49 protein-coding genes and 1 riboswitch (1 of these 50 running past the window's edge) are annotated in these 42697 nt (G+C 67.6%); of the genes, 20 read left to right on the top strand and 29 right to left on the bottom strand.

Annotated elements, in window-relative coordinates:
• Window positions 1–1532 (bottom strand): CoA-acylating methylmalonate-semialdehyde dehydrogenase (locus RJ1_RS21545; protein WP_255284895.1); only part of this gene is annotated, 1532 nt, incomplete at its 3' end.
• A 135-nt stretch (window positions 1533–1667) separates the two neighbouring features.
• Here RJ1_RS21545 and RJ1_RS21540 point away from each other — a divergent pair.
• Entirely contained in the window at window positions 1668–3275 is a 1608-nt protein-coding gene (locus RJ1_RS21540) for a PucR family transcriptional regulator (RefSeq protein WP_073363757.1), read from the top strand.
• 32 nt (window positions 3276–3307) lie between these two features.
• Here the strand turns inward: RJ1_RS21540 and RJ1_RS21535 are convergent, their stop codons facing one another.
• A complete protein-coding gene (locus tag RJ1_RS21535; RefSeq protein ID WP_083400730.1) occupies window positions 3308–3832 on the bottom strand; it encodes an Lrp/AsnC family transcriptional regulator in 525 nt (174 codons plus the stop codon).
• Between the two features lie 102 nt (window positions 3833–3934).
• Between RJ1_RS21535 and ald the strand changes: the two genes are divergently transcribed.
• Window positions 3935–5041 carry an alanine dehydrogenase gene (ald, locus tag RJ1_RS21530; protein WP_073363753.1) on the top strand — a complete coding sequence of 369 codons (1107 nt, stop codon included), beginning with the start codon at window positions 3935–3937 and terminating at the stop codon, window positions 5039–5041.
• Window positions 5042–5048: 7 nt separating this feature from the next.
• On the opposite strand, the gene RJ1_RS21525 is transcribed toward ald, so the two are convergent.
• Window positions 5049–5738: a ZIP family metal transporter gene (locus RJ1_RS21525; RefSeq protein ID WP_073363751.1), complete on the bottom strand. Its 690-nt coding sequence runs from the start codon at window positions 5736–5738 to the stop codon at window positions 5049–5051.
• Between the two features lie 46 nt (window positions 5739–5784).
• Here RJ1_RS21525 and RJ1_RS21520 point away from each other — a divergent pair, with 46 nt between their 5' ends.
• A complete protein-coding gene (locus tag RJ1_RS21520; RefSeq protein ID WP_073363750.1) occupies window positions 5785–6666 on the top strand; it encodes a 5-oxoprolinase subunit C family protein in 882 nt (293 codons plus the stop codon).
• 12 nt (window positions 6667–6678) lie between these two features.
• Here the strand turns inward: RJ1_RS21520 and rlmB are convergent, their stop codons facing one another.
• From rlmB to carD, 5 genes are read right to left on the bottom strand one after another with little or no spacing between them, the layout of a single operon-like run.
• Window positions 6679–7647, bottom strand: a complete 969-nt coding sequence (gene rlmB, locus RJ1_RS21515; RefSeq protein ID WP_073363748.1) for a 23S rRNA (guanosine(2251)-2'-O)-methyltransferase RlmB — start codon at window positions 7645–7647, stop codon at window positions 6679–6681.
• Between the two features lie 2 nt (window positions 7648–7649).
• Window positions 7650–9044 (bottom strand): cysteine--tRNA ligase, encoded by a 1395-nt coding sequence (gene cysS, locus RJ1_RS21510; protein ID WP_073363746.1) that lies wholly within the window; start codon window positions 9042–9044, stop codon window positions 7650–7652.
• A gap of 11 nt (window positions 9045–9055) precedes the next feature.
• Window positions 9056–9532, bottom strand: a complete 477-nt coding sequence (ispF, locus tag RJ1_RS21505) for a 2-C-methyl-D-erythritol 2,4-cyclodiphosphate synthase (protein WP_009477526.1) — start codon at window positions 9530–9532, stop codon at window positions 9056–9058.
• Complete coding sequence (gene ispD / locus RJ1_RS21500; protein ID WP_073363745.1) at window positions 9532–10212, bottom strand: 2-C-methyl-D-erythritol 4-phosphate cytidylyltransferase; 681 nt, start codon at window positions 10210–10212, stop codon at window positions 9532–9534. Before ispD ends, ispF begins: the two co-directional genes overlap by 1 nt.
• Before the next feature lie 13 nt (window positions 10213–10225).
• Window positions 10226–10714 (bottom strand): RNA polymerase-binding transcription factor CarD, encoded by a 489-nt coding sequence (carD, locus tag RJ1_RS21495; protein WP_005262216.1) that lies wholly within the window; start codon window positions 10712–10714, stop codon window positions 10226–10228.
• Between the two features lie 263 nt (window positions 10715–10977).
• On the opposite strand from carD, the gene RJ1_RS21490 reads away from it, so the two are divergent.
• Window positions 10978–11610 (top strand): copper chaperone PCu(A)C domain-containing protein, encoded by a 633-nt coding sequence (locus RJ1_RS21490; protein WP_073363743.1) that lies wholly within the window; start codon window positions 10978–10980, stop codon window positions 11608–11610.
• Window positions 11611–11657: 47 nt separating this feature from the next.
• On the top strand, window positions 11658–13040 hold the full coding sequence (radA, locus tag RJ1_RS21485) for a DNA repair protein RadA (protein ID WP_073363741.1): 1383 nt from the start codon (window positions 11658–11660) through the stop codon (window positions 13038–13040).
• Between the two features lie 33 nt (window positions 13041–13073).
• Here radA and RJ1_RS21480 read toward each other — a convergent pair whose 3' ends face one another.
• The gene (locus tag RJ1_RS21480) at window positions 13074–13637 is read right to left on the bottom strand and encodes a PaaI family thioesterase (RefSeq protein ID WP_073363739.1); all 564 of its coding nucleotides are present in this window, start codon (window positions 13635–13637) and stop codon (window positions 13074–13076) included.
• An 85-nt stretch (window positions 13638–13722) separates the two neighbouring features.
• Here RJ1_RS21480 and disA point away from each other — a divergent pair, with 85 nt between their 5' ends.
• Window positions 13723–14808: a DNA integrity scanning diadenylate cyclase DisA gene (gene disA, locus RJ1_RS21475; RefSeq protein WP_073363738.1), complete on the top strand. Its 1086-nt coding sequence runs from the start codon at window positions 13723–13725 to the stop codon at window positions 14806–14808.
• On the opposite strand, the gene RJ1_RS21470 is transcribed toward disA, so the two are convergent.
• Together RJ1_RS21470 and RJ1_RS21465 are read right to left on the bottom strand one after the other, a co-directional pair.
• Entirely contained in the window at window positions 14805–15635 is an 831-nt protein-coding gene (locus RJ1_RS21470; RefSeq protein WP_073363736.1) for an HpcH/HpaI aldolase/citrate lyase family protein, read from the bottom strand. The two genes, disA and RJ1_RS21470, sit on opposite strands and share 4 nt — an antisense overlap.
• Window positions 15636–15646: 11 nt before the next feature.
• Complete coding sequence (locus RJ1_RS21465; RefSeq protein WP_073363734.1) at window positions 15647–16366, bottom strand: FadR/GntR family transcriptional regulator; 720 nt, start codon at window positions 16364–16366, stop codon at window positions 15647–15649.
• Between the two features lie 219 nt (window positions 16367–16585).
• Here RJ1_RS21465 and RJ1_RS21460 point away from each other — a divergent pair, with 219 nt between their 5' ends.
• The 3 genes from RJ1_RS21460 to RJ1_RS21450 are packed head-to-tail and all read left to right on the top strand — an operon-like array spanning window position 16586 to window position 20454.
• Window positions 16586–18034: an aspartate ammonia-lyase gene (locus RJ1_RS21460; RefSeq protein ID WP_073363732.1), complete on the top strand. Its 1449-nt coding sequence runs from the start codon at window positions 16586–16588 to the stop codon at window positions 18032–18034.
• Window positions 18031–19476, top strand: a complete 1446-nt coding sequence (locus RJ1_RS21455; protein WP_073363730.1) for an amino acid permease — start codon at window positions 18031–18033, stop codon at window positions 19474–19476. Before RJ1_RS21460 ends, RJ1_RS21455 begins: the two co-directional genes overlap by 4 nt.
• 15 nt (window positions 19477–19491) lie before the next feature.
• A complete protein-coding gene (locus RJ1_RS21450; RefSeq protein ID WP_073363728.1) occupies window positions 19492–20454 on the top strand; it encodes an asparaginase in 963 nt (320 codons plus the stop codon).
• Here the strand turns inward: RJ1_RS21450 and RJ1_RS21445 are convergent.
• Window positions 20447–21190, bottom strand: coding sequence for a hypothetical protein (locus RJ1_RS21445; protein WP_073363726.1), 744 nt, complete (start codon window positions 21188–21190; stop codon window positions 20447–20449). The two genes, RJ1_RS21450 and RJ1_RS21445, sit on opposite strands and share 8 nt — an antisense overlap.
• 59 nt (window positions 21191–21249) lie before the next feature.
• On the bottom strand, window positions 21250–21876 hold the full coding sequence (locus RJ1_RS21440; protein WP_073363724.1) for a carbonic anhydrase: 627 nt from the start codon (window positions 21874–21876) through the stop codon (window positions 21250–21252).
• Window positions 21877–21976: 100 nt separating this feature from the next.
• Here RJ1_RS21440 and RJ1_RS21435 point away from each other — a divergent pair, with 100 nt between their 5' ends.
• Window positions 21977–22855 carry an HhH-GPD family protein gene (locus RJ1_RS21435; protein WP_073363722.1) on the top strand — a complete coding sequence of 293 codons (879 nt, stop codon included), beginning with the start codon at window positions 21977–21979 and terminating at the stop codon, window positions 22853–22855.
• A 187-nt stretch (window positions 22856–23042) separates the two neighbouring features.
• Here RJ1_RS21435 and RJ1_RS21430 read toward each other — a convergent pair whose 3' ends face one another.
• On the bottom strand, window positions 23043–23798 hold the full coding sequence (locus RJ1_RS21430; RefSeq protein ID WP_073363720.1) for an alpha/beta fold hydrolase: 756 nt from the start codon (window positions 23796–23798) through the stop codon (window positions 23043–23045).
• A 32-nt stretch (window positions 23799–23830) separates the two neighbouring features.
• On the opposite strand from RJ1_RS21430, the gene RJ1_RS21425 reads away from it, so the two are divergent.
• From RJ1_RS21425 to RJ1_RS21415, 3 genes are all read left to right on the top strand, one after another.
• Window positions 23831–24145, top strand: a complete 315-nt coding sequence (locus tag RJ1_RS21425; RefSeq protein ID WP_073363718.1) for an antibiotic biosynthesis monooxygenase family protein — start codon at window positions 23831–23833, stop codon at window positions 24143–24145.
• A gap of 50 nt (window positions 24146–24195) precedes the next feature.
• Window positions 24196–24328: riboswitch (cobalamin riboswitch) on the top strand.
• A gap of 23 nt (window positions 24329–24351) precedes the next feature.
• Window positions 24352–24546, top strand: coding sequence for a CbtB domain-containing protein (locus RJ1_RS21420; protein ID WP_005244930.1), 195 nt, complete (start codon window positions 24352–24354; stop codon window positions 24544–24546).
• Window positions 24537–25331: a CbtA family protein gene (locus RJ1_RS21415; RefSeq protein ID WP_073363716.1), complete on the top strand. Its 795-nt coding sequence runs from the start codon at window positions 24537–24539 to the stop codon at window positions 25329–25331. Before RJ1_RS21420 ends, RJ1_RS21415 begins: the two co-directional genes overlap by 10 nt.
• Before the next feature lie 16 nt (window positions 25332–25347).
• Here RJ1_RS21415 and RJ1_RS21410 read toward each other — a convergent pair whose 3' ends face one another.
• Complete coding sequence (locus RJ1_RS21410) at window positions 25348–26289, bottom strand: DUF5996 family protein (protein WP_073363714.1); 942 nt, start codon at window positions 26287–26289, stop codon at window positions 25348–25350.
• 143 nt (window positions 26290–26432) lie between these two features.
• On the opposite strand from RJ1_RS21410, the gene RJ1_RS21405 reads away from it, so the two are divergent.
• Entirely contained in the window at window positions 26433–26888 is a 456-nt protein-coding gene (locus RJ1_RS21405) for a hypothetical protein (protein ID WP_073363712.1), read from the top strand.
• Here RJ1_RS21405 and RJ1_RS21400 read toward each other — a convergent pair.
• Window positions 26885–27550, bottom strand: a complete 666-nt coding sequence (locus tag RJ1_RS21400) for a DsbA family oxidoreductase (protein WP_073363769.1) — start codon at window positions 27548–27550, stop codon at window positions 26885–26887. The genes RJ1_RS21405 and RJ1_RS21400 overlap by 4 nt on opposite strands.
• 236 nt (window positions 27551–27786) lie before the next feature.
• On the opposite strand from RJ1_RS21400, the gene RJ1_RS21395 reads away from it, so the two are divergent.
• The 5 genes from RJ1_RS21395 to RJ1_RS21375 are packed head-to-tail and all read left to right on the top strand — an operon-like array spanning window position 27787 to window position 29752.
• A complete protein-coding gene (locus RJ1_RS21395) occupies window positions 27787–27981 on the top strand; it encodes a CbtB domain-containing protein (protein ID WP_005244942.1) in 195 nt (64 codons plus the stop codon).
• Between the two features lie 22 nt (window positions 27982–28003).
• Entirely contained in the window at window positions 28004–28435 is a 432-nt protein-coding gene (locus tag RJ1_RS48865) for an SH3-like domain-containing protein (RefSeq protein WP_073363710.1), read from the top strand.
• Window positions 28432–28734 carry an SH3-like domain-containing protein gene (locus RJ1_RS48860; RefSeq protein WP_073363709.1) on the top strand — a complete coding sequence of 101 codons (303 nt, stop codon included), beginning with the start codon at window positions 28432–28434 and terminating at the stop codon, window positions 28732–28734. Before RJ1_RS48865 ends, RJ1_RS48860 begins: the two co-directional genes overlap by 4 nt.
• The gene (scnC, locus tag RJ1_RS21380) at window positions 28731–29420 is read left to right on the top strand and encodes a thiocyanate hydrolase subunit gamma (protein WP_073363707.1); all 690 of its coding nucleotides are present in this window, start codon (window positions 28731–28733) and stop codon (window positions 29418–29420) included. Before RJ1_RS48860 ends, scnC begins: the two co-directional genes overlap by 4 nt.
• Window positions 29417–29752 (top strand): SH3-like domain-containing protein, encoded by a 336-nt coding sequence (locus RJ1_RS21375; protein ID WP_073363706.1) that lies wholly within the window; start codon window positions 29417–29419, stop codon window positions 29750–29752. Before scnC ends, RJ1_RS21375 begins: the two co-directional genes overlap by 4 nt.
• A 10-nt stretch (window positions 29753–29762) precedes the next feature.
• On the opposite strand, the gene RJ1_RS21370 is transcribed toward RJ1_RS21375, so the two are convergent.
• Together RJ1_RS21370 and RJ1_RS21365 are read right to left on the bottom strand one after the other, a co-directional pair.
• Window positions 29763–30200 carry an OsmC family protein gene (locus RJ1_RS21370; protein ID WP_005244949.1) on the bottom strand — a complete coding sequence of 146 codons (438 nt, stop codon included), beginning with the start codon at window positions 30198–30200 and terminating at the stop codon, window positions 29763–29765.
• Window positions 30201–30239: 39 nt separating this feature from the next.
• Window positions 30240–31190, bottom strand: a complete 951-nt coding sequence (locus RJ1_RS21365; RefSeq protein ID WP_073363704.1) for a helix-turn-helix transcriptional regulator — start codon at window positions 31188–31190, stop codon at window positions 30240–30242.
• Between the two features lie 61 nt (window positions 31191–31251).
• Between RJ1_RS21365 and RJ1_RS21360 the strand changes: the two genes are divergently transcribed.
• Window positions 31252–31833 carry a TIGR03086 family metal-binding protein gene (locus RJ1_RS21360; RefSeq protein ID WP_073363702.1) on the top strand — a complete coding sequence of 194 codons (582 nt, stop codon included), beginning with the start codon at window positions 31252–31254 and terminating at the stop codon, window positions 31831–31833.
• A gap of 68 nt (window positions 31834–31901) precedes the next feature.
• On the opposite strand, the gene RJ1_RS21355 is transcribed toward RJ1_RS21360, so the two are convergent.
• From RJ1_RS21355 to RJ1_RS21305, 11 genes are all read right to left on the bottom strand, one after another.
• Window positions 31902–34439: an ATP-dependent Clp protease ATP-binding subunit gene (locus RJ1_RS21355; protein WP_073363700.1), complete on the bottom strand. Its 2538-nt coding sequence runs from the start codon at window positions 34437–34439 to the stop codon at window positions 31902–31904.
• 558 nt (window positions 34440–34997) lie between these two features.
• Window positions 34998–35939, bottom strand: coding sequence for an esterase/lipase family protein (locus RJ1_RS21350; RefSeq protein WP_073363698.1), 942 nt, complete (start codon window positions 35937–35939; stop codon window positions 34998–35000).
• Window positions 35940–36038: 99 nt separating this feature from the next.
• Window positions 36039–36389: a histone-like nucleoid-structuring protein Lsr2 gene (locus tag RJ1_RS21345; protein WP_073363696.1), complete on the bottom strand. Its 351-nt coding sequence runs from the start codon at window positions 36387–36389 to the stop codon at window positions 36039–36041.
• A gap of 138 nt (window positions 36390–36527) precedes the next feature.
• Complete coding sequence (gene lysS / locus RJ1_RS21340) at window positions 36528–38036, bottom strand: lysine--tRNA ligase (protein WP_073363694.1); 1509 nt, start codon at window positions 38034–38036, stop codon at window positions 36528–36530.
• Between the two features lie 78 nt (window positions 38037–38114).
• Window positions 38115–38537 (bottom strand): rhodanese-like domain-containing protein, encoded by a 423-nt coding sequence (locus tag RJ1_RS21335; RefSeq protein ID WP_073363692.1) that lies wholly within the window; start codon window positions 38535–38537, stop codon window positions 38115–38117.
• Complete coding sequence (locus RJ1_RS21330; protein ID WP_073363690.1) at window positions 38534–39067, bottom strand: cysteine dioxygenase; 534 nt, start codon at window positions 39065–39067, stop codon at window positions 38534–38536. Before RJ1_RS21330 ends, RJ1_RS21335 begins: the two co-directional genes overlap by 4 nt.
• A 122-nt stretch (window positions 39068–39189) precedes the next feature.
• On the bottom strand, window positions 39190–40005 hold the full coding sequence (locus RJ1_RS21325) for a type III pantothenate kinase (RefSeq protein ID WP_073363688.1): 816 nt from the start codon (window positions 40003–40005) through the stop codon (window positions 39190–39192).
• A 3-nt stretch (window positions 40006–40008) separates the two neighbouring features.
• On the bottom strand, window positions 40009–40455 hold the full coding sequence (gene panD, locus RJ1_RS21320) for an aspartate 1-decarboxylase (protein WP_073363686.1): 447 nt from the start codon (window positions 40453–40455) through the stop codon (window positions 40009–40011).
• 18 nt (window positions 40456–40473) lie between these two features.
• Window positions 40474–41409: a pantoate--beta-alanine ligase gene (gene panC / locus RJ1_RS21315; RefSeq protein WP_073363767.1), complete on the bottom strand. Its 936-nt coding sequence runs from the start codon at window positions 41407–41409 to the stop codon at window positions 40474–40476.
• A 5-nt stretch (window positions 41410–41414) separates the two neighbouring features.
• Entirely contained in the window at window positions 41415–42341 is a 927-nt protein-coding gene (locus RJ1_RS21310; protein WP_073363685.1) for a Rossmann-like and DUF2520 domain-containing protein, read from the bottom strand.
• A 144-nt stretch (window positions 42342–42485) separates the two neighbouring features.
• Window positions 42486–42697, bottom strand: partial view of a DUF6779 domain-containing protein gene (locus RJ1_RS21305; RefSeq protein ID WP_205415364.1) — the 3' end only. The gene runs 715 nt beyond the window's last position; only the last 212 of its 927 coding nucleotides appear in the window; its start codon lies off the right edge, out of view; it ends in the stop codon at window positions 42486–42488.

Raw genomic sequence — 42697 nt, 5'->3', positions numbered from 1 at the left:
CCGCCGTGGCTGGGGTCGAGCCAGCGGGTGGTGACGACCTTGCCGCGGGTGAAGAAGTGGACGCCCTCGGTGCCGTGCGCGTGGCTGTCACCGAAGAGGGAGTTCTTCCAGCCGCCGAAGCTGTAGTACGCCATGGGGACGGGGATGGGGACGTTGATGCCGACCATGCCGACCTCGACCTCGTTCTGGAACCGGCGGGCGGCGCCGCCGTCGTTGGTGAAGATGGCGGTGCCGTTGCCGAACTGGCTGGAGTTCACCAATTCCAGGGCCTCGTCGTACGTCTCGACGCGGATCACGGACAGGACGGGTCCGAAGATTTCGTCGGTGTAGACGCTCATGTCGGTGGTGACGTGGTCGATCAGGGTCGGTCCGAGCCAGAACCCGTCCTTGCCGCCGTCGGCCTGGACGGTCCGGCCGTCGACGACGATGGTGGCCCCGTCGTTTTCGCCGGCGTCGATGTAGGAGGCGACCTTGTCGCGGTGCACCTTCGTCACCAGCGGGCCCATGTCGGAGTCCTTGGTGCCGTCGCCGATCTTGAGCGTGTCGGTGCGGTCCTTGATCTTGGCGACCAGTTCGTCGGCGATGTCGCCGACCGCGACCAGGGCGGAGATCGCCATGCAGCGTTCGCCGGCGGACCCGAAGCCGGCGTTGACCATGGCATCGGCGGCCAGGTCGAGGTCGGCGTCGGGCAGGACGATGGCGTGGTTCTTCGCCCCGCCCAGTGCCTGGACGCGTTTGCCGTGGGCGGTGCCGGTGGCGTAGACGTACTGCGCGATGGGGGTGGACCCGACGAAGCTGATGGCCTTGATCGCCGGGTTCGTGAGGAGTTCGTCGACGGCGGTCTTGTCGCCCTGGAGGACGTTGAACACCCCGGCCGGGAGGCCGGCTTCGGCCCAGAGTTCGGCCATCCAGATCGCGGCGGTCGGGTCCTTCTCGCTGGGCTTGAGGACGACGGTGTTGCCGGCGGCGATGGCGATGGGGAAGAACCACATCGGGACCATGGCGGGGAAGTTGAACGGGGAGATGATGCCGACCGGGCCGACGGGCTGCCGGATGGAGGAGACGTCGACGTTGGTGGACGCGTTTTCGGTCATGCCGCCCTTGAGCAGGTGGGGCATGCCGCAGGCGAATTCGACGACTTCCTGGCCGCGGCTGACCTCACCCAATGCGTCGGAGACGACCTTGCCGTGTTCGGAGGTGATGATCTCCGCGAGTTCACCCTTGCGCTCGTTGAGCAGTTCCCGGAACTTGAACACGATGGCGGAACGCTTGGCGAGGGAGGTGTCGCGCCAGGCGGGGAACGCGGCCGCTGCGGCGTCGATGACGACGCGGGCGTCCTCGACGCTGGCCAACGCGACCTGACCGGTCACGGCACCGGTTGCCGGGTTCGTCACTGGGGCGCTGTTGCCACTGGTGCCGGTGAACCTCTTGTTGTCGAACCAGTGCGAGATGGTCCGGCCTTCGGCGGAGTGCGAGATGGTCCGGCCTTCGGCGGAGTGCGAGATCGTCCGGGCGGCGTCGCTGTGTGTCATGAAGTCGATTCCTTACGAGAGAGCCGATACGCGGGAACTCCGCGCGAAGTGCGATGCCTTCACTCTGGTCCGCGTAACACCTCCCGGAGCCCGACGATCTGTCAATCAATCCGGTCGCTGTTTTACACTGCGTAAATGCAGCCCACCATCGTGGACATCCTGGCGCTTCCGGTCGTCCGGTCCGGACTGCCCGAGGTGATCGGCGGCGGACCGCTCGACAGGCCGGTGCGGTGGGTGCACGTCAGCGATCTTCCCGACCTGTCGAACCTCCTGCAGGGCGGCGAACTCGTCCTCACCACGGGCCAACCCCTCGCCGAAAACCCCACCTCTTACCTGGAAGGCCTCGCCACGGCGGGTGCAGCCGGTCTCGTCGTCGAACTCGGCGTCCACGTCGACGCCGTGCCGGACGGGGTAGCGCACGCCGCCGACAGGCTGTCGTTCCCCGTCATCGCACTGCACCGCCAGATTCGGTTCGTCGAGGTCACCGAGGAAGTACACCGGTCGATCGTCGCGGAGCAGTACGACGAGGTCGCCTTCGCGCGGCACGCCCATGAGGTCTTCACCGACCTGAGCATGAAGCGGGCGTCGCTCGGCGAGATCGTCGACGCCGCGGCCGGCATGCTCGGCGCACCGATCGTCCTCGAAGATCTCAACCGGCAGGTGCTGGCCGTCGCGGCGCAGGGAACGGCGGCGGCGGACCTCCTCGCCGAATGGGAACGCCGGTCCCGGCTGACCCCCGTGTCGCACCAGACCGCCGTCGACGGCCCGGAGTCGTGGACCACCACGCCCGTCGGCGCCCATCGGCAGGAATGGGGACGGCTCGTCGCCCCGCGCCCGGTCGCCGCCGAGGGTCGGGCGCGGATGACCCTCGAGCGTGCCGCGCAGGCGCTCGCACTGAACCGGATGGTCGAGCAGGACCGGACCGCGCTCGAGCAGCAGGCCCAGAGCGGACTGATCGACGAACTCCGGCGCGGACGCATCCAGGACGAAGCCGAGGCGACCGCCCGAGCCCACGCACTCGGCCTCCGCCCGGCCCTCACCTACCTGCCGATGACCGTGCGGGTCAGCGAAACCGCCAACGCCGACCAGGTTCTGGCGCAGCGACGCCGAGTACAGATGCTGGACGCCGTCCGTCACGCGGTCCGGACGTCGCGGCAGACGGCCCTCACCGCGAACCGGCGCGCCGGCCAGATCGACCTGCTGCTGTCCCACCCGCCGGCGTCCACACCCGACGCGCTCCACGAACTGTGCGCGGCGATACGTGCCGCGCTCACTCGACTCGACGGCGTCCTGCACGCCGCCATCGGCGTCGGTCCCGAATCGACCCGGTTGCTGGACGCCGCCGGCGGCCTGGCGGAATCCGCTCACATCGCCGAGGTCGCGCTGTCGCTGCCACCGGGCGACAAGGTCTTTCACCGTGCGGCCGACATCCGGTTGCGCGGTCTGCTCGCCCTCATCCGCACCGATCCGCGGGTGCAGGCCTTCGCGGAGACCGAACTCCGCGGACTGCTGGAACATGGGGCGCGCCACGGCGGCGACAACTTCGACGTCCTCCGCAAGTTCCTCGAACTCGGCGGCAACAAGACGGAACTCGCGAAGCAACTCCACCTGTCGAGGCCCACGCTGTACGCGAAGCTCGCGACGATCCAGCGACTGCTCGGCGTCGACCTCGACGACGCCGAGTCCCGGACGTCGCTGCACACGGCCATGCTGATCCTCGATCTGCGCCTCCGCCGCCCGTGAGTACTTGTTAACCGCCCGCGGTTAACAAGTACTCACGGGGCGGAGCCACCACGAGGCCGGACATGCTCGAAGATGAGGATCGTCTCGGTCGAGGCCACCGCCGGGTGGGCGCTCAGGTGGTCGAGAACGAAGCGCCGCAACTCCTCGCTGCTCGACGTCGCCACGTGGATGAGATAGTCGTCCGCGCCCGCGATGAAGTACACGTTCAGCACCTGCTCCAGCAGGGCGAGCTGCTGCGACAACTTGCCCAGGTGCTGTCTTGCGCTGGCCTGCACGCGAACTGCGATCATCGCCTGCAGATCGCGCCCCAGAGTCGCCGGATCGATGTCGGCGTGGAATCCGCGGATGACGCCGCGTTCGACCAGTGAGCGCACCCGGCCGAGGCACGTCGACGGCGCAATTCCCGCCATCGCGGCCAGCGCATTGTTCGGCGTCCGCGCGTCCCGGGACAACTGATCGAGCAGAATCCGGTCAACGTCGTCGAGGTGGACGGCGGGCCGAACATCCTTCGGTGTGAGCCGCCCCACAGTGAGTGCTTCCGAATAGTCGCGAGCCATGACCCCCATGATAGAGAATTATCTTCACAACTGTTGGCATGGAGGATCGCTTTCTTCACCATTGGTGCCTACCAATCGAATTTCCAACAGCACGGAGTTCTCATGAAGATCGGCATCCCCCGCGAAATCAAGAACCACGAGTACCGCGTGGCCATCAGCCCCGCCGGTGTCCACGAACTCAGCGAACGCGGACACGAAGTGATCATCGAATCCGGCGCAGGCCTCGGGTCGTCCTTCACGGATGAGGACTTCAAAGCGGCCGGCGCCCAGATCCTCTCGTCCGCCGTTGCGGTGTGGGGTTCGGCCGAGCTGCTCCTGAAGGTCAAAGAGCCCATCGCCGAGGAATATTCACGACTGCGCAAGGACCAGGTACTGTTCACCTACCTGCACCTCGCCGCCTCCAAGGACTGCACCGACGCCCTGCTCGCATCGAGGACCACCTCCATCGCCTACGAGACCGTCACCGCCGCCGACGGCTCCCTCCCGCTGCTCGCACCGATGAGCGAGGTCGCCGGACGACTCGCCCCGCAGGCCGGCGCGTACCACCTGATGCGTCAGGGCGGCGGCCGCGGCGTCCTCATGGGCGGCGTCCCCGGCGTGCGCCCCGCCAAGGTCGTCGTCATCGGCGCCGGCGTCTCCGGCAAGAACGCGATCGCCGTCGCCCACGGCATGCACGCCGACGTCACCGTCCTCGACCTGTCCATCGCCCGCCTGCGGGAGATCGACGCCCTCTACCAGGGCCAGGTCAAGACCATCACCTCCAACACCCTCGAACTCGAGCAGGCAGTCCTCGACGCCGACCTGGTCATCGGCGCCGTCCTCGTACCCGGCGCGAAGGCCCCCACCCTCGTCTCCAACAACCTCGTCTCGCGGATGAAGCCCGGTTCGGTACTCGTCGACATCGCCATCGACCAGGGCGGATGCTTCGAGGACTCGCGGCCCACCACGCACGCCGAACCCACCTACCAGGTCCACGACTCGGTGTTCTACTGCGTCGCGAACATGCCCGGCGCCGTTCCCCGCACCTCCACCTACGCGCTCACCAACGCCACCCTCCCCTACGTCGTCGCCCTCGCCGACAAGGGCTGGAAGGACGCCACCGCGACCGTCCCCGGCCTCGCCGAGGGACTGAGCACGCACGACGGAGAGCTGCTGTCCGCGGAAGTTGCTGCCGCGCACGGCTACACGGTCGCGACGCTGCCCGCCTGAGCGACCGCTACGCGCCGAGCCCGAACGCGACGAGGAACCCGAGCGCGGTCGACAGCCCGACCCACCACCCGCCCTCCCGGTAGGCCTCGGGCATCAACGAGTCGGCGAGCACGGCGATCGTCGCGCCACCGGCAAAAGCCTGGACCGTCGCGATGGCGCTGTCGGAGATCGTGTCGGACACGGCGTCGGCGGCGATCACCACCAGCACCAGCAGGACGGCGGTGGCCGTCCACACCGACAGGGCGCGGCCGCGGCTGAAATGCGGCTGCGACCGCATGGACGCCGCACCCGCGACCGCTTCCGGCACGTTCCCGACCGCCACGGCGACGAGCAGGACCACCCCGCCCGCGCTACTGATCGTCACCCCGAGGGCGGTGTTCTCGGGGACGCCGTCGAGGAGCGCGCCGAGCATCAACGCCCAGCCCAGAGCGGCCGCACCGAGTTTCTGCTCGATGAGCCGGTCGGCGACGACGTAGACGAGCGCCCCGGCGAACAGGGCCGCGCCCGCCGTCCAGATCCCCTCGGTCTCGAACGCGGGCTGGAACAACTCGGTGGACACGGCGGCCACCATCGTTCCCGCACCGAATGCCATGAGAGCCGCGAGGACCGGCCGCGGCAGGTCGTAGCGCAGCCCGATGACGGCACCGATCAGCAGGGGCAGGGCGGTGCCGAGGCCGTAGAGAGTCGCGGTCAACATGGTCGAGAGCGTATCCAGAGACCGGTGGATGCGGGACAATCGAACGATGGCTTGGCTCGAGGTCGTGCGCACAGGACCGTTCACCACCGTGCAGGATCGTGGTCGCCCCGGTTACGCGTCGATCGGCGTCGGCGAGTCGGGCGCCGCCGACAGAGACGCGCACGACAGCGCAAACAGGTTGGTGGGCAACACCTCCGACGCAGCCACACTGGAGGTCACGCTCGGCGGGCTCGCGGTGCGCGCGGCCGGAACCGTCAGCGTCGCCGTCACGGGCGCCCGCAACCCCGTCACCGTCAATTCCAAATCCCGCCCCGACTACACGATGCTGCACCTCAACGCCGGCGACCTTCTGGAGATCGCGTTCGCGTCGGAGGGTCTCCGCAGTTACCTCGCCGTCCGCGGGGGTTTCGACGTGCCCGCGGTGATGGGGAGCCGTTCCACCGACACGCTGTCGGGGATCGGCCCCGATCCCGTCGCGGAGGGCGATCGGCTGCTGGTGGGTGCGGACGCAGGCGACTGGCCGGCGGACGAGATCATCCCCCCGCCCGTCACGCCCGAGGATCCGTTGACGATGCGCGTCCGGCTCGGACCGCGGGACGACTGGTTCACCCCCGCATCCGTCGACGCCCTGCTCCGCGAGACGTGGACGGTCAGCTCCGACACCAACCGGGTGGGCGCGCGCCTCGAGGGTCCGGGGGCGCTGCACCGATCCGTGAGAGACGAGATGCCGAGCGAGGCCATGGTCGCGGGCGCACTGCAGGTGCCCCCGAACGGTCAGCCCATCCTGTTTCTCGCCGACCACCCGGTGACGGGCGGCTACCCGGTGATCGCCGTGGTCGCCGAGGCCGACCTGCCGACGGCCGCACAATTGCGGCCCGGACACCGGGTCCGGTTCCACCGCGCGGTGGCGGCGCCGATCCCGAGGTGAGGGCGGCGGGACCTAGCTCCGGCGACGACGGGCGATGTCGGCGAGCACGACACCCGCGGCAACGGACGCGTTGAGCGATTCGACGGGGCCTGCCATCGGGATGCTGAGGATGGCGTCGCAGTTCTCGCGGACGAGACGCGACAGCCCCTTGCCCTCCGAGCCGACCACGACGACCACCGGACCGCTGCCGTCGAACTCGTCGAGCGTGGTGTCGCCACCCGCGTCGAGGCCGACCACCTGAACACCCTTGGACGCCCAATCCTTCAGCGTGCGAGTGAGATTGGTTGCGCGGGCGATCGGCAGACGCGCTGCGGCGCCGGCACTGGTGCGCCACGCCACCGCCGTGACCGACGCACTGCGACGCTCGGGGATGACCACGCCGTGCCCACCGAACGCGGCCACCGAACGCACGACGGCACCGAGGTTGCGGGGGTCGGTGATGTTGTCGAGCGCCACGAGCAGCGGCGCCTCCTGATGCTTGCGCGCTTCGGCGATCAGGTCGTCGGGGTGCGCGTAGCGGTACGGCGGCACCTGCAACGCGATGCCCTGGTGCATGCCGTTGGCGCTGAGCCTGTCGAGATCGGTCCGGGGAACCTCGAGAATGGAGATGCCTGCGTCGGCCGCACGCTGGACGGATTCCTTCAGGCGGTCGTCGCTCTCGGTCCCGACCGCGACGTACAGGGCGGTCGCGGGGACACCGGCACGCAGGCACTCCACGACGGGGTTACGCCCCAGCACGTTCTCGGGACCGTCGAGAACCTTGCGACCTGCGGTCTGACGACCGCGGCCGGGCTGCTTCTCGGCGTCGCGTGCCGTGCGGGCGGCACGCTTGGCGGCGGGGTGCTTGGTGCGGGCCTCCGCGGGCGGCGTGGCACCGCGCCCTTCCAGCCCCTTGCGGCGCTGGCCGCCGGAACCGGCGACCTGCCCCTTCTTCGTACCGGCCTTGCGGATGGCTCCGCGCCTACTCGAATTTCCAGCCATTACTACTGTCCTGCCTTGAGAGACCACTCGGGCCCGTTGGGGGTATCGGTGACCTCGATGCCCGCCCGGATGAGACGGTCACGCACCTCGTCGGCCACAGCCCAGTTCTTCTCGGCGCGGGCACTCTGCCTGCGCTCGAGTTCGGCCCGGACCAGAACGTCCAGGGCATCGGTTGCCGCGGACGCATCCGCGGTCTCCTGAGTCCAATGCTCGTCCAGCGGGTCAACGCCGAGGATCGACAGCATGGCCCGAACCTGCGACGCGATCGCTCGCGCACCGTCGAGATCTCCGCCGTCGAGCGCGATGTTGCCCTCGCGGACCTTGCCGTGCACCTCGGCGAGCGCGGCCGGGACGGCGAGGTCGTCGTCGAGCGCCCGCGCGAACGCCTCCGTCCAGCGACCGATCGGCACCTCACCGGCCCGCTCCTGCGTGCGGAGAACGAACGATTCGATGCGCCGGTACGCGGCGGCACCCTCGTCGAGCGCGGTGTCGGAGTACTCGAGCATCGACCGGTAGTGGGCGCTGCCCAGGTAGTACCGAAGTTCTTGCGGTCGAACCTTTTTCAGCACGTTCGGCACGGACAGAACGTTGCCGAGCGACTTCGACATCTTCTCGCCACCCATGGTGACCCAGCCGTTGTGCAACCAGTACTGCGCGAAGGCGTCGCCCGAGCACTTGGCCTGCGCGATCTCGTTCTCGTGATGCGGGAACACCAGGTCCAGGCCACCGCAGTGGATGTCGAACGCCGCCCCGAGATAGAACTCGGCCATCGCGGAGCACTCGAGGTGCCAGCCCGGCCGGCCGCGGCCCCACGGCGTCGGCCACGACGGCTCACCCGGCTTCTCCGCCTTCCACAGCGTGAAGTCGCGGGGATCGCGCTTGCATTCCCCGGCGCTCTCGCCCTGGTGCACGTCGTCGAGTTTGTGCCCGGACAGGCTGCCGTACTGGGGGTAGCTGCGGACGTCGAAGTAGACGTCACCGCCTGCCGCGTACGCGTGGCCGTTGTCGATGAGGCGCTGCATCATCTCGACCATCTGCGTGATGTGCCCGGTGGCCCGCGGTTCGACGGACGGCGGCAGCACACCGAGTTGCTGGTACGCCCACGTGAACGCCCGCTCGAACGTGGCGGCCCACTCCCACCACGGCCTGCCTGCCTCGGCGGCCTTGTTCAGGATCTTGTCTTCGATGTCGGTGACGTTGCGGACGAACGCCACGTCGTAGTCGTGGGCGAGCAACCAGCGCCGCAGCACGTCGAATGCGACGCCGCTGCGTACGTGACCGATATGGGGGTCGCCCTGCACCGTGGCGCCACACAGGTACACCGATGCGTGTCCGGGGGCCAGCGGAACGAAGTCACGCAAGGCCCGCGTCTCGGTGTCGAATAGGCGCAGGGTCACGACCAGCGATCCTACCTGGCGCTTCGACCGGGAATGACCAACGCGGTGGCCATGGCGGCGATCCCCTCGCCCCGACCGGTGAGGCCGAGCCCGTCCGTGGTGGTCGCAGACACCGAAACCGGCGCGCCCAGGATGTCGCTCAGCACCTTCTGGGCCTCGTTTCGGCGGGGGCCGATCTTCGGGCGGTTCCCGATCACCTGGACCGCGGCGTTGGCGACGTCGAAGTCGTCCTCTTCGAGGAGTCGGCGCACTTCCGCGAGCATCGCGGCGCCGCTCACCCCGGACCACTCGGGCCGCCCGGTTCCGAAGACGGAGCCGAGGTCACCGAGTCCGGCGGCGGAGAGCAGAGCGTCACACAGGGCGTGAACGGCCACGTCACCGTCGGAATGACCCGCACAGCCGTTCTCGTCCTCGAACAGCAGGCCGGCCATCCAGCACGGCCGTCCCTGCTCGATCGGGTGGACGTCCGTCCCGATTCCGACTCGCACTAGTGCGCTCCCTCTTCCACCAGCGCGCGGGCCAGCAGGAGGTCCAGCGGGGTGGTGATCTTGAATGCTGTGGGTTCTCCGACGATGCTGCGGACCCGTTCGCCGAGCCGCTCCACGAGTCCGGCGTCGTCGGTGGCGATGCCGTCGGCGGCGTCGTAGGCGCGCCGGAGCAGGTCCGCGGTGAAGCCCTGCGGAGTCTGCACGGCGCGCAGTTCGGACCGTTCGGGGGTGCCGGTGACCGCGCCGAGAACGTCGACGGTCTTGATGGTGTCCGTCACGGGGAGGACGGGGATGACCGCGTTGCGTCCGCACCGGAGCTCGGCAACCACTCGGGAAATGAGCGACGGCGGCGTGAGCGCACGGGCTGCGTCGTGCACCAGCACATAGTCGGCATCGTCGGCGGCTGCGAGTCCGGCCCGGACCGAATCGGTCCGCTCGCTTCCACCGGCCACGACGGTGACGTTCCCTGGGAGGAGGGTCCGCGTCGACTCGACGAGCTCCTCCGGAACTATGACGACGACGCGGTCGACAGCCCCCGACTGCAGGAGCCCGTCGACCGCGCGTGCAAGCATGGTCGTCCCGCCCAGATCAACGAATGCCTTGGGCGTGTTTTCGCCCAAACGCACTCCCTGACCTGCGGCGGGAACCAGCGCGACTACAGGACCTTTTCCCTCGGCCACTGATCGCGACTGTCTAGGACGCGGCCGCGAGGACCTCGTCGAGGATGGTCTCGGCCTTGTCGCTGTCGGTACCTTCGGCCAGTGCGAGCTCGCCGACAAGAATCTGCCGTGCCTTCGCGAGCATGCGCTTCTCTCCCGCGGACAGACCGCGGTCCTGCTCACGACGCCACAGGTCACGAACGACCTCGGCGACCTTGTTGACGTCACCTGACGCGAGCTTTTCGAGATTCGCCTTGTAGCGGCGTGACCAGTTGGTGGGCTCTTCGGTGTGCGGTGCCCGCAGTACCTGGAAGACCTTGTCGAGACCTTCCTGGCCGACGACGTCGCGTACGCCTACGTACTCTGCGTTGTCTGCGGGAACCCGTACGGTGAGATCGCCCTGAGCAACCTTGAGAACGAGATATTCCTTCTGCTCACCCTTGATGGTGCGGGTTTCAATAGCTTCGATCAGCGCCGCACCGTGATGGGGGTATACGACGGTGTCTCCGACCTTAAAAATCATCTGTCCCGTGCCCCTTTCGATCATCCGAGTTTAACACGTGTCCGGATCCAGGTCGCATCAACGGTGCAGGTCAGGGGCATCGTTGCCTGACCGTAGGGGTTGACAGGGCTTCTGATACGTGCATTCCGGACACCCCGATCGGGCGGTTCTCCAGCGCCGAAACCGCACGCAGACAACCATTGTGACTACCCAGCGAGCAGGCCACGCGGGCGAACTACTACTCTGCCTAGTTGAAGTGCGAACCTGACACCGGAGGACAACTCGTGACTGCTCTCGACAAGTCGACTCGCCGAGTCGCTACCGCCGTCGCTCTCGCTGCCGGCGCAGCCCTCGTGCTGTCCGCATGCAGTGCGGGCCAGATCACCCAGACGTCGAGTCAGGTCGCCGCAGTCAACGGCAACAGCGCGAACCTCGATTCGATCGCCCTGCGCAACGTGCACGTGGTCTACCCCAACTCCGCCGAGTACAGCCTCGAGCCGGGCGGCAACGCCGTCCTCGCGTTCACCGCGATCAACAACAACGAAGACACCCCGGACAAGCTGACCCGGATCAGCACCGACTTCGCACAGTCCGTCACCCTCGGCGACAAGACGGGCGGACTGGAGATCGCGCCGCAGACCGCGCTCGTCGCCGGCCTGCCGGGCGAGGACGCCGCCGAGAGCGCCGAGGCCACGGGTCAGACGGACGAGAACGCCGACGCCCCGACCGACGTCGTCCTCGTCACACTGAACAACCTCAAGGAAGGCGTCCGCCCGGGCCTCACCTTCCCCGTCACGTTCGCGTTCGAGAAGGCCGGCGACGTCACCGTGTCCGTTCCCGTCGACGCGGGCCACGAGACCGAGCGCCACGTGTCCGACAAGTCGGCGGGCACCGAAGCCGAGGGCGGCGGACACTAGGCAGCCGGATCGGGTTCGCTGTCGGACCCGATATCTAGGCTGGCCCGGTGGCCAAACTCAAGTCCAGCTTCCGTTGCTCGTCGTGCCAGTGCACGGTTCCCAAATGGGTCGGCCGGTGCCCCGAGTGCGGTAGCTGGGGATCGATGGACGAGGCCCCGATCGTGGCGGCGGTCGCGAGCCGCCCCGGCGCCTCCCTCGCGAAAGCCGGAGCGGGAGCGGTACTTCCGTCCACCCCCGCCACTCCGATCACGCGGATCGACAGCACGTCCACCCGCGCCAAGCCCACCGGCATCGACGAACTCGACCGGGTTCTCGGCGGCGGCGTCGTGCCCGGTTCCGTCGTCCTCCTCGCCGGTGAACCCGGCGTCGGCAAGTCCACTCTGCTCCTCGAGGTCGTCCACCAGTGGGCCCGGCGCGGCCCGGACGACCGGTCCCTCTACGTCACCGGTGAGGAATCCGCCGGGCAGGTGCGGCTCCGGGCCGACCGCACCGGCGCCGTCCACGAGCGCGTCTACCTCGCCGCCGAATCCGATCTGGCGACCATCCTCGGACACGTCGAGCAGGTGCGTCCCACCTTGCTGATCGTCGACTCCGTGCAGACCATGCTCGCCGCGGACGTCGACGGCGTGGTCGGCGGCGTCACCCAGGTGAAGGCCGTCACCAGCGCCCTCACGTCCCTCGCGAAGGCCAGCGGCGTGCCGGTGCTCCTCATCGGCCACGTCACCAAGGACGGCGCGGTCGCAGGTCCGCGGTCGCTCGAGCACCTCGTCGACGTGGTGCTGCACTTCGAGGGCGACAAACACTCCACGCTGCGGATGGTGCGCGGCGTCAAGAACCGTTTCGGCGCCGCCGACGAGGTCGGCTGCTTCGAACTGCGCGAAGACGGCATCGCCGGCATCAGCGACCCGTCCGGACTGTTCCTCCACCACCGCGCCGAGGCCGTCCCCGGAACCGCCGTCACCGTCATGATGGACGGCAAGCGGCCCCTCCTGGGCGAGGTGCAGGCCCTCGTGGCCGCCACCTCCATGCCGGCACCCCGGCGCGCCGTCAGCGGCCTCGACAGTGCCCGCGTCGCCATGGTCCTGGCCGTGCTCGACCGCCGGTGCGGCGTGCAGATCGCGAAACACGACGTCTACGCGGCCACCGTCGGCGGCATGCGGATGACCGAACCGTCCGCCGATCTGGCGCTGGCCCTCGCCGTCGCGTCGGCCGCCCGGGACAAGCCTGTTCCGGACGGGATCGTGATCCTCGGCGAGGTCGGGCTGGCCGGCGAGGTGCGGCGGGTTCCCGGCGTCGGACGCCGGCTCGCGGAGGCGTACCGCCTCGGATTCACCCGCGCCATCGTGCCCCTCGACTCCGGGGCGGGACCGAAGGGGATGAAGGTCACCGAGGTCGGGAACCTCGGCGGCGCCATAGCGTCGCTGCGGTGACGGGCAGATCGGCAAGCGTCGCTGCGGTGACGCTCAGATCGACGAGGTGCCGAACGGCCGCTCCGGAACGCCGTCCACGTAATCCTTGGTCTTCTCGAAGTGCGCGGCCGTGACGGTGAGGAACAACCCCCGCGACGTCGCCACCACCACGTCGGGGTCGGCCGTCGGTCCCTCGACGATGCGCGCCTCGGCGCTCGTGTACACCTTGCGGCGGATGGTGCCGTCGATCCGGGCGTGGAATTCGAGAACGGACCCCAGCGGGATCGGCCGGGCGAAGTCGATCTCGAGATGACCCGTGACCACCGGACCGTCGACGGAGGCGCGGCAGGCCATGCCCTGCGCCTCGTCGAACGCCGTCGAGAGGATGCCGCCGTGGATCACTCCCGGACCGCCCTGGTAGCGGGTGGCCACCTCGAGCCGCCCCCACACGTCGAGAGCCCGGCCGGCCGTGAAGCTCATGGACATGCCCGCGGGCGACTGGTCGCCGCACCCGAAGCACCGGGACCAGTGCTGTGGCACCGGCTGACCTGCGGCGGGAAAGCTGTCGACCAGCTCCGGAAGGGTCAGGTCGTCGGGCAAAGTCCAGGTACCACTCATGGATAGGTAATCTAAACGCGGGTCCGCACGTGTTTACACGACGGTCCCCGACAAGTGACGTCTACCTCAGCGGGAGTATTGCGCGATGAACGATGCCGAGTCGTCGTCTGCGCTGCGCGAAACGATTGCCCGGCTGGCTCCCGGAACGGCACTTCGCGACGGCCTGGAACGCATTCTGCGCGGTCGCACGGGTGCGCTGATCGTCCTCGGCTACGACGAGCAGATGGAAGAGATCTGCGACGGCGGCTTCGAGCTCGACGTGGAGTTCGCCCCCACCCGCCTGCGTGAGCTGTCGAAGATGGACGGCGCCGTCGTCCTGTCCACCGACGGCTCCCGCATCGTGCGGGCCAACGTGCAGCTCGTTCCCGACCACAAGATCCCGACCGTCGAGTCCGGCACACGCCACCGCGCGGCCGAGCGGACGGCTATGCAGACCGGCTACCCGGTGGTGTCGGTGAGCCAGTCGATGAGCATCGTCAGCGTGTACGTCGGCGGCATCCGGCACGTCATCGACGGTTCCGCCACGATCCTGTCGCGCGCCAATCAGGCGGTGGCCACCCTCGAGCGGTACAAGGCGCGGCTCGACGAGGTGACCCGGCAGCTGTCGGTGGTGGAGATCGAGGATTTCGTCACCCTCCGCGACGCGCTGACCGTGGTGCAGCGACTGGAGATGGTGCGCCGGGTGTCCGTCGAGATCGAGCAGGACGTACTCGAACTCGGTACGGACGGGCGTCAGCTCGCACTGCAGCTCGAGGAACTCGTCGGCGACAACGACGTGGCGCGGGAACTCATCGTGCGCGACTACCTGGCGGGCACCGGCCCGGCGCCCGCCGAAGACGTCGAGAAGTCTCTCACCGCGCTCGACCGCATCACGGACGCAGACCTTCTCGACCTCACGACGTTGGCCCGGGCGTTCGGGTACCCGGGCACCATCGAGGCTCTCGAGGCGCCGATGAGTCCCCGCGGCTACCGGGTGCTCACCCGCGTTCCGCGGTTGCAGTTCAACCAGATTCACCGATTGGTCGGCTCGTTCGGGACGCTGCAGTCACTGCTGGCCGCGACGGCCGCCGACCTGCAGTCGGTGGAGGGCATCGGCGGGCTGTGGGCCCGGCACATCCGCGAGGGACTGTCCCGGCTCGCCGAGACGTCGATCTCCGGGCCGTACGACTAGTACGACAGCCGCAGCGCGTCCAGCCGGGTGCGAATGGTCAGCGCCCGCGCGAGTTGCGGACGGTCGCTGCCACTTCGGACACCCGCACCGTCGACACCCAGCCGGTCGATCACCTCGTCGGCCCATGCCGCGTCGGCGGCCGACGGGCTCAACTCGCGGTTGACGTCGCCGGTGTGCGCGGCCTTCATGCAGAGCTTGCCGGACATCCCCATCGACCGCGTGACGGCCAGAGCCTCGACCCGGGTGTCGTGATCGTCTGCCAGCGTGGGTCCGTCGATCGGTGCCGCGATTCCGGCGGCGCCGCTCGCGACGACGAGGCGTCCCCGGGCGTACGCGAGTGCGTCCGGTTCCGCGCCGGCGCCCGTGTCGCGCCGGAAATCGCCACTGCCGAACGCCAGTCGCAGCGTAGCGGGTTCGGACGCGATCTCGTATGCGAACTCGATTCCACGCGCGGACTCGACGAGCGCCAGCACGGGAACGGACGCACCGAGCCGGGCGGACGTGTCCCGGACCTGTTGCCCGGATTCACTTTTCGCCAGCATGACGCCCTGCAGTCCGGGAAGTCCCCGGAGCGCGTCCACGTCGGCCGACCAGTCCTCGGTGGTCGCGGCATTGATCCGGACCCACGCAGCGCCGTCACCCGACAGCCACTCGGCGACGGACCGCCGGGCATCGGGTCGTTCGGCGGTGACGACGCCGTCCTCGAGGTCGAGGATGACGGCGTCGGCGTCACTCCGGTCGGCGAGGTCGAAATCCTCGGTCCGCGAGGCAGAGACCAGTAGCCACGACCTCGCGTACCGAGCGTCGAGGGGAATCGCTGTGAGAATGGTTTTCTTCCTTACTGTCGATCATCCGGATCGGCTTCTCCGACCACGGATTCCAGTGCGACGCGGACGGCATCCAGATGTTCGGCCATGGCGTGGGCCGCCTTGTCGTAGCTTCGGGAGGCGATGCCGTCGACGATCCGGTCGTGCTCGTCGTTCGAGTTCTGCTGACGCCCCGCGACCAGGTTCAGCGTTTCGGACTGCCGGGTGAGGGCCTCGCGGATGTCGACGATCACGGATTCGAACACGCGGTTTCCGCTCGTCCGGGCGATCAGCGCATGGAACTGCGCGTCCAGGGAGACCCAGACGAGCGGGTCGTCCTCGTCCCGCATCTGGTCGACCAGGCCGCGCAGGGCGGCCAGGTCTTCCTCGGTGTGCCGCTGCGCCGCCCAGCCGGCGGCGGGAATCTCCACGTGCGGTCGGGCCTCGACGAGTTCGTTCGCCGCGTAGTTCCCGAAGTCGAGGTCGCGGGCGATCGAATCGCTGACGACGAAGGTGCCGAGCCCCGACTTCGTCTCCGTGAGTCCGAGCGCATGGCAGGACCGCAGGGCCTCCCGGATCACCGACCGGCTGACCCCGTGCCGGGCCGCGAGGGACGCTTCGGAGGGAAGTCGTTCGCCGACCGTCAGCTCGCCGGACGTGATCGCGTCACGAAGGTCCGCGAGGACCGCCTCCGCGGCACTGACCCGCGCCGTGACGGGGCGCCTGGCTGCCCAGCTGTCTGACAGGTTCATGTGGACATTCTGCTCACGCCCCGGCGACAACGTCAATACGAGACGCCGGCGGGGGTTGACGCCTGCGAGTGAGCGCGGTAACAATTGCACCTGTCTGACAGCCTGGCAGGTGGATAGCCGGGTGGCTCGACCGAGAAACTACCCTCTCGAGCAGCAGACTCCACCCACCGCATCCGTGCAGAGCAACGGCTCGCGCGAATCCCCGTGAGGAATGATCAAGTGCTCGAAACGCGAACAGAACACGATCTGCTCGGCGACCGCCAAGTGCCTGCGGATTCCTATTGGGGAATCCACACGCTGCGGGCCGTGGAGAACTTCCCCATCACCGGCCGGCCGATCTCCACCAACCCGTATCTGATTCGCGGGCTCGCCTACGTCAAGTGGGCCGCGGCAACCGCCAACGAGAAACTCGGGATCCTCGATCACCGCCGAGCCGACGCGATCGGGCAGGCGTGCCGGGAGATCGCCGACGGCCGCTGGCACGAGCAGTTCGTCGTCGACGTCATCCAGGGCGGCGCCGGGACGTCGACCAACATGAACGCCAACGAGGTGATCGCCAACCGGGCACTCGAGATCCTCGGCCACGGGCGCGGCGAGTACGGCGAACTCCATCCCAACGAGCACGTGAACCTCAGCCAGTCGACCAACGACGTCTACCCCACCGCGGTCAACATCGCGACGATCTTCGCGATCGACGACCTGCTGGACGCGATGCGCGTCCTGCAGGAGGCCTTCGCGACCAAGGCGGTCGAGTTCGCCGACACCGTGAAGATGGGGCGCACCCAACTCCAGGACGCGGTGCCGATGACGCTCGGCCAGGAATTCGCCACGTACTCGGTGATGATCGACGAGGACCGCACCCGCCTCGACGAGGCCGCTCTCCTCGTCCACGAGATCAATCTCGGCGCCACCGCGATCGGCACAGGCCTGAACGCACCGGCCGGCTACGCCGAGGCAGCGTGCGACACGCTGCGGGAACTCACCGGATTCCCCCTCGTCCTGGCCACGGACCTGGTCGAGGCAACACAGGACGTCGGTCAGTTCGTCCACCTCTCGGGCGTGCTCAAGCGGATCGCGGTCAAGTTGTCGAAGGTGTGCAACGACCTCCGCCTGCTGTCGTCGGGGCCGCGCGCGGGCCTGAACGAGATCAATCTCCCACCGGTACAAGCCGGTTCGTCGATCATGCCCGGCAAGGTCAACCCCGTCATCCCCGAAGTCCTCAACCAGGTGGCCTACGAGGTCATCGGCAACGACGTCACCATCACGATGGCCGCCGAATCCGGGCAGCTCCAGCTCAACGCGTTCGAGCCGATCATCGTGCACTCCCTGTCCGAGGGGATGCGCCACCTCGGTGCCGCCTGCCGGATCCTCGCCGACCGCTGCGTACTCGGCATCACCGCCAACACCGACCTCCTGCGTGCCCGGGTCGAGGATTCCATCGGACTCGTCACCGCGCTCAACCCGTACATCGGGTACACCGCGTCGACCCGGATCGCGCAAGAAGCTCTGATCTCCGGCCGCCGGGTCGCCGACCTCGTGATCGAGGCGGGCCTGCTCGACCGCGAAGAACTCGACCGGCTCCTCAGCCCCGAGCACCTCGCCAATCTGAGAGCGTCCGGTGCGGAGCGCAGGACACCCGTCACCGCGGCCGCGGAGGTGGTCTCGTGACGATCGAGAAGGACGACACCTCCGGCGCGGACATCTTCGTCGAGGAAGACCTCGGCTACCGGAAAGCGCTCGGCCCGCGACAGATCCAGATGATCGCGATCGGCGGTGCAATCGGAACCGGACTGTTCATGGGTGCGGGCGGCCGCCTCCAGCAGGCCGGCCCGGCGCTCGTCCTCGTCTATGCGCTGTGCGGGTTCTTCGCCTTTCTGATTCTGCGGGCTCTGGGCGAACTGGTGATGCATCGACCCACTTCCGGGTCGTTCGTCTCGTACTCGCGGGAGTTCTTCGGCGAGAAGATGGCATTCGCCGCGGGCTGGCTGTACTGGATGAACTGGGCGATGACGGCGGTCGTCGACGTCACCGCCGTCGCGCTGTACATGAACTTCTTCAAGAAGTACTGGGCACCGCTCGGGAACGTCGAGCAATGGGTATTCGCCCTGGCCGCAGTCGTGCTCGTCCTCGGGCTGAACCTCGTGTCCGTCAAGGTGTTCGGTGAACTGGAGTTCTGGTTCGCGCTCATCAAGGTCGTCGCCCTGGCCGCGTTCCTCGGCTTCGGCATCTACTTCGTGCTGTTCGGAACGCCGATCGAAGGCCACTCCTCGGGCTTCAGCATGATCACCGACAACGGCGGACTGTTCCCCAACGGAATCCTGCCCGCCGTCGTGGTGATCCAGGGCGTCGTCTTCGCCTACGCGTCGATCGAACTCGTGGGAACCACTGCAGGCGAGACGAAGAACCCGCAGAAGGTCATCCCGAAGGCGATCAACACGGTCATCATCCGGATCCTCGTCTTCTACGTCGGATCCGTCCTGCTGCTGTCGCTGCTGCTCCCCTACACCGAGTACCACGCCGGCGAGAGCCCGTTCGTCACGTTCTTCGGCTCCATCAATGTGCAGGGCGCCGACGCGATCATGAATCTCGTGGTGCTCACGGCCGCGCTGTCCTCACTCAACGCGGGCCTGTACTCCACCGGCCGAATTCTGCACTCGATGGCCATGGCCGGATCGGCGCCCTCGTTCGCGGCCCGGATGAACAAGTCCGGAGTCCCGTACGGCGGCATCGCCCTCACCGGATTCGTCATCCTGCTCGGGGTCGGACTCAACGCCGTCGTTCCCGCGCAGGCATTCGAGATCGTCCTCAACCTCGCCGCACTCGGAATCATCAGCGCCTGGGCCGTGATCGTGTTGTGCCAGTTGAAACTCTGGAAACTCTCGAAGGAAGGGAAACTCGCCCGGCCCGGATTCCGGATGTTCGGCGCCCCCTACACCGGACTCCTGACCCTGGTCTTCCTCGGGTGCGTCGTCATACTGATGGCATTCGATCACCCCGTCGGAACCTGGACAGTCGGATCGATCGCGATCATCGCCCCGCTGCTGGTGATCGGCTGGTACGGCGCGAGGAACCGCATCCGCACCCTCGCCTCGGACCGCCCCACCGCGTAGCAAGAAAGGACAACAGTGCCGAAAGTCGCCGTCGTCACCACCGGAGGCACGATCGCCAGCAGGCGGGACGGGCACGGTGTCAGCAGACCCGTGGTCGCGGGCCCGGACCTGCTGGGCAGTGCAGGGACCGGAACGGAACTCCGCGTCGTCGATCTGATGTCGAAGGACAGTTCGAGCATCACATTCGCCGACATGGACCGGGTCCGCGACGCCGTCACCGCGGAACTGGGCGATCCCGATCTCGACGCGGTGGTCGTGCTCCACGGAACCGACACCATGGAGGAGACCGCGTACCTGGTCGACCTCCACCACGACGACCCGCGGCCGGTGGTCTTCACGGGCGCGCAGCGCACGTTCGACCACCCGGAGTCCGACGCGCCGGCCAACCTGGCCGACGCGATCGCCGTGGGAGCGAACCCCGCCCTGCGCGGCGCGGGTGTCCTGATCGCGTTCGGCGGTGCCCTTCACCGGGCGTCGGGCACGCGCAAGACGGACACGACGGCGCTCGACGCGTTCCGTTCGGTCCGGCCGGCCGGTGACATCCCACCGCGACGTCTCGATCCGCTGCCGTGGCATCCGATCTCCGGAACACGCGTCGACATCGTCGCCGCCTATCCGGGAGCGGACCGCGTCCAGATCGACGCGTGCCGGGCCGCCGGTGCCCGGGGACTGGTGCTCGACTGTCTCGGGTCCGGGAACGCGAACGCCGCCGTCGTCGAGGCCGTCCGGGACTGCGTGTCCGCCGGGATTCCCGTCGTGGTCACCACGCGGGTGCCCCACGGTCCGACCTCACCGTCGTACGGCGGCGGGGGTGGCGGGCACGACCTCGTCTCGGCGGGCGCTTTGTTCTCCACCGATCTCAGGTCGGGTCAGGCCCGCATCCTTCTCGCGGCGCTGCTCGCCGCCCCCGACGTCAGTGACCTCGACAAGGAGTTCGACCGACGCTCCCGCATCGACGCCGCACCGCGGATCAGCTGAGGTTGAACGGCTCGGGCGCGCTGCGGAGCTGACCGAGCTGGCCCACCACGGTGTACGCACCGGGCCCCACCGGATCGCGCTGGGGTTCCGGTTGCGTCAGGCAGTCGGGGGCAGACGTCTTGGCCGACCACTTCACGGTGAACTGGGCCTGCTCGCCGGGGGCGAGGGTGCGCACATCGGCCGCCGACTGCGGAAAGCAGTCGATGTTGGACCACAGGCGCACGGCGCCGTCGATCGTGTAGACGAGGACCTGCTGCAGGCTGCTGCCCAGATCGCGTTCACACGCCGCGGTACCGATGTTGGTGACGACCGTGGTGAAACTGGGCTCCTCACCTGCCAGGTACGTCGGCTTGTCGGCGGCCACCTTGATGGCCAGCGACTGGTCCGGGCACTGTCCCGCCGCAACCGGCTGGCCGCTGGGAGCCGAACTGCTCGAGGCGCCGCTGCTGGACGAACCGGACGTGCCCGAGGACTCCGCGCCGGCGGCTGCGGCGCCACCGCCGCCACCGCCCGGCCCACCACTGGACGTCGACGAACCCGACGCCGTCGGGGAAATCGACACGGGTGTGGTCAGCGACGAACTCGCTGCCGCCGGATCCGTCTCGGAGTCACCACCACCACGTAGCGAGTTGATCAACCACACCACGAGCAGCAACACGACGATGGCGCCGCCGATCGCCAGCGCCCTGCGGCGCCAGTAAATCTCGGGGGGCAACGGTCCATTCGGTTCCAGCACGACGTCAACGGTAGTTCGGCGTCGCGCGGCAGCGGCTCTTCGGGTGCGGCGTGTCGCGGTCAGTCCGTGAGCTCACCGATGTCCCCGACGGCGCCCTGCAGGTGAGTCCGGCCGTCGGACAGCTTGTACGTGACACCCGCGATGGCGCACGCCCCGCTCTCCACCTTCTCCGCGATGATGCGCGACCGCTGCATGAGCAGCGCCCCGGTCTCCACCACGTGGCGGCCTTCGAGTTCGTCGACGGTGGTGAGGCCCTCACGGCGTCCCATGAGGATCGACGGCGCGACACGTTCCACGATGCTGCGGATGAACCCGGGCGGCACATTGCCCTCGTCGAGGGCGTCGAGCGTCGCCTTGACGGCACCGCAGCTGTCGTGACCGAGCACGACGATGAGCGGCACGTTCAGCACGCCGACGGCGTACTCGATGGACCCGAGCACGGCATCGTCGATCACGTGCCCCGCGGTACGCACGACGAACATGTCGCCGAGCCCCTGGTCGAAGATGATCTCGGCGGCGACGCGGGAGTCTCCGCATCCGAACAGGACGGCCGTGGGGTGCTGGCCGCCGACGAGCTTCGCGCGATCGGCGACGCCCTGGCTGGGATGGAGCGAGGTGCCGCTCACGAATCGGTCGTTACCCTGTCGAAGGGCCTTCCACGCGGACACCGGGTTGGAATTAGGCATGGGATCATTGTGCACCGGGCGTGTCGCACCGTCGCGACGGGAATGTGTCGACCGCGGAAATTCTGTTTCCCCCGTGAACGAAGGGACTTGTGAGGACGAAGTGGCCGTTGACTCCTCCGCGCTGATCAGCTGGTACGAGGTACAGGCCCGGGATCTGCCGTGGCGCCGCGACGGCGTGACGGCCTGGCACATCCTGATGAGCGAGATCATGCTGCAGCAGACGCCCGTCGTCCGGGTGGCCCCGATCTGGGAGGAATGGGTGCAGCGCTGGCCCGTCCCGTCCCGGATGGCCGCGTCGAGTCAGGCCGACGTGCTCCGCGCGTGGGGCAAGCTCGGCTACCCGCGTCGAGCAATGCGCCTCCACGAGTGCGCCGGCGTGCTGGCCGCCGAGCACGGCGACGTCGTGCCCGACGACGTCGACACCCTCCTCGGGCTGCCCGGCATCGGCGCGTACACCGCGCGGGCCGTCGCGTGCTTCGCCTACGGACAGCGGGTGCCGGTCGTCGACACCAACGTTCGCCGGGTGGTCGCCCGGGCCGTGCACGGAAACGCCGAGCCTGGGAACCCGTCGACCACCCGCGACCTCGCCGACGTGTCGACGCTCCTGCCCCGCACCCGCGCGCGGGCCGCGACGTTCTCCGCCGCCCTGATGGAACTCGGCGCCACCGTCTGCACCGCCCGGACACCCGGCTGCGAACTCTGCCCCCTGCCGTCCTGCGCCTGGGTCGACGCCGGACGTCCCGCGCACACCGGCGAACGCCGCAAGGTCCAGAAGTTCGCCGGGACCGACCGTCAGGTCCGCGGCAAGCTGATGGCCGTCCTCCGCGAGAGTTCCACCCCCGTCGAGCGGCTCCGCCTCGACCAGGTGTGGCTCGACGACCCCGGTCAACGCGACCGCGCCCTCCACTCACTGCTCGTCGACGGACTCGTCGAGCAGACTGACGACGGCCTCTTCGCCCTGGCCGGCGAGGGAAGCTGAGCGACGCCGCTCACTCCGCGCTCGGCTCTGTAACCAGACGGCGTTGGTTACTGCCCTTTTCGAGGGGAGCCACACCTTTCAGTGAGTCGGCCTGAGGACCCCGCACAGACGCCCACGGATTTGCCGGAAACCCACGCAATTGCGTCGGCAACCGACCAATGTCTGTGCGGCTGTGTGCGTAAACGGCTCAGCCGAGCCCGTCGAGGAATTCCTCGACGACCTTCCGGTACTGCTCCGGCTGGTCGTCGTGGATGAGGTGCCCGGCCTGCTCGATGCGGACGTAGTGGGCGCCGGCGTGCTGCTCCGCCATGGCCCGCATCTGACCGTCGGGGGTGATGGTGAACTCCCCCTCGATCAGGAGGGCCGGAACCGTGATCGACGCCCACTGGTCCCAGAAGTGCCTGCCGCCCCACTCCTCGGAGATGTCACGGAACGTGTCGACGTCGCCGTGCAGGTACCACCCGTCGGCGCGCTTGTCGAACGAATCCAGGAAGTACTGCCCGGCAACCGGACCGAAGAACTCGAACAGGTCTTCCCGCGTCGCGAACGGCTGCGGCCAGTTCGAGATCATCGCCGCCCAGTCCTGCGCGGTACGGCCGCGGAAGTCGGGTGCCATGTCTTCGAGCACGAGCGCCGCGACCTTCTCCGGGTACTGGGCCGCCAGGAACCAGGCGTGCAGGGCGCCCATCGAATGACCGATCACCACCCACGGCTCGGTGAAGGGGGCGAGCGCGGCGGCCAGGTCGTCGACAAACGCTTCGGTGGTCAATTCTGCAGGTGCGGGACGTCCGTGTCCGGCGGCGTCGAACGTGAAGACGTGGCCGTGCTCGCGGAGCCACGGCACCTGCCGCACCCACGTCCGGGAACTTCCCATCAGCCCGTGCAGCAGCAGAATCGGCTGCCCCGCCCCACCCTCGTCGTGCAACGCACTCTCACCCGCCACTCCTCCGACGCTAGCGGAGTAATCTCGCCCGCATGGCAGTGGTGAAGATCAACGCAATCGAAATCCCCGAGGGCGCGGGCCCCGAACTCGAGAAGCGCTTCGCAGCGCGCGCGCACGCCGTGGAGAACTCTCCCGGCTTCCTCGGATTCCAGCTCCTGCGTCCGGTGAAGGGCGAGAACCGCTACTTCGTCGTCACCCAGTGGGACAGCGAAGAGGCATTCGAGGCGTGGCGCGACGGTCCGGCCAGGGAAGCCCACGCGGGTGAGCGGAAGAAGCCGGTGGCGTCCGGTGCTTCGCTGCTCGAGTTCGAGGTCGTCCTCGACGTCGCGGCGGCGAACAAGAGCTGAGAGTCCGGCCGAGCGGGAGGATTGACACGACGGCCCGCCGGGTGCAAAAGTTCGCAGGACAAAGCGATGGTTCGGCAGGAATCCGGTGCAATCCCGGAGCGGTCGCGCCACTGTAAATCGGAGTAGTCCTTCACGGGAACCACCTCGACAGCCAGATACTGCGGCCATCGCCTGGACCTAGGGGACGCGAAATCCCAGGAGGAACTATGGCACTCGCCTACGCACCCGGCTCGTCGGTCGACACGACCCGTCTCGCCGTCATCTCTTTCGCGATCGTTCTGTTCGCGATGCTCGCTCTCTACCTCGTGGGATTCGACCAGGGCGCGATTTCGCGCAGTGGCATGTACATGCACGAACTGATGCATGACGGGCGCCACCTCCTGGGTCTGCCATGCCACTGACCGATTCCTTCACGAAACTCCTCATCCGCGGTCTGCTCGCCGGCCTCATCGCAGGCATCCTGGCCGGTGGCGTCGCGTTCGTCCTCGGTGAGTCGCACATCGACGCGGCCATCGCGATCGAGGAGTCGCACAGCGCCGAGGAAGCGCCGATCCACACGCACGACGCCACCGCGGCGGACGAGCCGGCCGGGCACTCGCACGACGAGGAAGATGCGCTGGTCAGCCGCGACGGACAGCGCTTCGGGCTGTTCCTCGCCACGTCCCTCGCGGGCCTCGCGCTGGGCGCGATCTTCGCCGTCGTCGCCCATTACGCACGCCGGGTGACCACGCTGTCGGGTCCGGTTCTCGGTCTGACGCTGGCGACTTTGGGCTGGTTGGCCATCGAGGCGGTGCCGTTCTTCAAGTACCCCGCCAACCCGCCGGCGGTCGGGGACCCGGAAACGATCAACCAGCGCACCTGGCTGTGGCTGGCCGCCGTCGTGCTGGGCCTGCTCGCGGTGGTGGCGTCCGTCTTCGCGGCGAAGGCCGTCGCGGCGCAGGAGTTCCTGTCGGTGCGGATCGCGGCGCCGGTTCTCGCCTTCCTCGTGGTGGTGACCGTCGGATACCTCGTGCTGCCCACCGTCAACGAGGTGGGCGACGACTTCCCCGCAGTGCTGCTGTGGCAGTTCCGCCTGTCGTCCCTCGCGACGCAGGCCACGTTGTGGCTGGTTCTCGGACTGGTCTTCGCGTTCCTCACGGAGCGCACCACCCGGGCACAGGCACCCGCTTCGGCGAACGCCGCCTGACCCCCCTTTCAGGGCGTCAACGGGATTTGTCCCACCGGGCCGGGTCCGCCTCCAAGGCGGCCCGGTCCCAGGCACCCCGCTCGGCAGCCGCGTCGTACGTGCTGTGCAGGAACTTCAGCAGGGCCGCATCGGGATCGTCTGCGGTGCGTACGGTCTCGTACGGCAGCAGAAACTGCCGGAACTCCTTGCTGTAGAAGGCGCCGTCCGGCCCCACCGGGTAGTCGGCGAAACCGTCCGGTTCCGGGTAGGCGTACGCATAGAACGCGCCCTCGACGCCGCCGCCCGGCCAGAATCCGCAGCTGCTCAGCTCGTGTGAGTAGCCCTCGACCATCACCCAGTCGCCGCAGTTCGGTGCTCCCCCAGGGTGAGTCGGCGCGGTCCTTCCGGAAAAGCGGGTGCAGGCCAGGTCCAGCGCACCCCAGAAGAAGTGCACGGGGCTGACCTTCCCGATGAAATGGGAACGGAACTCGTGCAGGACGCGGTCCGCCTGGATCAGCTGCCGCCAGAACTGCTGCACCGACTCCCCGTCGTACGAGCAGTGCTGGGTGTCCTGCGCGAACGGCACGGCAGGCTCCACCTCATTGGGCCGGGCCAGGATGGTCGTCGTCACGTCCAGTTCGGCCAGCGTGTCCATCGTTTCCGCGTAGAAATCGGCCACCGACTTCGGTTCGAGAGCAACCGTCCCCGTGGCGCCTGCACTCGTGCGGATCACCAGTTGCTGGTCGGTGAAGTCGAATTCGATGTCGAAGCAGCCGGTGCCGTACGGAATCGTCGACGTGGTCAGGCCACGGGGGCTCACGTACAGCGGCACCTGCCACCAGTGATTGATCAACGGTGCGTGAGCCAGGCGGATCTTCCCGACGATCTGCGTCCACATGTGCAGGGTGTCCCTCGTGGACGTCCAGTCGTCCACCTTCAATGCGGGCCACGCATCCCCGGTTCGTGTCTGCTCGTGCACAGTGCCTCCCTGCCGACGACGTGCATTTCAATCTGCCCCTCGTCCCGGGTGTTGGCAAGCAGGCCGGGTCGGTACCCAGGTAGGGGTCGCGGGCCACTCTCCGGGGTGATGTGCCGCGACTTCACCGATACCAGCATGGAGACATGACCACTCAGACGTCTTCTCCGGTCCCGCAGACGGTGGACCGCGCCTACTGGCTGCTCGGACTCGCCCTGTTCGCCGGCGTGGTCGAGGCGATCGCCCAGGTGTCCACAGCGTTGGAGGGCCCGGACGCCGACGTCGGCAGCCTCACCGGACAACTCGTCGTGCGTGTGGTCGTCTACGGCGCGGTGCTGTTCGTCATGTCCCGATTCCGCAGTGGCAGGGCATGGGCGCGGAGCACTCTCGCGGTCGGCCTCGGGGTGTTCGGCATCGCGTCGCTGGTGGCGGAGCCGATCGCCTGGGCGCTGGCGGGCAACGACCCGGTGGCTGCCCTGTCCGGTCCGACGCTCGACGTCGCGGTGATCGCGACCGCCCGACTCACGCATCTCGTCGCGGTGATCGCCGCACTGGCACTCATGTTCCGGCCCGAGGCGAACCGGTACTTCGCCCGTCGCTAATTCACGGGCGTCGCAGTCGCCTGTGTCAGAAGCTGCAGGAACACGTCCTTCGGCTGCGCGCCGGACACGGCGATGCGGCGGTTGGCGACGAAGAACGGCACCGCCGACACCTGCAGCGCACGCGCAGTGTCGAGATCGGCCCGGACGGCGTCCGCCGCGGCATCGGATGCGAGCTCGGCGCGCACGGTGTCGGCGTCGAGCCCGGCCCGCGACGCAATGCCGACGAGGGTCTCGCGGTCGTCGATCACGGCCCCGTCACCGAAGTGGGCGCTGAACAGGCCCTCCACCACGGCATCTCGCTTGTCTCCCGCGAGATGGATCAGCCGGTGCGCGTCGAAGGTGTTGGCCGCGATCACCGTGTCGAAGTCGAGACGCAGCCCCTCTTCGGCCGCCGTCCGCGAAACGTGTCCGAACATCTGACGGACCTGCTCCGCCGACATCCCCTTGTCCTCTACGAGGGCGTCCAACTCGGTGCGCCGTTCCCCCACCGGCGTGTCCGGCGACAGCTGGTACGACCGCCACACCACGTTCACCCGGTCGCGCCCGTCGAACTCTGCGAGGGCCGACAGGAAACGGTGCTTTCCGATGTAGCACCAGGGGCAGGCCACGTCGGACCAGATTTCGATCTCGATGTCGCCGTCGTCGTTCTGCTGTGTCGTCACAGTCGAGTGGAACAGATCGGTGCCGGATTCTGTTCCGTCCCGTTCGGCGGAGCGTGTGTCTTGGTTCGCCGCGCCGCATTTACGCACGCCGTATTCGACCGAACGGTACGGTGATGGTATCGACACGGCGAGAGTAACGTCGTATCGATCGTGCCGCCGAGTGAGGGGCGCTCGTCGCGATGCCCGGACAATCGGCGGCCGATAGTTGCGGAACCCGAACTCCTCCAGGAGTAGCCATGGTTTACGTCTCTTCACCGAGCAAGTCCGTCGAGTCACTCGGAATCGTGCTGATTGCCGTCGGAGTCGTCCTGCTCGCTCTGCTCACCCTCTACCTGGTCGGCTTCGACCAGGGCGCGATCTCCCGAAGCGGCATGTATCTGCACGAATTGATGCACGACGGACGCCATCTCCTGGGAGTTCCCTGTCACTAGTTCCACCACTACGGAGCACGCGATGAACTCTCCAGCAGATTTCGAGGCACAGGCGAACAGGGTCGCGGGGTACGGCCCCGTCCATCACGAAGAGATGGATTCGCCGTACTACCTCTCCAATTCCGCGTTCGACGCGTTGCGGCACGTACTGCACGACGTCGGCGGCCAACCCGCCCTCCCCGTCAAGTACGAGGAGAAGGTCGAAGAGGACTGGGAGATGAGCACGTACGTCACGTGCGAATGCCTCGGCTGGCGGGGGGTGTGGAATTCCGAGGAGCGGCGCCGCGCCGAAAACGATCTGGGTGCCACGCTCTACTTCGGATTGCCGTACTACGCGCGGTGGATCACGGTGGCCGCCAAGACACTCATCAACAAGGGTCTGATCACACCGGATGAACTCTCCGCCAAGATCGACGAGGTGCGCGCCCGGACAGCCGAGGGAGGCCGGTCATGACGAAGAAGTTCGAGATCGGCGACCGCGTCACCGTCACGAACGCGACGTCGATGTTCCACACCCGAACCCAGGCATTCATCCGCGGGCGCACCGGTGTCGTCGTCGAACACCGACCCGAGTGGGTGATCCCCGAGGACGAGGCGTGGGGACGCGTGGACGACGGACGGACCGAACCGTTCTACGTCGTCCGCTTCCAGCAGACCGACCTCTGGCCCCGCTACAGCGGATTCGAGATCGACACTTTGGAAACCGAGTGCTCCGAGCGCTGGCTCGAGCCGGCAGGAGAGGCGGACACATGACGCATTCGCACGACGATCACGCCCCGATCCAGGCCTCGGAGGAGGTCAGCGAATTCGAAATCCTGGAGACCGCCATCCGGGAACTGTCGATCGAACACGGCCTTTTCTCCCGCGAGGATCACCGCCGCTTTTCGGAATGGGCCGAATCGGTGGGGCCGTCGGGTGGTTCGCGATTGGTCGCGAAGGCGTGGGTCGACCCGGAATTCAAGAAGCGACTACTGGCCGACGGCACCGAAACCTGCAAGGAAGTGGGAATCGACTGGCGTGACCCGACCGGGTCGGGCACGCCGAGCGACTACACGTACTTCTACGTGCTGGAGAACACCCCGAAAGTTCACAACGTCATCGTCTGCACGCTCTGTTCGTGCTACCCGCGCCCCGTTCTCGGTATGTCCCCGGACTGGTACCGCACGCCAAATTATCGCCGCCGGTTGGTGCGCTGGCCCCGCGAGGTGATCGCGGAGTTCGGCCTCCATTTCCCGTCGGACGTCGAAGTGCGCGTGCATGATTCGAATCAGAAATCGCGGTTCATGGTGATGCCGATGCGCCCCGAGGGCACCGAGGGCTGGAGCGAGGAACAGCTGGCGTCGATCGTCACCCGCGACACCATGATCGGCGTCGCCGTCCCCCAGGTCGACTGGACGGCGACCACACCACCCTCGGACAACGGAGGAGCCGCACGATGATGACGGACAAGGGTTACGACGTCATCCTGAACACGTTGACGCCGGAGACAACTCGCGACGACGTGACGTTACCGGATCTCGATCGCAAGCCGGACCCGTGGGAATCGAGCATGCAGGCCACCGCGGAATGCCTGTCCTGGCGTGGCGCCTGGGACAATCTCGACAGGCGCCACACCGAGGACCAGTTGGGCGAAACCGTCTACCGCGACTTCCCCGTCCGCTCCCGGTCCGTCGTCGCCACCGCTCACGCGCTGATGGACAAGGGCGTCATCAGCGCTGACGAACTCCAGGCGAAGATGGAGGAAGTGCGCGCACGGTTCAACCGGCAGTAGCCGGCCGCACTCAGGATTCGAGTGCCGCGTCCAGCGTGATCTCGACTCCGGTGAGCGCCTTGCTCACCGGGCACGACTCCTTGGCGGCCTGAGCTGCCTTGGCGAAGCCGTCGGCGTCGAGACCGTCCACCTCGCCGCGGACCGTCAGCTTGATGCCGGTGAGCTTGAAACCCGGGTTGTCCGGTCCGAGTGAGACATCGGCCTTCACCTCGAGGCTCTGCGGGGTTCCGCCGGCCTCCGCGATGAGTGCGGACAGCTGCATCGCGTAGCAGGAGGAATGCGCCGCCGCGATCAGCTCCTCCGGGCTGGTGGTTCCACCCGCCTCCTCGGCCGCCCGCTTGGGGAACGAGACGTCGAAGGTCGCGACGCCGGAACTGGTGAGTTCGACCTGGCCACTTCCCTGTTCGAGCGATCCGTTCCAAGCGGTCCGTGCGGTACGTGTCGGCATGCCACATCCTCTCGTGATTCTTCGGTTTACGTGTCGAACCTACTCGTACCTCGCCGACATCCGCAGCGCCCGGGAACGCAGGGCCGCCCGCAGATCGTCCGGTGCCAGCACTTCCGCGTCCTCACCGAACGACCACAGGACCCCGCTCGCGTGGGTGTCGTCGCCGAACACCACCTCCAGGCGCACCCGGTCGTCGGCGGCAGGCTGCTCGGATCGGACGTCGAAAACGCGCTCCACCAGATCGTCGCGTCGCTCCCGGCGCACGAGGATGTCGGCGTGCACCGGTGTCCCACGGGCCCGGAATGCGGTGCGGCGGCGATCCCAGATCGCGGCGAGGTCGATGTCGGCGGATCGCTGGGCGGGTTCGTCGAGTTCGCGAACGTCCTCGATCCGCTCGAGGCGGTAGGTCCGGTCGCGACCGGCGTCCGTCGCCACCAGGTACCACCGTCCCGCCGCATGGATGAGGCCCTGCGGGTCGATGACCCGCCACACGGCATCGTCGCCCCGCGACGCGTAGAGGATGCTCAGCCGCCGCCCCACGAACACTGCCTGCTGGATCAGCCCGAGATGGTCGTCGACCCGTTCCGGATCGGTCAGCCATGTGCCCTGGGTGACGAACACCCGCTCCGCTACCTTCGTCGCCGCCGCGCGGTGCGCGGCCGGCATCGCCGCCACCACCTTGCGCATCGCCGACGCGAACGCCGGTGCCATGCCCAGCGATTCCGACGTCACCGCCGAACCCGCCGCCAGCAGTGCCTTCGCCTCGTCGACCGTGAGACCGGTGAGGTCGGTGGTGAACCCCGGGAGCAGTTCGAAGCCGCCGTCACGGCCGCGTTCGGCGTACACCGGAATCCCCGCCGTCGACAGGGCGTCGATGTCCCTCAACACGGTGCGGGGTGACACCTCGAGTTCGCGGGCCAGGGCCGAAGCCGACATGCGCCCGCGGTTGCGGAGCAGGAGTACGAGCGAGAGCAGGCGGTCGGCGCGCATACGAAAAGTCTGTCAGAAATACACGACAGAAGATGTCATGTATTGCGACGATAGTTGCCTCATGACTAACACGACAGATCCCCGACCCCTGTACCGCGAAGCCCTCGCCTGGACCACCGGCCTCATCGACACCGTTCGCGAAGACCAGCTGACGGCGTCGACCCCGTGCGCCGACTTCGACGTCCGCACCCTGCTCGGTCACCTGGTCGCGACAGCGGAACGCGCCCGAGTGATCGGGGAGGGCGGCGACCCGGGCACCGTTCCGCTGGTCGTCACCGACATCCCCGGAGACGGCTACGGCGACGCATACCGCTCGGCCACCGAACGCATGTGGCCCCTCTGGACCGACGACGACCGCCTCGACGCGACGGTGACCGCGCCGTGGGGCACGGTGCCCGGCCGCGCCGCGATCTGGGGTTACATCAACGAAACCCTCGTGCACGGCTGGGACCTGGCGATCGCCACCGGCCAACCGCCCGAGACCCGCCCTGAACTGGCCGAGGCGATGCTCGCCGTCGCACGGCACGCGATCCCGGCGGAGACCCGTGGCGGGCACGTGCCATTCGCGGACGTCGTCGAACCCCTTCCGGCCGCCGGCCCCACCGAACGGCTGGCCAACTGGTCGGGACGCAAGAGCGTCTGACCCCGCACACACGAACGGGCCGCCGGTGAAAAACCACCGGCGGCCCGTTCGTTCAACTGCTGCCTGTCCTACTCCGAGTCGGCTGCGCCGGACTTGGCCAGGTCGACCGGAACCTCGTCGGGCACCGTGACCGGCTTGGTCTCGCCGCGGAACGTGAACTTCGCGTCCTCGCCCGCGCCTTCGCCGTCCCAGTTGTCGACGTCGACGTACACGATCTGACCGGGGCCGACCTCGCCGAAGAGGATCTTCTCCGACAGCTGGTCCTCGATCTCGCGCTGGATGGTGCGACGCAGCGGCCGCGCACCCAGGACCGGATCGAAGCCGCGCTTGGCCAGCAACGACTTGGCCTTGTCGGTGACCTCCATCGTCATGTCCTTGTTCTTCAGGGCCACCTCGACGCGCGCGACCATCAGGTCCACCATCTGAACGATCTGCTCGGTGGTGAGCTGGTGGAACACGACGATGTCGTCGATGCGGTTGAGGAACTCGGGACGGAAGTGCTTCTTCAGCTCGTCGTGCACCTTGAGCTTCATCCGCTCGTAGTTCGACTCGTCGCCCTTGCCGGACGTGAAGCCGAGACCCACAGCCTTGGAGATGTCCGAGGTACCGAGGTTCGAGGTGAAGATGAGCACCGTGTTCTTGAAGTCCACGGTCCGGCCCTGACCGTCGGTGAGACGGCCGTCTTCGAGCACCTGCAGGAGGGTGTTGTAGATCTCCTGGTGTGCCTTCTCGATCTCGTCGAACAGGACCACGCTGAACGGCTTGCGGCGCACCTTCTCGGTGAGCTGGCCGCCCTCTTCGTAGCCGACGTAGCCGGGAGGGGCACCGAACAGCCGCGACGCCGTGAAGCGGTCGTGGAACTCACCCATGTCGATCTGGATGAGAGCGTCGTCCTCGCCGAACAGGAAGTTGGCGAGCGACTTGGCCAGCTCGGTCTTACCGACACCGGACGGGCCGGCGAAGATGAACGAACCGGACGGACGCTTCGGGTCCTTCAGGCCGGCGCGGGTACGACGGATGGCCTTGGCGACAGCCTTGACCGCGTCTTCCTGACCGATGATCCGCTTGTGCAGCTCGTCCTCCATGCGGAGCAGACGGGTGGTCTCCTCCTCGGTGAGCTTGAACACGGGGATGCCGGTCCAGTTACCCAGGACCTCGGCGATCTGCTCGTCGTCGACCTCGGCGATGACGTCCAGGTCACCGGAACGCCACTGCTTCTCCCGCTCCGCGCGCTGTGCGACGAGGGTCTTCTCCTTGTCGCGCAGGTTCGCGGCCTTCTCGAAGTCCTGCGCGTCGATCGCGGACTCCTTCTCGCGGCGGGCATCGGCGATCTTGTCGTCGAACTCGCGGAGGTCCGGCGGCGCGGTCATCCGGCGGATGCGCATCCGGGCTCCGGCCTCGTCGATGAGGTCGATGGCCTTGTCCGGCAGGAAGCGGTCGTTGATGTAGCGATCGGCCAGGGTGGCCGCGGCGACGAGAGCACCGTCCGTGATGGACACGCGGTGGTGCGCCTCGTAGCGGTCGCGCAGACCCTTGAGGATCTCGATGGTGTGCTCCACCGTCGGCTCGCCGACCTGCACCGGCTGGAACCGGCGCTCGAGTGCGGCGTCCTTCTCGATGTACTTGCGGTACTCGTCGAGAGTGGTGGCACCGATGGTCTGCAGCTCACCGCGGGCGAGCTTCGGCTTGAGGATCGAGGCCGCGTCGATGGCGCCCTCGGCCGCGCCGGCACCCACGAGGGTGTGCAGCTCGTCGATGAACAGGATGATGTCGCCGCGGGTGTTGATCTCCTTGAGGACCTTCTTCAGGCGTTCCTCGAAGTCACCGCGGTAACGGCTGCCGGCCACGAGCGACCCGAGGTCGAGCGTGTACAGCTGCTTGTCCTTGAGCGTCTCGGGGACCTCGCCGTTGACGATGGCCTGAGCGAGACCCTCCACGACGGCGGTCTTACCGACACCGGGCTCGCCGATCAGCACAGGGTTGTTCTTGGTACGGCGCGACAGCACCTGCATGACGCGCTCGATTTCCTTCGAGCGGCCGATGACGGGGTCGAGTTTGCCCTCGAGCGCTGCCTGGGTGAGGTTGCGACCGAACTGGTCGAGCACCAGCGACGTGGACGGGGTGCCCGCCTCGCCGCGCGTGCCGCCGGACTCGGCCGGCTCCTTGCCCTGGTAGCCGGAGAGCAGCTGGATGACCTGCTGACGCACCCGGTTGAGGTCTGCACCGAGCTTGACCAGAACCTGCGCGGCGACGCCTTCACCCTCGCGGATGAGGCCGAGCAGGATGTGCTCCGTACCGATGTAGTTGTGTCCGAGCTGCAGTGCCTCGCGCAGGCTGAGCTCCAGGACTTTCTTGGCACGCGGGGTGAAGGGGATGTGGCCGGACGGGGCCTGCTGGCCCTGGCCGATGATCTCCTCGACCTGGCTGCGCACTCCTTCGAGGGAGATGCCCAACGACTCCAGCGACTTGGCAGCGACACCTTCGCCCTCGTGAATGAGGCCGAGCAGGATGTGCTCCGTACCGATGTAGTTGTGGTTGAGCATCCTGGCTTCTTCTTGAGCCAGGACAACAACGCGCCGTGCGCGATCGGTGAACCTCTCGAACATCGCTCTCCCTCACACTTTCCGACGTGCAGTCACGAGACCGGGTGTCTCGTCCCTGTTCGCCGCGTTTCGCTCCGGCACTACAAGCAGATCGCCAGCGCCTGCTCCGAGGGCAGAAGCCCCGAACCGACGACGGTTCCACGACCCCATCTATTACTGTAGTTGGCTGCCGATCGACCTGCTGCCCCTCCACCCCTTTAGGTGGGGGAGCAGGCCTGCTTACCGTTATTTAACGCCCCAGCTCCGGCAATCGTTTCCCCTTCGCTGTACGCCTGAAGCGAACAGGTCCGGCGACGCCGACTCAGACCACCATTTCGTCGCCGCCGAGGTCGGCTCGAATGGGCACTTCTCTCCAGTTGTCCGCCACCCGGACGTACCCGGACGGACCGACGTGCCGTCCCGCCTGATCCAGGTCGGCGAACCCGCTCCCCGACGGGGGGCGAGAACTGTGTGTCCGGACAGGGTATGTCGATGAGCTGCGAGTTCGCCACCCTTACGTTTCCGCCGGCTCGGCGGGGATACCCAGGGGCTCGCTCAGCCCTCCCCCGGTAACCGGGCGTGCTACCCGGCGACAGGGGCGACGAACCGGCACGGCACGTCGCGCGGATGCTCGGGATCGAGCGCGTTCAGGACGAAACCCGCGGCCCGTGCCGAACCCGCCACCGCGACGTGGTCGGAATAGTCCTGCTCGCATCCGTCCTGGACGACGATGTTCGTGGTGTCCGGTCCCGGCTCGATCCCGCTCGTGTACGGGACGACGAGTTCGTCGTAGCGGGTGGCGATGTTCGTGTAGTCGATGCCGGGAACGTAGACGCCGCCCGCGCGCATCCGGTCGATGAACGCGGAACCCTGCAACATTTCGGGGCACGCCTCGCAGACGGGGAAACCGGCCGCCACCTCGTCGTCGATGCCGAGCGACCGCATGAACCGCCCGACGCTGACCTGATCGTTTCCGTACGTGCCGTGCCACGGCGGCGCGAGCGACACGATCTTCGCGACCTTGTCTGCACCGCCGAAGAACTTCACGTAGTTGTTCGCCTGCACGGTGCCCTGGGAATGTCCCACCAGGTCGACCTTCGCGGCCCCCGTACTCGACAGCACCTCATCGACGAATGCGGCGATCTGAGCCGTGCCGGTGTCGATCGGGGTCATCCCGCCGATCGCATCGAGCGGCCACGGCAGGTCGGGGAAGTTTCCGTAGGTGAGGGAATACACGCAGTAGCCCTCGTTGGCGAGAAGCGGCGCGTACACCGCCCAGTTGGTCTGGCGTGCGCCACCGGTGCCGTGGACGAGGACCACCGGTTCGGGGTGGGCGTCACTCGGCCGGCAGGACCAGTCGTTCGAACCGGGGGCCGTGCCGCCCGGATTTCCCAATTCGAGCGGCACACCGGCGAGGAAGGAATCCGGAACCGGATAGACCGGCGCCGCGGACGCCACTCCCACCCCGGCCCACATCACGAATGCCAGGAACAGAATCCCTGATACGGACACGAAGCGACGCACAGCTACCCCCGGCCTTACCGATTATCGGATCAGAGCGGGACGGTAACAGCCCAGGTCGCTTCGCGGAGCGAATCAGAGAATTCTGTTCCCAGCTAACTTTCAGTTCGCCTTGTTGTAGGCGTCGATAATTTCGGCGGAGATACGTCCGCGGGCAGAAACCTTTTTGTTGTTCTTGCGCGCCCATTCACGGATCGCGGCACTCTGCTCACGATCGACCGAAACTCGGGACTTGGTGGCCGCAGGAGCCGCCACCGCCTTGCCGCGCTTGCGCGAGCTCACCTTGCGGGCGTGGGAAACCCACACGTCGAGCTGCTCGCGCAATTTCGCCGCATTGTCCGAAGAAAGGTCGATCTCGTACTGAACACCGTCGAGTCCGAACTCGACCGTCTCGTCGGCAGACGCCTCTTGATCGACATCGTCGATCAAGGTGACAGTGACCTTCTTAGCCATGGGATGGAATTCCTCTCGAATGAAGCGACGTCTCATCGTCAACGTGAGCTACGACCCGGAGGTAACCATACCCCGGTTCTTCCGAATAGGAATACGAGGAATGAATCGAATTTATCCGCGCGAATTCACCCTGGTGAATCAACGAGAAGGACGAACAATGGGAAAGAGGATTGTTTCCCGGATTCCCAAACCCGTCAAAGCCATGAGCAGACGATCGATTCCCATTCCGGTACCGGTGGTCGGCGGCATTCCCTGCTCCATTGCGGCGAGGAATTCTTCGTCCAGAACCATCGCCTCGTCGTCTCCGGCCGACGCGAGACGCGCCTGATCGACGAACCGCTCACGCTGGATGACCGGGTCCACCAATTCCGAATAGCCCGTGGCCAACTCGAATCCGCGGATGTACAGATCCCACTTCTCGGTGACCCCCGCCTTGCTGCGGTGGTCTCGGGTCAGCGGAGACGTCTCGACCGGGAAGTCACGGACGAACGTCGGCTCGAACAACTGGTCGCCGCACTGGTGTTCCCACAGTTCCTCGACGAGCTTCCCGTGCCCGTAACCCTTGCCCTTGGGAACCTCGAGGCCCACCTTCTCGGCGAGAGCCAGCAATTCCTCGACCGTCGTATCCGGGGTCACCTCGACACCGATCGCCTGCGACAGCGACGGATACATCTCGAGGGTCTTCCATTCACCGCTGAGGTCGTATTCGGTACCGTCCGCGAGAGTGACGACCTGAGAACCGAAAGCAGCCTGCGCCACCTCCTGTACGAGTTCGCGAATCATGACAGCCGAATCGTCGTACGTGCCGTATGCCTCGTACGTCTCGAGCATCGCGAATTCCGGCGAATGCGTCGAATCGACACCCTCGTTGCGGAAATTCCGGTTGATCTCGAACACCTTCTCGATACCGCCGACGACGCACCGCTTGAGGAACAACTCCGGTGCGATTCGCAGGTAGAGATCGATGTCGAGCGCATTGGAATGGGTGACGAACGGCCGCGCGGCGGCACCACCGTGCAGTGTCTGCAGCATCGGTGTCTCGACCTCGAGGAACCCGCGGCGCTCGAGCGCGTTCCGGAGTTCGCGAACCACCGCCACACGCTTACGCGCATTCTCGCGCGCCTCGGCGCGCACGATCAGATCGGCGTAGCGCTGCCGGACCCGGGACTCCTCGTTCATCTCCTTGTGCGCAACGGGGAGGGGCCGCAGCGACTTGGACGCGATCTGCCACGAATCGGCCATCACGCTCAGCTCGCCGCGGCGAGAGCTGATCACCTCACCGTGCACGAACACGAAGTCGCCGAGATCGACATCCGCCTTCCACGACGCGAGCGCATCCTCACCCACCGCGGCGAGACTGATCATCGCCTGCAGCTGGGTGCCGTCGCCTTCCTGCAGCGTCGCGAAGCACAACTTGCCCGTGTTCCGCACGAAGATCACCCGGCCGACGACACCGACCTGGTCACCGGTGGCCGTGTCGGGCTCGAGTTCCGGGTACTTGGCCCGGATCTCCGCCAGCGAGTGGGTACGCGCCACCGACACCGGGTACGCCTCGCGTCCCTCCGCGAGGATCCGCTCACGCTTCTCCTGGCGGATCCGAAGTTGCTCGGGGGTGTCGTCAACTGGCTGGGCTGCTACTTCACTCACGGGTCACCAGCCTAATCGACAGCCCCGCGTCCCCCTATTCAGAGGTCAGTGAGGTCAGTGAGCCGAGACGGCTCGCCGTCAGTGAGCCGAGACGGTGGCCAGCTCCCGCGCGCAGTGCTGCGTCGCGATGAGCGACCCCAGCAACCCCGCCGCCTTGATCGCCTTGTACCCGCCGACCAGATCGGTCGCCTTGTGCAGCCCCAGCTGCTGCAGTGCCGCCGCGGCGAGGCTCGAGGTGTAGCCCTCGGAGCACACGATGATCCACTCGACGTCGTGGTCCACCGCCAGCGCCAGGTGTGCCGAGCTGGTGGGATCGCACCGCCACTCGAGAACGTTGCGTTCGATGGCGAGCGCACCGGGCAACGTCCCCTCGACAGCCCGCTGCGCCTGCGGCCGGATGTCCACGACGATCGCGCCGCGCGCCACCGCCTCGGGCAGTTCGAACGCGTACATGCGGTCGATGCGGGTGCGGGCCTCTTCGAGCATCTGGTCGATGTTCACTTCGAACCGCCCTCGGGGAGATCGGTGAGCTCGGTACGGGTACGGCGCAGGGTGCCGTGATCGGTGACCTCGTAATAGGACATCGCCGACAACGGCGGCGAGTAGGCGTGCACGCTCAACGTGGGCGTCACCACCCCCGCCCCGGGTGCGTCCGGCGCCCGCACCACGTCGTGAACCCAGCCGAGCGGGAAGGAGGCCTGATCGCCGGCCTCGAGGGTGCGGTGACGTAGTTGGTCACCCGCCCAACGGAACTCGGACAACGCGCCGCTGAGGACCGTGAGCGCGCCGAAAGAGCCTGCGTGGTCGTGCAATTCGGTGTTCCGGTCGGGAACCCAGCTGATCAACCACACGTCGACGTCGTCGTCCGAGTAGAGGCGGGTCGACCAGCGTTCGTCGGTGGGCCAGCTCTGCGGAAGCAGGACGTCGTGGCGGCCGTCGAGGACCTCGGACGCACCCTGATCGGTGATGCGCAGCAGGTCAGCCGGGCGGAGACGGGTGGGTACAGATGCAGAAGAATATGTTGCGAGCACGAGAGAGACTCCCAGAAGTGTGAATTGGTCAAGGCAGCGTTCAGCCTCGACAACACTCCTGAGCACTCGTGCAGAGATTCACGGGGACCATTCTGACATAACTTCTGCGAAGAGGGAACCCGTCACTCGAGCGGGCTGCGGCGAGCCCCTCGACGAGCCTGATTCCGCTCGTACACGAGGCGCAGCCCTTCCAGCGTGAGGTCCGGCTCGTGCTCGTCCACGGTCTCCGTCTCGGGCATGATCAGCGGCGCACGGTCACCGGTCGCGATCACCACCACGTCGGAACCGGAGAATGCGGGCAGTTCCTTGCGCACGCGACGCACCAGCCCGTCGACGAGTCCGGCGAATCCGAACACCGCACCCGACTGCATGCACTCGACGGTGTTCTTGCCGACGACGGATCGGGGCCGCACCAGTTCGACCTTGCGCAACGCCGCCGACTGCGACGCGAGAGCGTCGGACGAGATTTCGAGGCCGGGCGCGATCGCGCCACCGAGGAACTCGCCCTTCGCGGACACGACGTCGACGCACGTGGACGTCCCGAAGTCGACGACGATGCACGGTGCGTCGTAGAGGTGATGCGCCGCAAGACTGTTCACGATCCGGTCTGCGCCCACCTCCTTGGGGTTGTCGACGAGCAGCGGAACACCGGTTCGCACCCCGGGTTCCACCAGCACGTGCGGCACGTGTCCCCAGTACCGCGTGAGCATCACGCGGATCTCCCGCAGCACCGACGGCACCGTCGACAACGCGGACACACCGGTGATCTGATCGGTGTGCCTGCCCAGAAGACCCCGGAAGATGAGGGCCAGCTCATCGGCCGTCATCCTCGCGTCGGTGCGCATCCGCCAGTCCTGCACCAACTTCGAGTGTTCACCGGTACCGGTGAACAGTCCGAGAACAATGTTGGTGTTCCGGACGTCGACGGTGAGGAGCATGGATTACACCAGGCTGGATTCGCGCTCGGCGTCGAGCGTCGACAGCATGCGCGGGGTGATCAGACCGGAGCCCTCCGGAGCGTGGGCCGGGTCGGCGCCGAGTTCGACCGGCTTGTTGGCGGCGTCGACGAACACGACACGCGGCTCGTAGTCGCGCACCTCCTGCTCGTTCATGACGCCGTAGGCGATGAGGATGACGAGGTCGCCGGGCTTGACGAGATGCGCAGCCGCGCCGTTGATTCCGATGACGCCGCTCCCCCGCTCGCCGGCGATGACGTATGTCTCGAGCCGCGCGCCGTTGTCGATGTCGACGATGCACACCTGCTCGCCCTCGAGAAGGTCGGCGGCGTCCATCAGATCCTGGTCGACCGTCACTGAACCCACGTAGTGCAGGTCGGCGTGCGTGACGGTGGCGCGATGGATCTTCGACTTCATCATTGTGCGAAACATGTTCCGGTCCTTACTCTTCTAGCGGGAAAGAAGTTCGTCTGTCGCCGACGCGTCCGACGCCTCGGTGTCACGTTCCAGGAATCCGGTGCCGACGGCGACACCGACGTTGTCGATCAAGCGGGTGGTCCCGACCCGGGCGGCGACGAGCAGCCGGCCGTCGCCCCGCTCGGGGGCGGGGCCGAGATCGACGCCCCGCACTTCGAGGTAGTCGACGTCGACCTCCGGCGTCGACGCCAGCACCTCGCGCGCGGTGGCCAGGATCGCCTCGGCGCCGCCGGCGGCGGCGTGCGCCCCCGCGATCAGTGCCGCGGACAGCGATGTCGCCGCGTTCCGCTGCGCCTCGTCGAGGTAGCGGTTCCGCGAGGACAGCGCGAGTCCGTCGTGCTCACGGACGGTGGGCACACCGAAGATCCGGACGTCGAAGTTCAGGTCGGTCACCATCTGCCGGATCAGCGTCAGCTGCTGGTAGTCCTTCTCACCGAAGTACGCGACGTGCGGCGCGGCGATCTGCAGCAGCTTGGCGACCACGGTCAGCATGCCGGCGAAGTGCGTCGGCCTGGACGCGCCCTCGAGTTCGGCGCCGAGCGGTCCGGGATGGATCGTCGTCCGCGGGCCCGCCGGGTACATGGTGGCCGCGGTGGGAATGAACGCCAGCTCGACTCCGGCCTCACGTAGCAGGTCGAGGTCGGCGTCCAGGGTGCGCGGGTAGGCGTCGAGGTCCTCGCCCGCACCGAACTGCAACGGGTTGACGAAGATCGAGACGATCACCACCGCGCCGGTGAGCTTGGCCTGACGGACCAGCTCCAGGTGGCCCGTGTGCAGGGCACCCATCGTCGGCACGAGCGCGACCTGACGGCCGACACCGCGCAGCGCCTTCGAGACCCGCGTCAGAATCTGCGGGTCGTGGTGCACGGTCAGTTCGCCGCGCTTGTATCCGCCTTGCAGATCGCTCACGGAACTCACCTCCGGTCTTCCAGGATGTCGAGCAGTTCGGTTGACGCGCCGGCGCGTTGCGCCGACCTCAGCGAGAGGGCGCGGTAGCCGGCCGCGATCTGCGGATCGACTTCCTCGAGAACCCGCAGGTGGGTGGCCACCGCCTCGGAGTCGCCCCGCGCGACGGGTCCGGTGAGCGCGGCTGGCCCGCGCCGCAGGGCGTTGTCGAGTGCCGCCGAGAGCAGCGGCTGGAGAACACGTTCGGCTAGACCGTTGGGCTCGTCGCCGATCAGTTCCTGACCGAGCAGTTCCTGGCCTTCGAGCGCGACCCGCAGAGCGGCAACGGCGTCGACGACGAGCGTCACGAGATGATTGCTGCCGTGGGCGAGAGCGGCGTGGTACAGCGGCCGCATGTCCTCGCGGACCCGGACGGGTTCCCCGCCGATCTCGAGGACCAGCGACTGCCCGATCGCGTAGCCGATGTCGTCGGCGGCGGTGACGCCGAAACACGCCGATGCGAGACGCACGGTGTCCTCGTCGTGCCCGGTGAACGTCATTGCCGGGTGGATCGCGAGCGGCACGATGCCCTGCTCGGTGAGGGGATCGAGGATCCCGATGCCGTTCGCGCCGGACGTGTGGGCCACGATGGCGCGGTTCGGCACCGCGCGGGTGGAGGCCAGCCCCGCGATCAGTGACGGCAGTTCGGCGTCGGGGACGGCGAGAATGAGCAGTTCGGAGCGGGCCGCGACCTCCGCCACCGGCAGGACCTCGGTCTCGGGGAGCCGGGTGCGTGCCCGGTGACGTGACGTGTCGGAGACAGCCGAGCAGGCGACGACCACGTGACCTGCCCGCTCCAACGCGGCACCGATAGCTGTACCGACCCGGCCGGCGGAGACGATTCCTACCGTCAATCGCGCAGGCGCAGGGCCATTAGTGATCCCGAAAGAGGTCACCTTCGTCCTCTCGTTCGTTCCAGTCCCGCTCGGCGGGTACCAGACGTTCCAGGCGAGGATAGCCCGGGTCGAGCTCACCCCGCCATGCGCCGGCGGAGTGATATATGCCTCACACCGTGCGGGTTGTCCCGGGCGCGTCCGGCCCTATTCGGCGCGGCGCCGCCGGCCGCCGGAGCCCTGGCCGGACCCCGACGCCGACTGCATGTTGGCCATGATCTCGGCGACGGACAGCCCGTTCGAGTGCGCGCCGGACGGTTCTTCGTCCTCGGACGCCCGTCGGCGTCCCCGGCGCCCCTCGGGTTCCGGTTCCAGCTCGGGCTCGACCTCGACCTCGATCTCGGGTTCGGGCTTCGGCG

The sequence above is a fragment of the Rhodococcus jostii NBRC 16295 genome, assembly GCF_001894825.1.
GTDB lineage: Bacteria > Actinomycetota > Actinomycetes > Mycobacteriales > Mycobacteriaceae > Rhodococcus_F > Rhodococcus_F jostii.
Note: the sequence above shows the minus strand (reverse complement) of the source record. Positions and strands in the feature narration are given on the sequence as shown.

Bases quoted from the DNA above. Each gene is read 5' to 3' on its own strand.
- RJ1_RS21540 (WP_073363757.1), top strand. From the start codon at position 1,668: ATGCAGCCCACCATCGTGGACATCCTGGCGCTTCCGGTCGTCCGGTCC.
- RJ1_RS21535 (WP_083400730.1), bottom strand. From the start codon at position 3,832: ATGGCTCGCGACTATTCGGAAGCACTCACTGTGGGGCGGCTCACACCG.
- ald (WP_073363753.1), top strand. From the start codon at position 3,935: ATGAAGATCGGCATCCCCCGCGAAATCAAGAACCACGAGTACCGCGTG.
- RJ1_RS21525 (WP_073363751.1), bottom strand. From the start codon at position 5,738: ATGTTGACCGCGACTCTCTACGGCCTCGGCACCGCCCTGCCCCTGCTG.
- RJ1_RS21520 (WP_073363750.1), top strand. From the start codon at position 5,785: ATGGCTTGGCTCGAGGTCGTGCGCACAGGACCGTTCACCACCGTGCAG.
- rlmB (WP_073363748.1), bottom strand. From the start codon at position 7,647: ATGGCTGGAAATTCGAGTAGGCGCGGAGCCATCCGCAAGGCCGGTACG.
- carD (WP_005262216.1), bottom strand. From the start codon at position 10,714: ATGATTTTTAAGGTCGGAGACACCGTCGTATACCCCCATCACGGTGCG.
- RJ1_RS21480 (WP_073363739.1), bottom strand. From the start codon at position 13,637: ATGAGTGGTACCTGGACTTTGCCCGACGACCTGACCCTTCCGGAGCTG.
- disA (WP_073363738.1), top strand. From the start codon at position 13,723: ATGAACGATGCCGAGTCGTCGTCTGCGCTGCGCGAAACGATTGCCCGG.
- RJ1_RS21465 (WP_073363734.1), bottom strand. From the start codon at position 16,366: ATGAACCTGTCAGACAGCTGGGCAGCCAGGCGCCCCGTCACGGCGCGG.
- RJ1_RS21440 (WP_073363724.1), bottom strand. From the start codon at position 21,876: ATGCCTAATTCCAACCCGGTGTCCGCGTGGAAGGCCCTTCGACAGGGT.
- RJ1_RS21425 (WP_073363718.1), top strand. From the start codon at position 23,831: ATGGCAGTGGTGAAGATCAACGCAATCGAAATCCCCGAGGGCGCGGGC.
- RJ1_RS21420 (WP_005244930.1), top strand. From the start codon at position 24,352: ATGGCACTCGCCTACGCACCCGGCTCGTCGGTCGACACGACCCGTCTC.
- RJ1_RS21415 (WP_073363716.1), top strand. From the start codon at position 24,537: ATGCCACTGACCGATTCCTTCACGAAACTCCTCATCCGCGGTCTGCTC.
- RJ1_RS21405 (WP_073363712.1), top strand. From the start codon at position 26,433: ATGACCACTCAGACGTCTTCTCCGGTCCCGCAGACGGTGGACCGCGCC.
- RJ1_RS21395 (WP_005244942.1), top strand. From the start codon at position 27,787: ATGGTTTACGTCTCTTCACCGAGCAAGTCCGTCGAGTCACTCGGAATC.
- RJ1_RS48865 (WP_073363710.1), top strand. From the start codon at position 28,004: ATGAACTCTCCAGCAGATTTCGAGGCACAGGCGAACAGGGTCGCGGGG.
- RJ1_RS48860 (WP_073363709.1), top strand. From the start codon at position 28,432: ATGACGAAGAAGTTCGAGATCGGCGACCGCGTCACCGTCACGAACGCG.
- scnC (WP_073363707.1), top strand. From the start codon at position 28,731: ATGACGCATTCGCACGACGATCACGCCCCGATCCAGGCCTCGGAGGAG.
- RJ1_RS21375 (WP_073363706.1), top strand. From the start codon at position 29,417: ATGATGACGGACAAGGGTTACGACGTCATCCTGAACACGTTGACGCCG.
- RJ1_RS21370 (WP_005244949.1), bottom strand. From the start codon at position 30,200: ATGCCGACACGTACCGCACGGACCGCTTGGAACGGATCGCTCGAACAG.
- RJ1_RS21365 (WP_073363704.1), bottom strand. From the start codon at position 31,190: ATGCGCGCCGACCGCCTGCTCTCGCTCGTACTCCTGCTCCGCAACCGC.
- RJ1_RS21360 (WP_073363702.1), top strand. From the start codon at position 31,252: ATGACTAACACGACAGATCCCCGACCCCTGTACCGCGAAGCCCTCGCC.
- RJ1_RS21355 (WP_073363700.1), bottom strand. From the start codon at position 34,439: ATGTTCGAGAGGTTCACCGATCGCGCACGGCGCGTTGTTGTCCTGGCT.
- RJ1_RS21345 (WP_073363696.1), bottom strand. From the start codon at position 36,389: ATGGCTAAGAAGGTCACTGTCACCTTGATCGACGATGTCGATCAAGAG.
- RJ1_RS21325 (WP_073363688.1), bottom strand. From the start codon at position 40,005: ATGCTCCTCACCGTCGACGTCCGGAACACCAACATTGTTCTCGGACTG.
- panD (WP_073363686.1), bottom strand. From the start codon at position 40,455: ATGTTTCGCACAATGATGAAGTCGAAGATCCATCGCGCCACCGTCACG.